Below are 54259 nucleotides of genomic sequence, written 5' to 3'. Positions count from 1 at the left end.
CGGCGAGCGATTTGCGAAAGGCGCCGCGCTCGATCGCGTCCTTGCCGAGATCGACCTCGCCGAAGACGCTGGCATAGCCGGAAAAGCTGCCGTCGCGCTTCAGCCCGCGAAGCTCCAGATTGACGAACTTGCGGCTGTCGACAGCCACGGGTGATCGCGCCAGCGCGCGGCTTGCGGTCATGGTCATACTCCTCGTTGTCGGAAATTCGCGGTCGGGCAATTCCGGACGCAGAACCGCTGCGCACTTTTGCCGAAGTGTCTCTAGCGGTTGCGTGCGCCGTAGCGTCCGGCGATGCGCGAGAGGATGCCAAGCCCCCACCAGGCGCAGAGGCTCGATGCCGCCGAGCCCGAGAGGATCACCTCGGACACCGAAAGCCGGTCCGCAAGCGCCAGCCGTTCGGCTATCCAGATGCCGGTCGGCGTGCCGAAGATCGTGCCGCAGGCAAGGCCGGTGAAGAACCGGCTCGCCGCCTCGCGCCGGCTCTTCGGCACGAGATAGACGAGCGACACGGCGGCACCCGCCGATGCACCCAGCACCCTGGTCGCCCAGAGCCAGGCATCGTTGGAAAAGTCGGCCATTGCTAAACACTCCGAATAGGTGGAACACGCCGGCAAAGGCGATGAACCAGGGCTTTGCGGCGCCCTGTTCGACTGTTTCCGTGAATCTTTTGAATCGCTTGGGGTGATTTGTTCGGAGATAGAATCCGAGGCTCACACCGGCTGCCCGCCTTGGCCGGATCCGGATTCCGATATCAGATGCATCTCTTTGAAAAACAATGAATTTATAGCGTCTTCCGTCGATTCCGCCGGCGGCTTTCAAGCCCCTCCAACGCAATCGGTTCTCAATACCCCACCGCCTGCCGTTTCTCCTCGTCGGTCAGGAATGGCGCATTGCCCACCCGTGTCCAGAGCTGGTCGCGCTCGGAGGCCAGCCCGGCGACCTTGTCCAGGTCAGGCTCCAGCCGCAGGCCGTCGCCGTGGCTGCGGGCCAGCCAGGTCGAGAGCGACGCGGCGGTGCGGGTCAGCATCGGCAACACGGTGAGGCGGTAGAAGGCGCGGTTGGCTTCCTGGTAGTTGGCATAGGTGTTGTCACCGGGGATGCCGAGCAGCATGGGCGGCACGCCGAAGGCGAGCGCGATGTCGCGGGCGGCGCCGTTTCGCGCCTCCACGCAGTCCATGTCCTTCGGCGAGAGCCCCATCGACTTCCAGTCGAGTCCGCCTTCAAGCAGCAGCGGCCGGCCTGCGCGCAGGGGACCGGAATAGCCATCGTCCAGCTCCTGCTTCAGCCGCTCGTACTGATCCGGCGAGAGGTTGCCGCCCTCCTTCGGCTGGTAGACGAGCGCACCGGAGGGGCGTGCGGAATTGTCGAGCAGCGCCTTGTTCCAGGTCGCGGCCGCATTCGAGAGATCGAGCGCCACCTGCGCTGCGGCGAGCGGCGGGAAGCCGAGATGATCGTCGAGCGGATGAAAGAGCTTGAGGTGCAGCAGGCCGAAGCCGCCCGTATCGAGCGGAAACCGGCGCAGCGAGCCGCCGGCGCGATAGTCGTAGGCCTCCGGCCATCCGTCGCGGCCCTCGACGACACTCACTCGGTCCGGCCTGAGCAGGTGCAGTTCGCGCAGCTGCCCGCCGACATCAAGCGGCTCGACATACGCATTGCCCGACAGCAGCAGATGGCCATAGAGCGCTTCGAAGAAATCCGGGCCGCCCATGTGCGCATTCGGCTGCCGGAGGAGTTCCAGCAGCGGGTGATCCGGCCGCTCGCGGGTGCCCTCGTAGAGCAGCATCGGCACGGAGGCCGTCGTTTCCGCAACCAGCCTGACGCAGCGGTGCGCCACCGGATTGCGCATGAAGCCTTCACGCGCAAGCGCCGCATAGGAGCGCCCCGTCCAGCTCGCCCGACCGTCCGCGGCCAGCGACACGACGCTTGCGGCCGCTTTTTTCTCGGGCACGGGATTGCGGACCGCCGGGGAGCCCCACGGCAGCAAGGATCGGAGTTTCATGATGTGATTCCCAAGGTTTCGGAGCGGCTTTCATGCCGCAGCGCCTGTCGCCATCTCAGGGGGCTCAAGAGGAGCCGGAACGAACGAGACATCATCAGCGTCCGTTCCCGGTGCGAAGGCCTTTTAAAGCGCACATTTCGAGAAAGCAGACGGGCGGCCCTCCGGCCGCCCGTTGTCTCGTCGAGGTTCTGCTCAGTTGCCCGGCTTGTTCTTGATCGCCGCGTCGATCTGTCTCTTTACGGCCTCCAGGTTGAAGGAGGCCGGGTCCTGCATCGGCGGATAGTCAATCGCCGTGAGTGCAAGTTTGCCGACTTCCTGCTGAACACTGACGAAACGCCAGAACTCACGCGCGAAGAAGTCGTTCATGTAGCCTCCCCCAAGGTCGTTGAGGCTTTGCTCGCCAATCGACGGCGTCCGCTCGAAGGGATCCTGACGGATATTGACCATGGTGGGCATGTCAGTCGTGACCTTCGCACCCGGCCAACCCTGCGGCTGCTGGAAGAACTGGTACTTGAAGTCGTCGATGCGAACCGCCCCGAGCTGCGGGCCACCGAAGTAAAAGAACTCATGGCGTGCGGACGGTGATTTGCCCATCAGCAGGTCCAGCTGATTGTAGCCGTCGAGATGGTTCTTGTAGGTCGCGTCACCGAGCTTCACGCCCTTGAGCAACTCGTCGGTAATGTCGGGATTTCCCGCCGCTGCCACCAGGGTGGGGAACCAATCCAGGGCGGAGAAGATCCCGTTTTCCACCGTTGCCGGCTTGACCTTGCCCGGCCAGCGGATGATGGCCGGTGCGCGGAACCCACCCTCCATCACGGTCCCCTTGGTCCCCTTGAACGGGGTCATGCCGCCGTCAGGCCAGGTGAACACCTCTGCGCCATTGTCGGTCGTGAAAATGACGATGGTGTTGTCGGTCTCGCCTGCATCCTCGACGCATTTCATGATAGCGCCGACGCTGTCGTCGAGCTGCGCCATGCCGGCTTCTTCAAGGCCGTAGTTGCTCTCGCTGTTCATGAGGGCCTGGTACTTGGGCGACAGAAACGTCCAGACGTGCATGCGCGTCGTGTTGTGCCAGACGAAAAACGGTTTGCCGTCTGTTTTGGCCTTGTCCATGAAGTCGCAGGACGCCTTGACCAGCACGTCGTCGAAAGTACCCATGTCGTATTTGGCCTTGGGCGTTATGTCATGCATGTTCGGCACGTTGGACATGTCGGGGTACGGGGCCAAGGGGCCTTCGTCGACAATCCTCTGCTTGCCGATCTTGCCCCAGCGCGGCTGCACGGTGGCGTCGTCGGTGGTCGTTGCGAAGCTGTGGACCAGATTGCGCGGCCCGACCTTGTCACGGTACGACTGGTCATTCGGGAACGAATACCAATAGGGATCGGACATGGCATCGAGGTGGTAGAGGTAGCCGAAGAACTCATCGAAGCCATGCAAGGTCGGCAGAAACTTGTTCAGGTCGCCGAGATGGTTCTTTCCGAACTGGCCGGTCGCATAGCCCTCGGTCTTGAGCGCGGCGGCGATCGTTGCCGCCTTGTCGGGCATGCCGACATCAGCGCCCGCCTGCCCGACCGTCGTCAAACCGGTGCGCAGCGGAATTTCACCGGTGATGAAACTCGCCCGGCCTGCGGTGCAACTTGCTTCCGCATAGTAGTCGGTGAACATCATGCCGCCGGCGGCCAGCTTGTCGAGGTTGGGCGTCTTTCCGGACATGATGCCCCGGTGATATGCGCCAATGTTGAACCAGCCGACATCGTCGCCCATGATGACGAGGATATTGGGTTTGGCAGAGGGTTGCTGTGCCACTGCCGGGCCAGCGAGCGCGGTCGTCAGCGCTGACGCCAGCAAACCAAAGCAAAGGTTTCTCATGCTGCTCATGATGCCTACTCTCCGTTTTATGGATTGCATAAGGGCATAAAGGTGCCCCTCCTCATGTCTGCGGATGTGATGGCGCGATGGTACGGGACCGTTGCATTCGAAGAATGCTACGCCCGAAAGGAGCGAGTGGCTGTTGACATAAATCCCTCCGATGGCCGGAGACTACCATGTTTTCGCAGGTGCTAATATTGCCCTTAAGGGCATATGGCAGGAACAGGAATTTACGCGGAAATTTACCGTAACGTACTTACGCCCCACTCCATCCCCGACCAGATTGCGCGGGTTGAAACCAGGGTTCAATACCTAAGGCGCCCAAGGGCTGCCGACGTGAAGGAGCGTGCAAATGTTGAACGATAGGACCACTCGGAGATCGAACGGATGAAAGACATCTTCAAGACGCTTCTCGGCGCCACAGCGGCAGTGGCCATAACCATGACTTCGGTGTCCTTGCTACCCTCGATCGCTCACGCACAGCAGGCAGCGGCGAGCCAGAATACCGCCAAGCCGAACATCCTTGTGATCTTCGGGGACGATATCGGCCAGACGAACATCAGCGCCTATTCCTTCGGTGTCGTCGGATACAAGACGCCGAACATCGACAGCATTGCCAAGGCAGGCATCATGTTCACGGATTACTACGCCGAGAACAGCTGCACGGCCGGGCGCTCCACGTTCATCACCGGGCAGACGTGCCTGCGCACCGGGCTCTGCAAGGTCGGGGCACCCGGCGCTCCGGTCGGCCTGCAGGCAGGCGACATAACGATCGCACAAGCTCTGAAGCCACTCGGCTACGCAACGGGTCAGTTCGGCAAAAACCACCTGGGCGACAGAGACGAATACCTGCCGACCAAACACGGCTTCGACGAATTCTTCGGCAACCTCTACCATCTGAACGCCGAGGAGGAGCCGGAAGCGCCCTACTGGCCGAAGGACGACCAGGAATTTCTCAAAGCGTATAATCCGCGGGGCGTTATCAAGGCTTCCGCCGACGGCAAGGTCGAAGACACCGGCGCCCTGACCAAGAAGCGCATGGAGACGATCGACGACGAGACGACCGCGGCCGCAATCGACTTCATGGGACGACAGGCCAAGCAGAACAAACCGTTCTTCACCTGGATGAACACCACCCGGATGCACTTGTTCACCCATGTTCGCGACTCCATGCGCGGCCAGAGCGGCATGCAGGGCAACAAGTATGCAGACGGCATGGTCGAGCATGACGGCGACGTCGGCAAACTGTTGAAGGCTCTCGACGACCTCGGGATCGCCGACAACACCATCGTCGTCTACACCACCGACAACGGCCCGAACCAGTTTTCCTGGCCGGACGCTGCAACGACACCGTTCCGCAGCGAGAAGGACACCAACTGGGAGGGTGCATTTCGCGTCCCGGCAATGGTGAAATGGCCCGGCCATATCCAACCGGGCCAGGTTTCCAACCAGATGATGGCGGGTCTCGACTGGTTCCCGACCCTTGTAGCGGCGGCTGGTGATCCGGACGTCAAAGGTCGCCTGCTCAACGGCTGGAAGCCCGAAGGAAGCACCACCTCGTTCAAGAACCATCTCGACGGCTATAACCAGCTCGATTACCTCACGGGCAAGTCGGACAAGAGCGCACGGCGCGACTTCTACTACTTCGACGACGACGGCGCGCTCGTCGCAACCCGCTACGACGACTGGAAGGTCGTCTTCAAGGAGCAGCCCGCTCCGGGCGGTTTCGCAGTGTGGCAGACTCCGCTGACGACATGGCGTCTTCCAAAGTTGTTCAATCTGCGGATGGACCCCTACGAACGCGCGGACATCGTATCCGACCAGTACAACGACTGGCTGGTCCGCAACGACTACCTGCTCGTCAAGGGCCAATTGAACGCAGCCGCCTTCCTCGAGACGTTTGTGACGTATCCGCCAAGCCAGCGCGGAGCGAGCTTCAACATCGAGGGTGTGCGTGCTCAGGTGGACAAAGCGATCGACCAGTCCTTCAAGGACCGTGGAATCGAGAAATGACAGACAAAGGGAGACGCGCACTCATTGCGCGTCTTCCACCTTATTTCGCCTGCGCGGTTCGCAGCGTGTGCTGCGGCGATCCGTTGCAGCGCCGCACCAAACGCCCGTGTGACATTCATCGGCAAACGCCACGCTTGCGCCGTCGGCTATCGCAGCGGCCGGTTCACCGCCGTGTCGCTCTCGTAATCCGCCGCCATTCGCATGTCGCGGATCGGGCGCACGAGGTCGATCGAGCGCTGGTAGTCGGGGTGGGCCTTGTAGGCGGCGAGCGCCGCCTCGTCATCGAATTCGCCGTAGACCACGAGGTCGACTTCGGTGCCCAGCTGGTCGGTCTTCACGTTGGTGCCGATCTCCAGCAGGCGGGCATGCGGGATGGCCGTCAGGATCGACAGGCCGGCCCTCACCTGTTCCAGGTTTTCCGCAGGCGCAGTGAAGAAGACGATGTGGCGGATCACGCGAAAAGCTCCTGTCTGGGTCTGGGGTGTTTCCGCTTCTCTTCTAACCGCGAAAACGCTTCCAGCTCTTGATTTACGCAATTCCGGACGCAAAACCGCTGCGCACTTTTGCTGGAATTGCTCTGTCTTTTGTCACTGTGCAATTCCGGACGCAAAACCGCTGCGCACTTTTGCTGGAATTGCTAGCCGAAGACCCGCGCGATACCACGCGCAAGCCAGGCCTTCAACCGCAAGAACGGTCCCGGCGTCTCCTCGTGGCGGATTGCCGCAAGGAAGGTCTTGCCGTAGCCGGCGAGCTTCTCGGCGCGGTCGGTGCCGTTGACGATGCGGCGCGCGTTCACCCAGTCGTCCGTCGTGTCGTTCAAGTGATCGGCGAGCTTGTGGTTGGCAAAACTGCCCTGCACCATGCCTTCGATCAGGATCGATACCGCCGCATCCATTTCCATCGCCCGGTCGGGTTCGGCCACGAGGTCGATGCCCGTCAGCACGCTCATCGCCTCGTAGTTCCGCTTGTGCGTGAGCTGCACCAGCCCGCGCCCGAGCCAGCACTTGCCGTCCGCGTCCGGCCGCCAGTAAGGCGTCTTCACCCAGGTGAGCTTGCCGCTGGCATAGGCATTCTCGAGGATTTCAACGGCACGGGCATCGGTTGCCGCCAGCGTCTCGCGCACCGGCTGCATCGTGAAGGCAGTTTCGTGAAAGGCGGTAGCGAGGATGTAGGCGAGCCAGCGCGGATCGGCATCCGGCATCCGCGCCTCCCAGAAATCGAGAATTGCCGTCATGCCTTCGACCTGCGGCTGATCGAGCCTGCCCTTGAAGAGGGCATCCCGCGCCGTCGCGAAGAAAAACGAGCGGTCTATGTGGATAACCATGGTGTTCGCCTCGGAAACTGAAACGGCATTATCAGTCTTAATCGATTAAAATAAATTCAATCGTTTAAAGTGTTTAAACCCCTGATTTACAGATTATTTGGGCCATGCCAGTGATTAATCCACCGTTAAAACCTGGCCGCCGGAGGAGAGAATGCAGCAGCCTGCCAACAGCAACCAGACGACGATTCCCCAACATGTGATCGACCAGCTCGAGAACGAGTGGCGCCAGGTGCGCCCCGAGCACCAACAGCCACGTCCGACGCCGCAGCAGCCCCCGCAGCGCTGAGCGTTCACACGCCCCTGACCCGCGGCTCTCCGTTTCCTTCCAGCATCAGCGCCGTCAGCGCCCAGACCAGCGCATCCAGCCGGTCGGGCGAACGGCCGGCGGAGAGACCGTCGGGACCGAAGTCGCACATCTGGTCCTCAAGTGCCGGAAACCGGCCGGCGTGGGCAACCCGCCCCTGTTCGTAGAGCGCCGCCACCGGCTCCGCCCGCAGATATTTACCGCGCGTCGCCCGCACGGTCGAGACCGGCAGGCTCTCGTCGATGCTTTTCAGCATCGCCGTGACCATGTCGCCACCCTGATTGATCTCCGCAACGATGCGGTCGGCGGAGAAGCGCCGGTAGGCCCTGGCCACCGCGCTCGCCCAGCCGGCAGGGCTTGCGCCCTCGATCGAACAATCCGCCAGCACGACAGCACGGCCCGATGCCTCCAGACCGGCCACGACGATGCCGCAGCAGGAATGTGCGCCGGCTGCCGCCGGCGGATCGACGGCAACGACGATGCGCCTGATATCGCCGGCGAAGCGGATCGCCGCCGTCTCGATCATCGCGCGCCGCCAAAGCGCGTCCTCGCGATCCTCGATCAGCTCGCCGTCCAGCTCCTGCCGGCCCAATCGCGAGCCGCCGTAGCGGGCGTCGAGCGCGTCTATGAAGCCGGGCGCGAGGTTGCCGGCATTGTCGCGGGTACTGATCCGCGTCAGCCGCGTGCCCGGATCGCCGATCAGCGCCTTCAACAGCGGAATCGGCCTTGGCGTGGTGGTGACGAGCTGGCGCGGCTCGGTGCCGAGCCGCAAGCCAAACTGCAGCATGTCCCAGGTCTCCTGCCCATGCTTCCACTTGGCGAGCTCGTCACACCAGGCAAGGTGAAACTGCGGCCCGCGCAGGCTTTCCGGATCTTCAGACGAGAAGATCTGCGCCATCGCACCATTCGGCCAGACGAGCCTGCGGCGCGAAATCTCGAATTCCGGACGCCGGCGGCGGGCAATGCGGCAGATGCCCGAAATGCCGTCGATCATCACCTCACGCGCATCGCCGAGCGTTTCGGCAATCAGCGCTATGCGCAGATCGGACGTGCGCCCGGCGCTGGCGATCGCATGAACCCATTCGGCGCCGGCGCGCGTCTTGCCCGAGCCGCGCCCGCCAAGGATCAGCCATGTGCGCCAATCGCCCGGCGGCGGCATCTGCTCGGGGCGCCCCTGGAAGTCCCAGAGGTGTTCGAGACGCTTCCAGAGTTTCAGTTTGTCGGCAAGAGCCTCCGGCGAAAGATTGGTCTCTCCAGCCGTGCCGGCGTCGGTCGGCTGAACCGAGCCGGGAGCAGCGGTCGGCGCATCCGGCCGAGGCAGCCGCGGCGGCAACAGCAGCGGTTGCGCCATGTCCTCCGCCAGGCCCGCTCCCTGCCCCAATGCCGCCTGCACGGCGCTGTGCGTCTCCAACCGTTGAGCTGAGATAGTCTTCATCTCCCGCGCATGCTCGGCTGCGGCTTTCTTGAGCCGGCGCGCCCTGGAACGTTGCGGCGGCGGCTTATCGCGGTTCTGTCGCGCCGGCGGTTTCGGCTTCCCGGTGTTCGCTTTCGATGGGGGCTTCGCCAGCAAAGGCGACTTCCCCTTCAACCGGGTCTTTCCACACGACGGGGGCGTCGCGGGGACCGGGAGGGCCGGTGGCTTTCCATGCCGCAAGCAGCTCGTTTGCGCGCTGCGCTGCCAGCTCCTCGATGCGCTCAAGAAATCCTTTCTTCGCATTTTCCAGCCCCACAGCGACATCGTTCTCGTCGGCGGCCAGCTCCCGGTCACGGGCGACCTGCCGCTGCAGCTGGTCGATCTTCTCCAGCGTGCGCACGATCAGCGACATCGCATCGGTCGCAGCCTTGAGGTCGGCGCGGGCAAGCTTCGCCGCGGTCTCGTCGCTGCTCCCCGCAGCCGCGCTCTCCGCCGCCTTGCGCAATGTGCGAAAGGCCGCGAACTGGTCGCGCATCTCCGCCGTCATCTCGTTCAGGAGTACCCTGAGCTCTTCGGCCGGCGGGGCATCGCCCGATTTTGTCTCAAGAAAATATTCCTCGACCGCCGCACGCGCCTCGGCCTCGCTCCACGCAGGCCGAACCATGTCGCGATAGTCGCGCCTCTGCGGCCAGAAGCCGTAAAGCTCCGGCGCGAACATCTCCGTATCGATCATCGGGAACCCCGTGCGCACCAGGCAATCGCACCCGTCGCCAGACACAAAAAAGCCGGGTCGAACGCGCCCGGCAGCAATTCGCAAAAGTCCGCTGGACATCTCGTCCGCCCGCAACTTTCCGACTATGCCATAACCCTACCAAACCACCGTCACGCCGTCAAGGATTATTTTCCTATGTCTTCCAGTATTGCACGCCATCCGATATCTACCCAATTGAAATATAACAGACATCTCCAGTTCACCCAACGATTTCAATCATTCCTCAAGGTTCCTCCGGTATGACCGATCGCAGCAAAGGGCGGTCGACATGCAAACTATCCAGATACGGCTTGCGGAAATCATCGAGGCGCTGAGCAAGGCGCTCGACCTGACCGAGGGGCAGCCGCCGGGTCATTGCATCCGCGCCTGCTTCATCGGCACGCATATCGGCCGCGAGATCGGCATGCCTGACGGTGAGCTGCAGGAGCTCTACTATACGCTGCTGCTCAAGGATCTCGGCTGCAGCAGCAATGCCGCCCGGATCTGCGAGCTCTATCTGGCGGACGACCTTTCCTTCAAGCGCGATTTCAAGCTGGTCGACGGCAGCCTCGGCCAGGTCCTGCGCTTCGTGCTTGGCCACACCGGTGTGCAGGCCGGGCTTGCCGAGCGTTTCCGCAGCATTCTCAACATCGTGCAGAACGGCGGCGAGATCGTCACCGGCCTGATCCGCACCCGCTGCCAGCGCGGCGCCGAAATCGCCCGGCAAATGCGCTTTTCCGAGAGCGTGGCGGACGGCGTGCTGAACCTCGACGAACACTGGAACGGCGGCGGCAAGCCGCTTGGCATCGCCGGCGACAGCGTCCCGCTGTTCTCGCGGATCGCGCTTCTGTCGCAGGTGGCCGATATCTTCCAGATGAGCAACGGCCCCGATGCGGCGATCGCCGAGGTCGCCAAGCGCGCCGGCAGCTGGTTCGACCCGGCGCTGGCGGCCGCCTTCGCGCGCGTTGCCGCCCGCCCCGGATTCTGGGCGGCGCTTCGGTCCGATGACCTCGAGGCCATCGTACTCGAGAGCGAACCCGGCAGGCAGGCGATCATGGCAACCGAAGACTATCTCGACGATATCGCCGCCGCCTTCGCCCGGGTGATCGACGCCAAGAGTCCCTACACCTCCGGTCATAGCGACCGCGTGGCGCTGTTCACCGATCTGATCGCCGAAGAGATGGGGATCGACGAAGGCGGACGACGGTTCCTGCGCCGCGCGGCCCTCCTCCACGATATCGGCAAGCTCGGCGTCAGCAACAGCGTGCTCGACAAGCCGGGCAAGCTTGACGACGAAGAATGGATGGCGATGAAGCGCCATGCCGAATTCTCCGAGATGATCCTGTCGCATATCGGCGCGTTCTCCGATGTCGCGAAGATCGGCGGCGCGCACCACGAACGGCTGGACGGCAAGGGCTATCCGCGCGGGCTTACAGCGGAGGAGATTCCGATGGAAGTGCGCATCGTTTCCACGGCCGACGTCTTCGACGCACTGACCGCCGACCGGCCGTATCGCGCTGCGATGCCGATCTCCAGGGCGTTCGCCATCCTCCGGGAGGGTGCCGGCCAATCGCATGACCCGATCTGCATCGAAGCGCTGGAGCGGGCACTGCGCAAGACCCCGCTCGAGGTCACCGTCGCCGCACGGGCGGCTGCTTGAGTTTTTCTGATTGGCCGCGAACCGTCGGCCTGTGGTAAAACTGCGGGCATGACCCGGGAAGAGCTCGTATCCTTTGCGCTCAGCCTGCCGGAGGCGGTCGAGAGCGCGCACCACGGCACGCGTGATTTCCGCGTGCGCAGCAAGATTTTCCTGACCATGCCCGAACAGGATTACTGCGTCGTGCGCCTGACGCCCGATCAGCAGCACATGACGCTCGCGATTGCGCCTGCCGAAACCGAGGCGGTGCCAGGCGGCTGGGGTCTTCGCGGTTCGACACGGCTTTTCTACCAGCTTGCCGGCGATGTGCTGGTGCAGGATCTGGTGCGCAAATCGTGGCAGAACGCCGCGCCGAAAACCCTGCAAAGGCAGTGGGTTGTGATTCCTTCCGGATAAAGCGATTCAGCGATAACCCGTGGCGTCGGCCGGGCTTCCCCTTTCCATCACCTCGTCCATGTAGCGCCAGCAATCCGGCCTGGAGCCATCCGTATCATCGAAGCCGTAGACCTTCGCCAGGCCGCCGCTCGACAGAGACTGGCCGTTCCAGCGGGCGCGCTGGGGATCGGCTGCCAGCGCCGCCACCGCCCTGCCGGTGAAGCGCGGGGTTTCGGAGATGACGAAATGCGGCTGCACTGTCGTCGCGTCGCGCCAGTTGTCCTCCCGGACGCCGTAGATATCGAGCATCATCTCCGAGCGCATCCAGCCGGGTGTCAGCGAAACGGCCGTGGCGCCGTGCGGTGCGAGGTCCCTGGCATGCGCCCATGCCATACGGATCACGCCTGTCTTGACGAGGTCGTAGTAGGGGCAGAGCCGGTAGTGCGTCTCGTTGTATTCGGCGGTTCCGTCGGTCATCTCGACCATCAGCCCGCCAGGCCGCTCGATCATCAGCGCCAGGGCGTAGTGGGCGGTGATCAGGTGCGTGTCGATCGCCAGGCGGAGCATGTGCAGGCCCTTGTCGAGCGAATGCTCCCAGACAGGCTTGTTCCACTCCGTCAGATGCTCGCCGCCCCATATGTCGTTGACGAGGATATCGAGCCTGCCCTCTTCGCGGCGGATGCGGGCAACGAGCGCCTCGACCTCCTGCGGCACGAGGTGATCGACCCGCACGGCGATGCCGGAGCCACCTGCCGCGGTCACCATCTCGGCCGTCTCCTCGATCGTTTCCGGCCGGGCGTATTCGGATTGCCGTGACCGCGTCGTTCGGCCGGTCACGTAGACCGTGGCCCCGGCCGCACCGAGTTCGACGGCAATGCCGCGGCCCGCGCCGCGGGTGGCTCCGGCCACAAGGGCTATCTTTCCCGACAAGTCTGCCGTCATGCCGCTCTCCTCCACGCTGGAACCGGCGGGATCTCAGTCCGTCGATTTCCCGGATTGAATATAAACGAATGTTTGTTCATAATCGAGATGAACGCAAGAGGAATTTCATGCCGCGCAACCGCACGCTATCCGACGAACAGCTTCTGGACATGGTGCTGGCGCTGGTCCACGCCGAGGGACCCGATGCCGCGACCTTCGGCGCGGTCGCCAAGGCGAGCGGTCTTTCAGGCTCGACGCTCGTCCAGCGCTTCGGCACGAAGGCTGCGATGCTGCGTGCGTCGCTGCTGCGCGCCTGGGACCGCCTGGACGCGGAAACGGCGCGGCTGGCGCAGTCCGTTCCCAGGACACCGGCGGGCGCGATCGCGCTGCTCGCCGGGCTTTCGAAGGACTATGGCGACGACGCTGTGTCCTATGCGGACGGATTGCTGCTGCTGCGGGAGGACCTGCGCGACCCGGCGCTGCGCGCCCGCGGCTCGGCCTGGGGCACCACGCTCGCCGATGCGCTCGACCGATGCCTTCCGGTGGAAGGCACGGCCAAGCCGCTCGGCCGGCTGATGCTGTCGCAGTGGCAGGGGTGCCTGCTCTGGTGGGGCTTCCAGCCGGAAGGCGCCATCGAAGACTATGTGCGCAGGGAGTTGCGGCACTTCCTCGATATCGCGGGCCGCGGGCTCACACCTTAGCCGCTTCGCCCTCGTCCTCTTCGTTCCCTTCGCCCTCGTCGGCCTGGTCCCCCACCGTCAGCGGCCAGTCGACGACGTAGTCCTCGAAGTCTTCGACATCGACCTCGGTCTCGCTGACCGTTCGTCCCCGCGCCGAAATGCCGGCGGCATGCACGGTTTCCGGGTCGCCCGACACCAGCGGATGCCACCAGTAGAGATCACGCCCCTCGTTGATCAGCCGGTAGCCGCAGGTCGGCGGCAGCCAGGGGATTTCATCGACGTTCTTCTTGGTGAGCTGGACGCAATCGGGCACGAAATCCCAGCGGTTCTCGTAGCTCGAACAGCGACAGCTGTCGCTGTCGAGAAGCTTGCAGCGGATCGAGGTGAAGAAGATATCGCCGCTATCCCAGTCCTCGAGCTTGTTGAGACAACAGAGCCCGCAGCCGTCGCAGATGCTTTCCCATTCGACGTTGGTCATCTCGGCCAGCGTCTTTTGCTTCCAGAAGGGTGCTTCTTCCATCATTCCATTCTTGCAACAGCCCGCAAAATCGCGTGAGGGCTTTCCATTTCTCTTGTTCTTGCCAGGCAAATCAACCAATGATTCACCGTGCTCCGGTTACTCCGGAGGCTGTCGGCAGATTGCCATAGTCCGGCGTCAGGCTCGTCCGACGTCGAAGTGACTGATCGGGCGGGAATATAAGACGTGACGGATCCGGACAATCCAGAAAAACAGCCGCGCAAGAAACGCCACTTGCTGCTGAAGATCGATTCGTGGATCGATTCGACCATCTGGAACGCCGGCTTCCGCTCGGCCGAGATCTGGGAAGACATCACCATCTTCTTCCGCCGCTTCCGCGTTCGCGGCTGGAAGCGCATCGTCTTCGAACTGGGCGGCGAAGGCCTGACCCTTGGAGCCGTGGGCGCCGTCCTGATGCTCACCCTTGCCCAGCCAGCATTCGAGGCTACCAAGGAAGATTGGCGCAATCGCGGCGACTATGCCGTTACCTTCCTCGACCGCTACGGCAACGTCGTCGGCCACCGCGGCGTCATACATCAGAATTCGGTGCCGATCGACGAACTTCCGGATGCCCTCATCAAATCGGTCATCGCCACCGAGGACCGCCGCTTCTTCGACCATTTCGGGATCGATTTCATCGGCCTGTTCCGCGCGCTTTCCGAAAATGCCCGGGCAGGCGGCGTGGTCCAGGGCGGCTCGACATTGACGCAGCAGCTCGCCAAGAACCTGTTCCTCTCCAACGAGCGCTCCATCGACCGCAAGATCACCGAAGCCTTTCTGGCGCTCTGGCTGGAGGCCAACCTGTCGAAGAAGGAAATCCTCTCCACCTACCTCGACCGCGCCTATATGGGCGGCGGCACCTTCGGAGCGGCTGCGGCCGCGCAATTCTATTTCGGCAAGAGCATCACGGACGTGAACCTGGCCGAGTCGGCCATGCTCGCGGGCCTCTTCAAGGCGCCCGCGAAGTATGCACCGCACGTCAACCTGCCGGCCGCGCGCGGACGCGCCAACGAGGTTCTCACCAATCTCGTGCAGAGCGGGCTGATGACCGAGGGACAGGTGATTGCCGCGCGGCGCAATCCCGCCACCGTCGTCGACCGCAACCAGGTGGAGTCGCCAGACTTCTTCCTCGACTGGGCCTTCGACGAGGTCATGCGCCTCTCCCCCCGATTCCATCAGCATTCGCTGATCGTTCGCACCACGATCGACATGGGAATGCAGAACGCGGCCGAGGATTCGGTCGAGACCTCGCTGCGCGAGTATGGCGAGAGCTATCACGCCAAGCAGGGTGCGATGGTGATGATCGAAAACGGCGGCGCCGTGCGCGCCATGGTCGGCGGCCGCGACTATGGCGAAAGCCAGTTCAACCGCGCCACCAAGGCGCTGCGGCAACCGGGCTCCTCCTTCAAGGTCTACACCTATTCGGTCGCCATGGAGAGCGGCATGACGCCTGACAGCGTCGTGGTGGATGCGCCGATCTCCTGGGGCAACTGGAGCCCTCACAACTACGAAAACCGCTATGCGGGCCGCGTCACGCTGGCGACAGCCATCGCCCAGTCGATCAACACGATACCGGTGCGTCTTGCCAAGGAGAAATTCGGGATCGCCCCGATCCGGGCGATGGCCAAGAACCTCGGCGTCGAATCTCCGGTTCGAAACGACGTCACGATCCCGATCGGCACGTCCGAAGTGACGGTCATGGATCAGGCGACGGCCTACGCCGTCTTCCCGGCAGGCGGCTACCAGTCACGGCGTCACGGCATCAGCCAGATTCTCGACTATGGCGGGGACGTGCTCTACGACTTCGACCGCGACGAGCCGCCGGCCAAGCGCGTGCTTTCGGAAAAAGCCGATTCCTACATGAACCAGATGCTGACCCGCGTTCCCTATTTCGGGACCGCGCGCAAGGCCGCGCTCGACAACGGCATCCTGACGGCGGGCAAGACAGGCACCACCCAGGCCTATCGCGACGCCTGGTTCATCGGCTACACCGGCAACTTCACCGGAGCAGTGTGGTTCGGCAACGACGACTACACGTCGACCAACAAGATGACGGGCGGCTCACTGCCGGCCATGACCTTCAAGCGCGCCATGGACTATGCCCACCAGGGAATCACGCTCCGCCAGATCCCCGGCGTGACCGCCCCCGAACCCGCCAAGACCGTTGCCGCAAAGCCCGCCGAGGGCAGCCCGCCCCCGCTCCTGCGGCCGCGCATGCTTTCGGCAGAATCGACGCGAATCCTCAAGGATCTCGGCGAGCAGCTCAAGGCCGCCCCGCCCCTTGCTCCGCAGAAGGTCGCCAGTGCCGGATGAGGCGGTGGTCAGGCAGCGCGCGGCGTAATGCGCGAGAGGTCGTCGTGAATTTGGCGGTGCCGTTCCATGAGGTCGTGGTCGGCCTGCAGTCCAAGAAAGAAGCCGTCTGACAGGCCAAAGTAGCGGGCCAGGCGCAAGTCCGTGTCAGCGGTCACGTTGCGCTTGCCAAGCACAATCTCGTTGATGCGACGTGGGGGGACCCGAAGCGCCCGCGCCAAGGCGTTCTGGCTCAGCTCCAGCGGCTTCAAGAACTCTTCCAATAGAATTTCGCCGGGATGCGGGTTGGGAAGCAACTCGTTCTCACTTGTGGTAGTCGACGATTTCGACATCATAGACCCCTCCATCTTGCCATAGGAAACACACGCGCCATTGGTCGTTGATACGGACAGAAAGCTGCCCGCGACGATCACCTTTCAAAGCTTCCAGGCGGTTTCCCGGAGGGATGCGCAAATCCTCCGCCGACCTTGCCTGATTGAGCAAACGAAGTTTTCTGAGCGCGATCGCCTGAATATCAGGCGGCAATTTCCTGCTGCGGACACCGTTCCAGACTTTCTCGGTCTCAGCATCAGCAAAGTTGACGATCATGCGCCATCCGCCATAACGTTCATCGTTATATAACGCGACGCGTTATGCATGTCAAACCGCCCCCTTTTGCGCCTCGACCATTCCGCCGCGCCAGAATCAGTGGTAACCCTTTCAACTGATTTGTCTATCAAGGGCGCCCAGTGTTTAGATTTCCTCTCTTCATTGCGATGACGCTGATTATCGCCTTTGGCGGCGGGATTCTGATTTCGCTTTATGCATTGAATGCGACGGCGGGCTTCGGTGCCATCAAGCTCGGCGCGTGGGAAGCATTTCCGGAATTGCAGACCGAAGAGGCCGATCCCTATGCCAAATCGCATCGGGCGCGGGCCGGCCAGTTGCTCTATGGAAGCGCCGAAGGGCTCATGTTTACCGCCAGGGTTGACGACGAAGGCCAACGCCTGAACGCGGGATGCAGCTACCGGCTCGTCGGGCAGACTCCGCCGGCGCGCATCTGGACGCTTTTCACTGCCGACAACAGCGGCAATCCGGCGTCGCTGCAGGACGGCCTGCCTGGCGCGTTGAACGCCTGGACGGTGCTGCGCCAGCCGGACAGCAGCTTCTCGATCGACATTTCCGCCCATGCCCGGCCGGGCAACTGGCTGGCGCTGCCGGCGGCGGGGACCTTTCAGCTGGTCTTGACGCTCTTCGACACGCCGACCGCCGGCAGTTCAGGGGTGATCGACCTTGCGATGCCGAAACTCCTGAAGACGGGGTGCGGCAATGGTTAGGATGGTCTTCGCCCTGCTTGCCGGCCTTTTCGGCGCAGCACTCCTGCATCTCGTCATCATCCTGGCCCTGCCGCATTTCACCGGCAAGGACGCGGCAACGCGCGTCGCGTCGGAAGGCGATATCGACACCTTCTACCTGCTCGGAGCCACGAACGACACGGCCGGCTTGTCGAACGACGATCCGTTCGTGCGCACCGCGGTCTGCTCCTACGACATCGAGGAAAATCCGGTGCGCCTCACGGCGAAGGGCAATGTGCCCTTCTGGTCGACCGCGCTCTACGACGAGGCCTCCAACGAGATCTTCAGCATGAACGACAGGACGTCGGTGGGGGGTGCGCTCGATATCCTGATCGGCACCCCGATCCAGCTGACTGAGCTTCGCAAGGCGTTACCGCAGGCGTTGCAAAAGACCATTCTGGTCGAGACGACGCGCACCGAAGGCTATGCGGTCCTGAGGACGCTTGCTCCTCAGGCAAGCTTCAACACGTCGGCCACGAATTTCCTTTCGGAAGCCCGATGCGACGAGTTCGCCGGGGCGACGAACTGAGGAAGCCTGCCTATTTCTTCGTGCGTGTCGCGCGGCGGCCAACGGAGGGCTTCGCGCCTTCGCCGAGGCGTTCGTAGCGTACGCCCGTGAAGAGCAGGATCTGCGCCTCCACAGGTTTTCTGTCCTTGCGGCCATGCGCCTGAGACAGACGGTCAGCCAATGCGACGACTATTGCCATGCTCGTCCCCCTGCACTGCCCGAGACGGATGAACGTGTGAATCTCACCCTGCCCGCCTTCGCGGACCAGCGCGTACTTTCGAGCCACCCCAGGCTCTCAGGCCATTCGCGCCTTTCTCACGGCACTATCCGAAAATACCGTGACGTGGATACCTGCGACCGGATCCCGGCCGCGTCGTTCCTTACCCGGATTGGGACATATGAGAGTTAACAGATTGCTAATTTTCCATCTTGTATTCGCCGCCCTGTAAACGCTTCGCCGCCGGTTTTGGTTGCAGCGCTCGTCGAAAAAGAATGGGCATCAATCGGCAATATGAAAATTAGCTTTAATTCATACACTTAACCATCCATCGGGGGCGCAAAGGTTAATGTTGCATATTTACATCACGAAAATTCTAATTGCAGTTCGTTGCCATGGAGGTAGAGTAGGTCCGTCAGCCGAAGGGCAAGGGCGACTGATGTCATATTGGGTCTGAAGTGTTAGCCAGGGTGGGCAGGCAAATGACTTTGATGATTGGTTCGACATTTTCCCCTGAAGATCTTGATATATTGCGACACGCACTCGACGCCTGGTGCGCCGAAAAGCGCGTCGATATCAAGAGTTCCGAGGCACATATCGCGGCTTCGGCGGCGCTTGATCTCTATCAGTCCGGATACAACGACGGCGAACGGCTTCTGCTGGCGCTGCGCGGACACAAAGGCCTTTGAGAGGGCTCCATGAGAAGCGATCGTTTTCGCTTCAGCTTGCCTGAGCGGTCGGTCGCGACTCCTCTCGCAGGTGATCTGCGTGCATCCGAACGGGTGTTCATTCCGGTACAATTTGAATCAAATCTTCAACAAGCGTTAACCCTGCGTCTGTAGGATTTGTTCATAAACCGTATGTGGTAGAGGGGCGTCTCTCCAACGCGTCCAGTCCTGCGGCATCCCTCTTGCATTTCCAGGGTGTGTTCTTGTGCGTGACCGGTTTCGAGACCTAGAGGCCCCCTCCGCCAGCCGGAAGAAGGACGTAGTTCTCATGGCGACCGTCAGCAGCTTCGAGGGATTGCAACCGCCAACGCGATCCGAACTCAGGCAGTTTGCGGAACTCTTCACGCCCCTCTTTGCCGCCTCCTCCGACGAAGCCAAGCGACAGGCCGTGGCGGCGCTTTCACAATGCGCGCAGATCCCGCAGGCGGTTGCCCTTTTCGTCGGCTGCCAGCCGATCGCGGTCGCTGCCCCTTTCCTCACTTCCTCGCCGGCCATCGACGACGACACCCTGATCGCCATCGCCCGCATGCAGGGCAGCGCGCATATGAAGGCGATCGTCAGCCGCGATACGCTTTCTCCCCGCGTCATCGACGTGCTGGTCGGGCTGCGCCACGCCGAACCGCGTCAGATGGAAGCGGCAGCGACGCCTCCTGCAGTCGAGCGTGCCGAGGAACGCGTGTTCGTGCCCCCGCCTCCCCTTGCGCCCTCCGACAGCGCTCCGGAGGCGATGCCTGCCAATCGCGAGGAAGAGACGCGCGAGCGGATCCGTGGGCTCGCACGCCATCTCGGGAGGGACGATACCGACCGTCTGGGCCTGCGGACCCTTTCGGGCGTTCAGGCAGCGCTGCTGGTCCGCTTTGCCCGCAACCGGGAAGCGCCACAATTTGCAACGGCGCTCGCCGATGCGCTCTCGGCGAGCCGCTGGCTTGCCGAACGCATCCTGCTCGACATGTCCGGACAGCAGCTGGCGACGACCCTGACAAGCCTCGGCATGGACTTTCTCGACGCCGTATTCGTGCTTGAGAAGCTCTACCCGCACCTGGCGGAGGCGCAGCACAGCGTCACCCGCGCATGGATGGTGCTCGATGCGCTCGACCCGGAGGAAAGCAACGCCCGCGTCGAGTCCTGGCGCCGGGCCGATCGCTATACCTACCTGCCGGAACAGTCGACGCCCGCAGCGACCCAGGTGCCCGCAAGCCGCCAGGCGCGCCAGGTGCCCCCGGCGCGCGACATGCGCACCATCAGCCGCGCACGGTAATAATACCCGCTACAGGGGGTTCTTGCGCTCGTCGACCACCGGGACGATGTCCTCGACATCGTCGGCTTCGAGCTCGACGACCCATAGGTCGGGATCGAACCTGCGTTCGCGGTCCAGCATGTCCCGGACGCGGTCGGCATCCTGCCGCGCCAGCCTGATCTCGAACAGCCGATCTCCGCTATCCTCCTGGTCGAAGACGCTCTGCGGCGCGGGGCCATAGAGCGTTTCCAGACCGTCTCGGAAACGCTGCCTGATGAAGATCGCGCCGGCTTCCTCGGCTCCCTTCTTCTCGACGGCGGCGAAGTCGCCCTTGCCGAAAACGCGGCGCAGGAGTGCGGAAACGAAGATGTCGGTGCGTAATCTCATGAACGCGGTATAGGCCGGGTCACCGATGGCGGCAATGCCACGGCATGCGCGGACTGCACCTGACGGCTCGAGCCGATCAAAGCGCGCCGATTTCCTTGAGCTTTTTCAGCACGGCCTCGCTCGGCTCGCCTGTTTCAGGGAGGTTGTAGTGCTTCTGGAAATGGCGGATGGCGACGCGGGTCTGCTCGCCGGCCACGCCGTCGATCCCGACATTGGTGTAGGCCATGTTGGCAAGGCCCTTCTGGATCTTCAACACCAGGTCGACGCTGGTCAGCGCTGCAGACTGCGTCTGCCTCGCCGGGGTCGGCGCGGTCTTGATGGACTTTTCCGCGCTGCGGATGGCGGCGGCGACCGGATCTTCGGCGGCCGCCACGGAGGACAGGTCCTCGCGCGGGCGCTCGGCCGGGACGGTCGACGGGCCGGCGGTATCGGTCTTCAGCGCCGCCAGCACATCGGGCGTTGCATCGCCCTTCTGCGGCATGCCCACCGTTTCCTCGAAAAACAGGATCGCAGCACTGGTGCGCGGACCGATGACCCCGTCCGGAGCGCCGTTGTAGAGGCCGCGACGAACGAGCTCGCTCTGGATGTCCATCACCAGTTGGCTCGCCGGCTGTCCGCCCGGGACGGCAGGGGGCGTGGCGTTCGTGGTCTGGGACGCATCGGCCTCGTCCTGCCGCTCGATCTTGAAGGTCGTGACCTCGCCCACATGCTGCTCGATCGGCGGACGAGCGCCAAGCACGTTCGGGAACAGCGGGTCGCGGGTGCGCAGGAACGGATGCGGATGGGTTCCGGGCTGGTACCAGAGGGCGTTGGCGGCGACGAAGCTGAAGATGACCAGGAATGCCGCCGTTCCGCCGGCAATCGACGGGTTGCGACCGACGATGCCGCCGAGCACGCCGGCGCCCTGCAGCCCCAGGCTGCCGACGACACTAGCCCCGGTGAGAAGCAAGCCCGGCTTCTGCCGGCCCTTCCTTCCCTTAGGCGATTTTCGCTTGCTCGCGGCCATCGAAAAGCCCCTCTTCCAAGAATCCGGCATAGGCCGGCGCAGTCTTCAGTCGCGGCGGAAACTCGACCGGATCGTTGCCGGAAGCGCCCGCTGCCGGAATGCCCGAGCCGTCCGCCGCTATCGAAATCGTTATGATCGTGCCGGCGCCAGGCGTGCTGGCGATCGCGAAGTCGCCGCCATGCAGCGCCACGAGACCCTTTACCAGGGAGAGGCCGAGGCCTGTCCCCTCGAACCGGCGGGTATACTCGTTCTGGATCTGAACGAAGGGCTGCCCAAGCATCTCCAGCTTGTCGGTCGGGATGCCGATGCCGGTATCGCTGACGCAGAGTTCAAGAATGCCGTCGCGCATCGAGGCGTCGATCGAGATCGCGCCGCCTGCCTCGGTGAACTTGACGGCATTGCCGACAAGATTGATGAGGATCTGCTGTATGGCACGCTGATCGGCGACGACGTCTTCCAGGCCACGCTGGATGCGGCTCGTCAGCGAGACGCCCTTGGCCCTCGCCTGCAGCCCCAGCATCGCCTCGCAGGAGCGGATTGCGGCGCCGATATCGAAGCCTTCGAGAAGCAGCTCGTAACGGCCGGCCTCTATCTTGCTCATATCGAGCATGGTGTTGACGACGGATAGCAGGTGCGCGCCCGAGTCGCGAACGAGCCCGACATATTCGCGCTGGCGGTCATTGCCGAGCTTGCCGAAATATTCGCCGAGCAGGATATCGGAAAAGCCGAGGATGGCATTCAGCGGCGTGCGCAGCTCGTGGCTGACGGCCGCCAGGAACCGCGACTTCGCATCGTTGGCCGACTGCGCCTCGACGGCGTGGTTGTGTGCCTCAAGGCGCAACTGCTGCTCGACCGAGACGTCGCGCAGCTGTGCGACCACGCTCAGGAGGGCGCCATCGACATCGCGCCGCGCCGTGAGATCGGTCCTGAGATAGGAGAACTGGCGGTTGTCGCGCGACAGCGGCGGGCGCTCCAGGCGCAGGTCGACGGTCGCCTGCTCCTCGCCCTGACGCAGCCGATCGAGCGCCTGAAGGAAGACGATCCGGTCCGAGACGTGGATCTGCTCGACGAAGCCCTTGCCCTCCAGGGGGCGCATCCAGGCTAGATAGTCGCGCCTGTCGCGGCCGCCGGCGCTCATGACGCCACCCTGGGGATCGAGGAACAGGATCAGACCGGCGCTGGCTTCCATGAAGAAGTCTTCGGCAGACTGGGTTGCCACAACAGACGTTGCCACACTCTGGCGCGACAAGGCGATGCTCCCGACAGCGGAAAACAGGAAAGCGGCACAGACTGCGGCCACGCCCGCGGGCAAGGCCACGGCTGGGCTGGTGATCAGTGAAAGGCCGACAGGAGCGGCGACGAGGGCCGCCGAGGACAGGAGCGCAAGACGGCGCAGAATGACGAGCTCGCGCTGGCGCAGCGCTGCACTTCCCCCTGTTCCGGAGAGCCAGCGTTCCGCCGCCCGGTCCACGAGGGCTGTCGCCCGATCTGCGATTTCACTCAATATACGCACGCAATACCCGCCCAAAAAAGGCTCTTTACCGAGTGCCGACAATAGGCCGCGGGCGCTTAAGGAAAGAATAAAGGAAAGCGCCGCTCCACAGCAGGAAAGCGCCAAAAGTCCCGTTTTGGGGCACGGCAACGCGGCTTTGTTTTTTACGGTTAACAGCGAGTAAGCGACGGATTTCGCTCATATTTCAGCATAGCATTAACGCTTGTGGCAAGCCCGCCACAAGGATTCCCTGCAATTACAGGAGGCGGGCGTTGGCATGCTTAACGCCGGTCGCTACAATTTGACCGAAATGCGCCAAAGATGCCTTCGATTAAAATTTGAACTAAATTTGCCGCAAATGCCGACGAGTTTTGAAAACAGGCATTCGCACGTTCTCTCTAAGGTGAAGTCACACCGGAGGACCGGCCCGATTCGGCAACAAGACCGAACGGGAAAACAGGATGGGCAACGACTATGTGGTTTCTGATCAAAGGATCGTTCTGGTTCGGACTTGTGCTGGTGCTCCTGTCGTTCTTCAGCGGCGAGCGCTCGACTGACGTCGCCAGCCAGCCGACATTGCAATTCTCCGACGCGTTCGTCGCCGCGACCGGCGCGTACGACTACCTGAGCGGCCTATGCGGGGAGAAGCCTGAAGTGTGCGCCAAGGGCGCAGACACGATGGCAGCCCTCGGCCACCGGGCACGCACCGGCGCACTCGTCGCCTTCGAAATGCTCGACACCAAGTTCGGCAGCGGCAAGAGCGCCAATGTGACGACGGCCGCGACGACGACACCTGCTGTCGGCCTGGCGCCCGTGCAGACGGCAGCTGCCGCCACACAGCAGGTTCATGAAGAGCGGACCGCTCTCAACCAGCCGATGCCTTACCGCCCGCCGGTCGACGATGGCGACGAAGCTTCGTCCGACCATGTCACGACAGGCACCATTCCGCTGCCGACCCCACGACCGGCAACCTGAAGAATTCCGCGGGATATCCCGCACCAAAGCTTGCACCGGTGCCACGCAATATGCGGAGCCGCCCTGTGCCTGACGTGCCTGCCCTGTTTGCTTTTCAGCGATTTGCTGCGCCGCGAGGATGCCCATCCTTCGCGGCGTTTTCTTTTTAATGGTTCAAATCTGGCTGCGTTTCACCTATATGAGACCTGACAACGAAAGGCCATTTCTCCATGACGTCCCTCGATCAGATCATCGACGATTTTACCTTCCTCGACGATTGGGAAGATCGCTATCGCTATGTGATCGAGCTGGGGAAGGCGCTGCCGGACCTTGCCGACGAGAAGAAGACGTCGGCCAACAAGGTGATGGGCTGCGCCAGCCAGGTCTGGCTGGTGACGCATACCTCAGGCAACCCCGACAATCCTTTGATGACCTTCGAAGGCGATTCGGACGCGCATATCGTGCGCGGCCTCGTCGCCATCGTGCTCGCCACCTATTCCGGCAAGACGGCTTCCGACATCGCTGCACTCGATGCCTTCGAGGTATTTTCGAAGGTCGGACTTGTGGAAAACCTGTCCTCGCAGCGCTCGAACGGGCTGCGCTCGATGGTCAACCGCATTCGCGAGGAGGCGCGCGTACGCGCTGCGGCCTGAGGCCGGCGTGTCCGCCCCCTGCGCTCCGGCGTCATAATTCCGGCCGATACCCCTCCGCTCCCCAATGCTCGACGCGCCGATGGCGCGAAGGCGCTTCCGGATTGTAGTGCCGCGACAGCGCCAGCAGCGCCGTGCGCAGCATCAGCTTGGCCGAGCGGGCCGGCCACTGGCGTTCTCGCTCGACGGTCTCAAGCCCTTTCATGAAGCAGCATACATCGAGTGCGACGCCCGACAGTTCCGGTCCGACCGCCTGCAGCGCGCGATTGACGGCGATGCGCGCGGCCGTCGCACTGTCGGTCAGCTCAGTCATGCCGCCGCGCGATCCCCTGACACTGCCCGAAAGCCGCGGTTCCCACGATGCGGTGACGCGCGGCTGAAGCTGGCCGCGGGTGAAATCCGCAAGGAGCCTCTCGCCGGCGGCGACGGCGATCTCGGGCAGGAACGCACCGCCACTCCTGTCCTTCAGACGCGAAAGACCGGCCAGCGGCGATTCCTGGCTGTTGAGGCGCACGCGTTGTGTGGTTCCCTCTACATCCGCAAGAGCGTCGCCGATTGCCGCATGCTGATTGAGGAAGGCTTCCTCCTGCTCGGCTGCGGCGCGACGAAGGTATGATCGCGCCGGAGAACCGACACGGACGGTGCCGGCTGCCCTCTCTGCCAGTCCCGACATCAGGGCTTCGGCGAGCAGCGCGGCCGGCACGACGCAGCGTGCCCCATCGCCAAGCCGAAGAGACCGCGATCCGTCCTCGCCCGTCTCCTCGCTTGCCTCCTCTCTGGCCTCCTCGCTTGCCTCCTCTCCGGCCTCCTCTCTGGCCGGTCCGCGCATCAAGAACTTCACGAGCCTGACCATTGCCTTGCTGTGACCGGTATTGCCGCGGCTCGCACTATTCATGGCCGGCAACTCCATTCGACCGGAAGACAGTATTGACCGTGCGCTCGACGGCGGCGACAAACTCGTCGAAATCCGGGTCGTCACGGCGATCCTCGATCATGTGGCACGCATAGCCAACCGTGGTGCGGTCCCGACCGAAGGCCTTGCCGATTTCGTGGAGCGGCATCTGCAGCGCGACATGGCAGACGTACATGGCGATCTGGCGGACGTGGCAGAACGCACGCCGGCGGTCGCGAGGCATCTGGATGCGATGGGCGGCGAGCAACAGCATTTCGTTGGTGATCTGTGCGCAGATCCGGCAAACGGTATGGATGGGAAGGGTCACGGGCGGCGGGACATAGCCCGAACAATCGCTTTGCGCCTGCACCCAGATCCGGGGCGCCGGGGCGCCTCGCAAAATATGTCCAATCGGCATATGAATACTCCTAACGATAGGAATTAATTCATACACACTACACAGGAGCGGGGATAAACAAAAGCCGTCTCCGTCTACCGCACTTTTGTTTTCGCTTCTTAATTTCGACGTCAAGCGAAAATTTGTGGGATTATTTTCCTCCTCCGTTTTTTCTCAGGAATCAAAAAAGCCGGGCTCTCGCCCGGCTCGTTATATTCGCAATATCCGAAATTTGTCAGCCGCGACCGCGCTTGCGGCGCTGACCGAGACCCATTTCCTTGGCGAGGCGCGAACGCGCTTCGGCATAGGCCGGAGCTACCATCGGGTAGTCGACCGGAAGATCCCATTTTTCGCGATATTCTTCGGGCGAAAGGCTGTGGTGTGTCATCAAATGGCGCTTCAGCGACTTGAAATTGCCACCACATTCAAGGCAGGTGATCTGCTCGTCCTGAACGGATTTGCGTACCGATACAGCCGGCTTCTGCTTTTCGACGACCGCTGTTGCTGGCTGCGGCGTCGAAGTATTGCTGAGTGCCGAATGCACGTCGGAAATGAGGTTGGCGAGATCGCCCACCGGTACGACGTGGTTGCTGACATAGGCGGCGACAATATCTGCGGTAAGCTCCACCAGCAATTCCGGCCCGCTACCGGCGGCTGCAGTATCCGTCATATTTCGTTTCTCCTGTTTGCATACTCAAAACGTCTAGGGCCTCTTGGTCCTAGACCGCTATCGTAGAGCGAACAGCAAAAAACTCAGTCTGCGGCTACATGTTTCGAAAAACTGAAATCCACCCCTAGATTTCGAGGCCGAAACCCGTTCTTATACTGCCTGATCTTAAATTAGTACGATCGCATCCACGTCGCTTCCTCAATTAAACACTGAAATTCAAAGTCACTGAGGAAAAAAGCAATGTGATTCTAATTCAATATCAGAACTCTACTTGAACAATCAATTATCACCGTTTTGCGAAAACGCCAATTATTATTTCATATATATCCGTCAAAAAATGCCCATCTCTTAAGAATTAGTAAGCATGTGCCGAAACATTAATCGTCGGCGGCACTGCTTAAAGCTGCGAAAAACTGCTTAAAATACTGAATCGTCACAGCTCTTACCTTTCAAGAAGATCGTCGCGCACCGAAGGTGGCAGAAGTGGATAACCTGTCTTGTGCGCCGCTCTCGCGAGCAGATGTGCAGCAACAGGCGCCGTCAGTATAAAAAACACGAATCCGGCAATAGCCCGGACGAAGACAGCAAGTTCTCCCGAGGCGATACCGGCGGCAACGAGCAGCAAACCGGAACCGACCGTTCCCGCCTTCGAAGCCGCGTGCATGCGGGTATAGAGATCCGGCAGGCGCAGGATGCCGAGGGCGGCGACCAGCGCGAAAAGCGAACCCACCAGCGACAGGACGGCGACAACGATCGCGACAAAATAGTCTGTCATTTCTTGCCCTTCGTTGTCTTTCGTCCCTTGCCCTTGGGGGCGGCATCGGGCTTTTTCGTGACGGCCCGCGCTGTTTTTGCATCCCGTCCGGTTTTCGTGTCCCGTTCGGGCTTCGTGTGTCGTTCGGGCTTGCGCCCTTCAGTCGCGCCGCCACGCGACATCACGAAGCGCGCGAAGGCGACTGTGGCGAGAAAGCCGACGAGGCCGAGCGAGATGGCGATGTCGATATAAAGTGAAAAACCGGTCTTGACCGCAATTACGGCAATAAAACCGATCGCCGTGCCCGATAGTGTATCCAGTGCAAGAATACGGTCGGGAAGCGTCGGCCCTGCCATAACCCGCCAGGTGGCGAGCAGGAAGGCGATCGCCAATATCACCAGCGCGACAGCGGCCGCCATGGAAATGATGGCAAGCGGCGTGATCATCGGAACGCCTCCAGTATCTTTCGCTCGAAGCCGTTGGCGATATCGCGCTTCGCCGCTTCCGGATCGGAGCAGTCAAGCGCGTGAACGTAGAGGGTCCTGCGATCGTCGGAGACATCGACGGACAGCGTCCCGGGCGTCAGGGTGATCATGTTGGCAAGCAACGTGATCTCGAAATCGCGATCGACGGTCAGCGGAAAGGCGAAGATGCCCGGCTTCAGCTGCATGTCCGGGCTGAGCACGGTGAGCGCGACCTTCCACGCGGAGAGCGCAAGCTCCCGAAGGAACAGGAGCATCAGAGACAGGATGGCAAACCCTTGCAATAGATATCCGCGGCTGCCGTAGGGCTCGCGCACGACGAAAAGTGCCAGCGCGCCAAGTACGAAGCCGAAAGCGAGATTGTGAGCCGAGGCGCTGCCGCTGACGGCGGCCCAGACGATTGCCAGCAACAGGTTGAGGAGAAGACCGATCACGGCGCGACGCCTCCCGGAAAGACCGACTGAACGTAGGGGAACGGATCGGCCAGGCCGACCGCGGCTGCCTGCGACAGCGCCAGCAGCCGTTCCGGCAATATGCCGAAGCCGACGACCAGGGCGGACAGGATCAGGAGCGGCAGCGCGGCCCGCCATCCGATCGGCCCGGCGGTTTCGGAACCCGAGGCCGCCGGCCGCCAGTAGGCCAGAAGGAAGACGCGGCCGAAAACGATCGTCGTCAGGAAGCCGCCGACCAGGATCGCCGCCGCGAGCCACCATGCCCCGACATCGATCGACGCCTTAACCAGTATGACCTTGGGCCAGAAGCCGGAGAACGGCGGCAGGCCGCAGGCGGCGAAGAAGAGGACGAGAGACAGGCCGGCAAAAGCGCCGTTGCGCCGGTAGAGGCCCCCCAGCCCTGCCAGCGAGAAGCTCCCGCCCAGCGACGCCGCCTGGCCGGCGAGCAGGTAGAGTGCCGTCATCAGCACCATGGAATGAACGGCATAGAAGACCGCGCCGGAGAGACCGCCCGCTGTGCCGAGCGCCACGCCGATCAGCATGTTGCCGATCCCCGAGATGACGACATAGCCGAGGAGCCTGCGGATATCGTCCTGGGCCAGAGCGCCGAGCGCACCGACGACGACCGTCGCCGCACCTGCGGCTGCGATCAGCAGGCTCAGTTGCTCGCGCTCCACCGGCAGAAGCATGACCATGATGCGGATCAGCGCATAGACGCCGACCTTGGTCAGCAGGCCGGCGAAGAGCGCCGAGACGACGATGCGCGGCGTGTGATAGGAGGCAGGCAGCCAGAAATTGACCGGAAACGCGGCAGCCTTCATGGCGAAGGCGAGCAGGAAGAGCGCCGACAACGTCATCAACGGTGCGCCCGGCCGCGCGCCCTCAGCCTTGGTTGCGATGTCGGCCATGTTGAGCGTGCCGAAGACGGCATAGAGGATGCCGACGGCAATCAGAAAGAGCGTTGTCCCGATGAGATTGAGGACCGCATACTTCATGGCGCCGTCGATCTGCTGCCGTTCGGAACCCAGGATCAGGAGGCCGAAGGAGGAGATCAGCAACACTTCGAACCAGACGTAGAGGTTGAAGACGTCGCCGGTCAGGAACGCGCCCGTGACGCCCGCCATCAGCATCAGCAGCAAAGGAAAGAAGCCGTAGCGGCGGCCGCTGTCGGTGACGTCGGCAAGCGCATAGATGCCGCCGGCGAAGGCCACGATGGCTGCCGTCAGCGCCAGCAGCGCGCCAAGCAGATCGACGGTGAAGGCAATGCCGAAGGGCGGCAGCCATCTACCCATGACCATGGTCAGCGGACCGTGGGCAACCACCCTGGCAAGCAGCGCCGCGTCCGTCAGGACCAGCAGGGCAAGGCCGGGAATGGCGATCAGCGCCTGCAGGCGCGAGGCTCGGGCGATCAGCAGGACGGCACCGAGGATGATGCAGAGCGCAACCGGCGCAATGACCAACCAGTTGTCGAGCGGCACCGGCGTGGCGACGAATGCCACCGAAAGATCTGCGATTTTTCCAGTCGGAGCTGCCATCACTAATATCCCAGCGGCGGCAGCGGCGCATCGTCGGGCTCCGCGACGCGCATCCTGTCGGTATTGTCGGTGCCGATGTCCTGGTAGGCGCGATAGGTCAGCACCAGAAGGAAGGCAAGGAACGAGAACGAGATGACGATGGCCGTCAGGATCAACGCCTGCGGCAGCGGATTGGCGGCGCCGGCTGGCAGCGTGTCGAGGCCTTCCGGAATGATCGGCGGTACCTCGCGCGTCAGCCGGCCGGCCGTGAACAGCAGCAGGTTCACCGCGTTGCCGAGGATGGCGATGCCGAGCATGATGCGGATCGAAAACTTCGACAGCATGAGGTAGATGGCGGCGGCAAAGAAGAGCCCGACGAGGATGGCGAAAACCGGCTCCATCAGTCGACCTCCCTTTCCTCGAGCGCCAGCGCGATCGAGGTAATGGCGCCGACCACGACGAGATAGACGCCGATATCGAAGAGCATGACGCTCGAAAGCGCCACTTCGACGCCTGCTATCTCGGGGTAGATCCACAGGCCGGTCATGAACGGAACGCCGAATGCGACCGACAGAACGCCCGCCGAGCACGACATCAGCAGACCCGCGCCGGATATCGCCAGCGGGTGAAAGACGATGGCGCGGCGCACCGAACCGACGCCGCGGGCAATCCCGAAGATCGCCAGCGCCGACGCGGCAACCAGTCCGCCGGTGAAGCCGCCGCCGGGCTCGTTGTGGCCACGCAACAGGACGAAGATCGAGAACAGCAGCATCAGCGCGGTCAGAACAGGGGCGATGGTGCGGAAGATCAGCGTGTTCATGGGCGTTCCACCCCGAGATCGTCAGGCGCATCGGGATCGTTTTCGGCAAGCCTGCGCTCCGTCTGGGCCCGCACGCGAATGAGGGCGAGAATGGCGAGGCCGGCAATCGCGACGACCGCGATTTCCCCGAGCGTGTCGGTGCCGCGGAAGTCGACGATGATGACGTTCACCACATTGGCCCCGTGGGCGATCGTCTTGGAGTATGTATTGAAGAAGTCGGTCAGCGTCGTGTTGAACGGCGCCGCGGTCGCCTTCATCAAAAGCAGACCAAAGCCGGTTCCGCAGGCAATCGCCACGGCGCCATCGAACAGCGCCTGGCGAAGCGGCCTTCGATCGGTCGGCGACAGCCTGAGGCGTGTCATCACCAGCGCCAGGATGACGACCGAGAGCGTCTCGACCATAAGCTGGGTGAAGGCGAGATCGGGCGCGCCGAACAGCAGGAAGATGATAGCGACGGAAAAACCCTGGATGCCGAGCGAGACGATCGCCGCCAGCCGGTCCCCTGCGACAACCACGGCGGCAAGGCCGGTGGCCGCCAGAAGCAGGATCGCCCATTCGTAGATCTGCACGCCAGCCGGCCATGCCGGAAGGGACGGCAATTCATCGTAGAGCCAGAGGGGCACGAGGAGGCTCGCCGCAACGCAGATGAAGGTGCTGGTCACGTAGAGCTCCAGCCGCCCGGGCTGGACAATGCGCGTGACGCGGGCGGCGAACCGCACGAGGCCGGCGATGGCAAGGTCGAAGCCGCGGTCGGGGCCTGGTCCGAGCATGCGCAACACGACGGCCATCAGCAGGCGGGCACGATCGAGCTGCCAATAGACGGCCATGCCGAGGACGGCGGTGAGTGCCGAAAGCAACAGCGGCACCCCGATATGGGGGACCACCGAGATCTCGATTTGCGCGGCCGAACCGCGCACCGCCGACGCCGTCGGCGAGGAAATGTAGCGGTGGGCCGTTGCGGAAAACAGTGCGGCTAGCAGGCCGAGCAGCGCCAGCACGACGGGGCCGGCCCACAGCAGCGGCGGCGCCTCGTGCGGATGCTTCGGTGTCTCGACGGGCGTGCCGAGAAAGGGCTTGAGCGCCACGGCAAAGCCGATCGCGAACATCAGCGCGTTGCCGAATACGGTAATCATGGTGAAAACGATGGACCGAGGATCGCCGTGGGCAAGCGCCATATACATCTCTTCCTTGGCGAGGAAGCCGAAGAACGGCAGCAGGCCGCCCATCGAAAACGCGGCGGCGACAGCCGTCGCAAACGTCAGCGGCATCGCCTTTCGCAGCCCCGCCAGGCGGGTGATGTCACGCGTGCCGGCTTCATGATCGACAATGCCGGCGACCATGAACAGGGCGCCCTTGAACAACGAATGCGCGACCAGGTAGAGCACCGCCGCCTCGACGGCGTAGGGCGTTCCGAAGCCCGTCAGGAGCACCAGCAGACCCAGCGAGGAGACGGTGGTATAGGCGAGTTTGAGCTTCAGATCGGTCTGGCGCACCGCCAGCAGCGTGCCGACGATCAGCGTCGCTCCGCCGAAAACGGGAAGCAGGATATTCCAGGCAAGCGTATCGCCCATGGCGGGGTTGAGCCGCATCAGCAGGTAGACGCCCGCCTTCACCATGGTCGCGGAATGCAGGTAGGCGGACACCGGCGTCGGCGCCTCCATGGCGTTGGGCAGCCAGAAATGAAACGGAAACTGCGCGGACTTGGTAAACGCGCCGCCGAGCACGAGCAGCAGGATCGGCAGGTAGTACGGATTGGCGCGCAGCAGATCGCCCGACTGCAACAGCACCGACAATTGCGCTGCGCCGGTGACACTCCAGATCAGCAGCAGCCCGGCCAGCAATGCCAGCCCGCCGCCACCGGTGACCACGAGCGCCTGCAGCGCAGCCCGGCGCGCTGCCTCGCGCCGATCGTCGAAGCCGATCAACAGAAACGAGGTAATCGAGGTCAGTTCCCAGAAGACGAACAGCACCAGGAAACTGTCGGACACGACAAGGCCGAGCATGGCGCCCATGAAGAGGAAGATGTACGAAAAGAAGCGTCCCTGATCCGGGTGGCCCTTCAGGTATCCCCCGGCGTAGAGCACCACCAGTGCGCCGATGCCGGTGATCAGCAGGGCAAACGTCACCGAAAGGCCGTCGAGGAGCCACGAGAAAGCGAGATCGAGGCTTGGCACCCAGACGTAGCCGCCGCGGACGATACCGCCTGCCGCGAGCATCGGCAGGAGACTGAAGAAATGCAGGAAGGCCAGCAGGGGAGCCAGCGCCAGCAGCCAGGCGGCATTCGCGCCAAATGCGCGTACCAGGAAGGGGGCGAGAACAGCGCCAAGGAACGGCATACAGAGGGCCGCGAACGTCAATGCCGTTACATCGGCCATATCCCCTCCCCTGCTCGCAAGGCTTTGAAAGCCGACCTGAAATCGGAAGTGCCCGTAACGTTTAGGAGAAGACGCACGCGGTCTCAAGCTCTGTTCGGCCAAATGGCGCGTTTCTCACAGAGAAGCGTACCGAACCGCGCCTGAGATCTTGCGTGACACGTAGTTGTGCAGAAGAAAAGCAATCACAAGAAGCGGCCAGACGAGGCAGAGGACAAGACCCACCATGCGCGCCAGGGTCCAACCGCCGTGAAAGGTCCAGCCTTCCAGAAGGGTCATCAGCATGAATACCGCCGAGACAGCGCAATATCCCCCGCACAGAATATGAATATGGAGCACGGCATCCCTCCCGACCGTACCGCGACGACACGATCGATCAACAATACAGGCAAACAACGCGGGATATGAGTGCCACAATATGCGTAGACGCGGTGCTCAGCCGAAGGATCTATCCCTTGATCGATTTCGCGGCAGGCACCACATTACAGACGAAAAATCGAATGCCCCCAGCGCGAAAGGAGCCAGCCCATGGCCGATACGACGATCGCCAAGGTTCACAAGACAGACGCCGAATGGAAGGAACAGCTGACACCCGAGCAATACCGCGTTACCCGGCAGCACGGCACGGAGCGGGCATTCACCGGGCCATACTGGGATTCCTTCGAGACCGGGCTCTATCGCTGCGTCTGCTGCGATGCGCCGCTGTTCCGTTCGGACACCAAGTTCGACGCCGGCTGCGGCTGGCCGAGCTATTTCGAGCCGGTGTCCGCCGACGCCGTCACCGAGTACCGCGACACGACCTACGGCATGGTCCGCACGGAAATCCGCTGCGGCAACTGTGAAGCGCATCTCGGCCACGTCTTCCCCGACGGCCCACCGCCCACCGGTCTGCGTTACTGCATCAACGGCCACTCGATGGTATTCGAGCCCGGCAAGTAGCATTCGACACGCACGTCCTTCGCGGACGATGGTGATGTGAGTTCGTGGCGGCGTTTTCGGCTGGAAAGCGCCAATAGCAGTCATTGCCTACTTCGCGAAAATCGGTATTTTCACAGAGTAACGAGAACGGAATATGTTTGGCGATGGAGGCGTTTAGGGCAGCGGCCTATTGTTTGATTGCTTACTCTTTGGTCGCGCCGGCATTGTTTGGCGACTTATCTTCGCCAATCTATTTTGTGAATTGGGCCCCGCCGGGACTTCGGCACTTCGTCCTGATTGCCAGTGCCGTATTTGCTGCAGCTATTGCCTCGCCCGTCGTCGTTCCTCAACTTTCCGGTACTATGCGACCTGCTTTGTTCACTGCTACGTGGGTGATGCTTACTGTGCTGCCAGTGGGGTTCTATGCAGATTGGCAGCGGAGGGAGGCTATTTCCCTATTCAATGCTGATATTGAAATACAGCATTCGTTCTTCCTGTCGATCCGTAAGGTTCCTCGCGAACATCAACTCTATGTTCATTCGGCTGCATTGAAGGCTTGCATTCCCTACATCTGGAGCTACCGCAATATGAGCCTGGTCCGGATTGACCCGAACGTGGCGGTCAACGTGTTGCCACCCGATTGGATCGCGCGATGCAATATCAAACGGACTCATTAATATGGCCGCTTCGGGCCGAAAGACGACAACAGCCTCGCCCGCAGAGCGTCCAACAGCGGACATGATGGGTGCGCTGAAAACGTTGGCGAGCTATGGTCTTTATGGTTTGGGGAAGGTGGGGCGCATGCAGTTGGCAAGACGCTGGGCTTGCGGGGTTCTCGAAGTGCTTGCTGGAATATATTGGCTGTCGGCCGCGGCATGGTTCTCTGCACAGTTCATGATGCAGACAGCAGCACCTGGTTTGTGCTCCGGGGAGCCAATCAAAGTCGTTTGCACGGGCTTTACCGGGGCTTGGGCGTTGGAGTTGATATTGCAGACTTGGATTAGACTTACCTTCCTGCCATTTTTCTGGTGGATTCCGGCGTCCGGCAGCATCTTCTTCTTCCTACCAGCGCTCGCCTATTGGTTTGCTCTGGCGTTGGGTAGCGTCTTGGGAGTGAGGCGGTTGTTTTTCTCCGCTTAGAGCCACCGATCCGAAGGCCGCATTGGTACCAAGTGTGTTCGTTGCGATCACCTGGGAGCACAGATAAAATTCAGGCCATGTCCGCCCTAGTCGCGTAGCTTTCGCGGACTCTTAGGGGCGCTGTATTAGCTCCACCCGGTTTTATTGAGGAATAGCGCCTATGAGATTTATAGCCTCGCTTTTGTTTCTTTTCCCTGCAGCGGCAATGGCTGCGGTGCCGCCGGGGCCGCCGCCATGGTCATGCTCTGTGTTGGCAGCGTGTAACGCTGCGGACATGTGCGTCTATCTGAGAGCCCTTCCGATGAAGTTCAAGCTTACGCAGATCGAGGGTGATGCGAAAAAGTACCATCTGGGGGGATATGATGGATATGAGCGAACCGCGTTGGAACTTCCTAGTTCGGAAGACGCGAAACACTTTGCCGAAACCTATAGCGCTGTCGAGCCTCCTCCGTTCATCTTAATCCGAAATGACATGATTTCTGACGCCCATGGTTTTTGGCTTCAAAGCATGTCCCAACGTGGCAATGGTCAGCGCATTTTGACAGAGGAGAAAATGCTTGTCGCCTGTAACAGCATTCGGAAAAGATAAGACTTGGCTGCAACGTCCCCTTCGGGCCGAGTGCGGACGACGGCCTTCCCTCGTCCCGCCCAGGACGAAAGCTCGGGAACGCGCTTGACCTCGCCCGATTGGAGAAGGCCCGGCGGGCATTCTTCCGGATCTCGGGCGTCTTTCCGCTACTTCGAAATCCTGAGCTCCATGAACGTCAGGTCCAGCCAGCGGCCGAATTTGGTTCCCACTTCGAAGAAGGTGCCGCCGTTTCGAAAGCCGAGCTTCTCGTGCAGCTTTATCGACGCCAGGTTGCCGGCCTCGATACCGGCGATCATGACGTGGATGCCGTTTTCGCCCGCCCGCTCGATCAGGGACGTCATCAGCAGCTTGCCGATGCCGGCGCCCTGATGGTCCTTCTCGACATAGACGGAATGTTCGACCGTGTGGCGGAACCCCTCGAAGGCGCGCCAGTCACCATAGGAGGCGTATCCGACGATACGCCCTTCCTTTTCGGCGACGAGAACCGGAAATCCCCTCGCCTGACGCAGCCTGAACCATTCCAGCCGGTTGCCGAGATCGACCACAGTCTCGTTCCAGATCGCCGTCGTATGTTCCACTGCGTGATTGTAGATATCGCGAATGGCTGGGAGATCCGCTTCGGTGGCATCGCGTACGAGGGCTTGCGTCATCAATTTCAGTCCACTATCATTTCGTTATGTCCACTATATCAAACGATTTCGATCACTGTCTAGGGGACCGCGTCCGCGCCGAGCGGGAATTGCGCGGATGGTCCCTCAGCGACCTTGCCGGCCAGTCCGGCGTGTCGCGCGCGATGATCCACAAGATCGAGCGCGGCGAGAGCAGCCCCACCGCCTCGCTGCTCGGCAAGCTCTGCGGCGCGTTCAGCCTGACGGTATCGTCGCTGATCGCCCGGGCCGAGGCCGGAAGCCAGCGGCTGACACGGCGCTCGGAACAGCAGGTCTGGACCGATCCGGAGACCGGCTATTCGCGCCGTCATGTTTCACCGGCCAACGGCAGTCCGTTCGATATCGTCGAGATCGATCTTCCGCCGGGCGCTGCCGTCGCCTATCCCGCCTCGTCCTTCGTCTTTCTGCGGCAATGCATATGGATTGCCGATGGCGAACTGACCTTTGCGGAGGGCGATGTCGTGCACCAGCTGAAAAGCGGCGACTGCCTGTTGCTGGGACCGGCCGCCGACTGCGAATTCCGCAACCGCGGCGCGGTCAATTGCCGTTACGTCGTGACGGTGCTGAAAGCGGGCTGAAACGACCGGAGGAATGCGCTAGGTTCCGCCGGCAGATCGGGAGGGTTCATGATCGATCGTTTCGCCATCATTCGTTTGATCCTTCTGCTTAGCCTTGCGGCAACGCCTGCGATGGCGGACGGCTGGCGGCCCTACGCGAATGCCCGCTTCGGCTATGTGATCGATCTTCCTGCCGATTTCACGGTTGCCGGCGAGGCAGACAACGGCGACGGCATGACGCTGGCGTCGAAGGACGGCAAGGCGGAGCTTCGTGTGTTCGGCGCCAACCGGCTGCAGGACGATTTTGCCGCGGAGATCAGGAGCCGCAGGGAGATGGACGAGAAGGATGGCTGGACGATCGGCTACAGCAAATCCTCCAAGACCTGGGCCAGCTACTCCGGCACCAGCAGAGACCGCATACTTTACGTTCGCGCCATATCGCTCTGCCACGACGCGGTCGGCTATGTCACGCTGGAGTATCCGAAGGCGGCGCTGAAGGAATACGACGCGGTGGTCGGCCACCTGGTCAAGACGCTTGCGGCGCCACCACGTTGCGGCTGATCAGAGACCGGACGCGCTCATGCTGAAGCAGGTGAGAACCGCCGTATAGTGGACGGCGGCGGCGGCAACGACGAAGCCGTGCCAGATCGCATTCTGAAACCGCAGCTTCTCCCACACGTGGAAGATGACGCCCAGCGAGTAGATGATCCCGCCGATCACGATCAGCAGCATCGACGCGTACGGGATGCGCTCGGCGACCGGCCCTGCCACCAGGACGCCGCTCCAGCCCATCGCGAGATAGAGCAGGATCGCAAGCTTGTCGTAGCGGCCCGGAAAGACGCACTTCAGGAACACGCCCATCGCCGCAATGGCCCACATGCCGATCAGCATGCCCAGCAGCAGCGGATTGTCGGCGCCGCGCTCGAGAAACGGGGTGTAGGTGGCGGCAATCAGGATGAAGATCGAGGAATGATCGAGCCTTCGCAGGAACCACTTGGTGCGCGACACCGGCCAGGCATTGTAGGAGAAGGAGATGCCAAGCGTCAGCACCAGCCCGATACTGTAGATCCAGGCCGCGGCCAGCTCGCCATGCGAACTCCAGACGGTGGCGTAGAAGATCAGCACCGTCGCGCCGATCAGCGCAAGCGCCAGCCCGACGCCGTGGACGATGCCATCGGCGATCAGCTCGTATTTATCATAGGCCCAGCGGATTCCGTTGAACTCGCCCATGCACGACACCCTATTCGATCCATGGCGATCGTCTCACCGAAACGGCCGGCACGCAATACAACCACTTATCCATCAGCCTGGGGTTGGGCGTACTACGTCTGGCCGATGCAATCCTCGCAGAGCGGCGCATAGGGCACGGCGGCCAGGCGCTTCCTGGAAATGGGCTGCCCGCAGTTCACGCAGATGCCGTAGGTTCCCTTGGCGATCCGCTCGAGCGCTGCGCCGATCGCGCGCAGTTCGTCCTGCCCAGCCTGCCCCAGACCTTCGAGAACCTCGTCATTCTCGCTCTCCGTGGCACGGTCGTCGCTGTCCTGCTCCTTCGTGCGCCCGAGATCGAGGTCGATGCGGGACAGCCGCGATTGAAGTTCGCGCTGGCGATCCCTCAGAATCGTCTCGTAGGCCTGGATGTCGCTCATCGGTTCCTCCTTCGAATTGTTGTTGTTGTTCTTCGTTCTAACGCCGCCGGTCGACCAGCACCGAGCACTTGGCATGCCGCACGACGCGGTCGGCCGTCGCGCCGATGAAGTAATTGCTGAAATCCGGAACATGCGATGCAAGGATGATCAGATCGGCGCCGTGGGCTTCGGCGGCGGCCAGGATACCGCTTGCGGCACGGCCATGGCTGATCTCGATGTTTGCCGGGATCCCGGTCTTCAGGATCAGCCCTTCGAGCCTCTCGCGCGCGTCCTTGGCGGCATTTTCGACCAGCTCGACGGGCAGATCGATGGCCACATATGTCGGAATGTCCTCGACGACATTCAGGAGAACGATTTCGCCCCCGGTATCGAGCAATGTGGCCGCCTTGCGAAAGGTCGTTTCGCCGTCCCCCAGCGCGCCGATTTCGACGGCGACGACGATCTTCTTGTACATTGAGGCGCTCCTTTTTGGCGTTCGCGATGGAACACATATCTCTCAGAAAATAGATAAGGCGCTTTGATCAAGATCAAGCCCGGCGCCTTTGAGACCGTCAACGCATGCTGAACGCTTCATCGTCAAAAACCAGTCTTCTGTGAACAATCGGAATCCGCCATAAAGACATCAGGGACAGCGGCCAAAGGGAACCTCAGAGGCGATGGATCGGCGACAATTCCTTGGGATGGCGACTGGCAGCGCTCTCGCTGCCACCGCCGGCATGCCTTCAACGACCAGAGCAGGAGACACCAGCATGACAACAACCGAGACGTCCTACGCGCTGACGCGCCCTGCCTATGTCGATCACTCGCATCTGGTCGTCACCGACGTTTCGCTGGTTTCCAGCTTCTACCAGTCGATGCTTGGCCTCAAGGTCATCGAGAAGGCTGCCAGCGGCGAAGTGCTCGGTGTCGACGGCACGCCGCTCCTGACGCTGACGACGGGCAAGGATGTCCGCGTCGCCCCGCGCGATGCCGCCGGCCTCTTCCACACCGCGTTCCTGATGCCCGACCGCACCGAGCTTGCACGCTGGCTGCGCCATGCCGCGCAAAACAACGTCGTGCTCGACGGCGCATCGGACCATCTCGTCAGCGAGGCGATCTATCTTTCCGACCCGGAGGGCAACGGCATCGAGATCTATGCCGACAGGCCGCACGGGCAATGGAAATTCCATGAGGACGGCCAGGTCGAAATGGCGACGCTGCGCCTCGACCTGCAGACGCTTTACGACAGTGCCCCGCAGGACGCCTGGAACGGCATGGCCGACGGCACCGCGATCGGCCATATCCATCTTCAGGTCGGCGACATTCCGGAAGCAGACGCCTTCTATCGCGACGTGCTCGGCCTGATGCTCATGGCGCGCTATCCCGGCGCGAGCTTCTTTGCCACCGGCGGATACCATCATCACGTCGCCGCCAACATCTGGAACAGCCGCGGCGCCGGCACCCGCAGCGACGGCATGACCGGCCTTTCGGACTACGCGCTCCGCTTCAACGACACCGCAGCGCTCGACAAGGCTATCGCCAAGCTCGACGAGCTCGAAATCAAGAGCGAGAAGCGCGGCGGAGGCGTGTTCCTGAGAGACCCCTGGGGCATCGGCCTGACGCTTTCGGCCTGAGGACCGGCAACATCGGCGGCTACCACGGGTCGGCGCGCGACGCCTCCTCTATCGCGCCGAGGGGACCTCGCAACGATCAGCAAAGAGCGTTTCCGTCAGGAAATCGACGAGGACGCGCACTTTCGGCGACAGGTGCCGGTTCGACGGCCAGAGCAAATGGAACTGGCCGGGGCCATCGATATGATCGTCCAGAACGGTGCGTAGCGTGCCTTCGGCGAGGTGTCGGCGGGCCAGGAAATCCGGCATGCAGCCGATCCCGAGACCGCTGATCGCCGCACCGCGCAACGCCTCCATGTTGTTGCAGGTCAAGGCCGTGCGGACGGAAAGCTCCGGTGCGCCCGGCGGAAGGCTCAAGGGCCAGTCCTGGATCTTTCCGCTGTTCGGGAAGCGGAAGCGAATCCCGAGATGGCCGCACAGATCCTGCGGGCAAGCCGGCAGGCCGTGTTCGTCGAGATAACCGGGCGAGGCGCAGAGGAGCATCTGGAAGGGCCGGAGTGCCCGTGACATCAGCCGCGAATCCGGCAGATTGCCGCTGCGGATGGCAACATCGACCCCCTCCTCGATCAGATCGACGATACGGTCGTTGAAGTCGAGGTCAAGTTCCACTTCCGGGTAGAGCCGGATGAACTCGGGCAGGACCGGAAGCAACAAGTGATAGCTGACCAGAGGAACGCTGAGACGCAGCCGGCCACGCGGAACCGCCACGGCCTGCGCAAGCGATGCCTGCGCATCCTCGAGATCGTCCAGCACGCGCCGGCAGCGCTCGTGGAACAGCCGCCCCTCCTCGGTCAGTCTTATGCTTCTGGTCGAACGCTGGAACAGCCGCACGCCCACCTGTCGCTCCAGCGTGGTCACCGCCTTGCCGACGGCCGAGGGCGAGAGGCCAAGGACACGACCGGCGGCGACGAAGCTGCCGAGATCGGCGGTTTTCACGAAGGCGGCCAACCCGCTCAACTGCTCCATTTCGCACCCTCATTCGAGCGCTATTTTCCGTTATGTCAGGAAAAATAGCCAACTTATCCGCATACTCCTGAAATTTTATCTTGTCTTGGCCGCGAATACCAGGGGCTCATCGCTCCCGCGAGCATGTCATCCAACCAGGCGGAAACCTCATGACAACATCTGACAAGAGAACGCGCGCGAGCGCGGCAACGAAAATGCTGGCCCTGATCGGCGTCTGCTGTGCCGCCGCCGCCATGCCGCTGACATTCACCGGCCCGGCCGTTGCCCTGCCCGCCATCAGCCGCGACCTCGGCGGCAGTCCCATCGCCCTGAACTGGGTTACGAACGCCTTCATGCTGACCTTCGGAAGCAGCCTGATGGCCGCAGGCGCGCTGGCCGACGGCTATGGGCGCAAGCGAATATTCCTGTCCGGCCTGGCAGCATTCCAGCTCTTTTCGGCGGCGCTTGCCTTCTCCAGGGACATCGTCTGGTTCGACATCCTGCGGGCCCTGCAAGGCGTCGGCGCGGCGGCGGCCTTCTCGGGCGGCATGGCGTCGCTTGCGCAGGAATTCGAAGGAGACGAGCGGATGCGGGCATTCAGCATCGTCGGATCGAGCTTCGGCGTCGGTCTGGCATTCGGCCCGATCGCTTCCGGCTTCATGGTCCAGACCTTCGGCTGGCCGGCGATCTTCGCTCTGGTCTTCGCGCTCGGCACGCTGGCCTTCGCGCTTGGCGCGCGTTTCCTGCACGAGACCCGCGATCCCGAAGCAAGCGGGCTCGACTGGCCGGGTGCGATCAGTTTCACGCTGGCGCTGACGCTCTTCACCTATGGCGTGCTTCGCGCGCCCGAACATGGATGGCGGGATCCCGGCGTCATCGCGCTGCTGGCTGCATCCGCCGTGTTGATGGCGCTCTTCTGCATCGTCGAGCGCAGGGTCAAACGTCCGATGCTCGACCTCACGCTCTTCCGCTATCCGCGCTTTGTCGGTGTTCAGCTACTGGCCGCAGCGCCTGCCTATGCCTTCGTCGTGCTGCTCATTCTTCTGCCGGTCCGCTTCGTCGGCATAGACGGCATGAGCGAGGTCGGTGCAGGCCGGATGATGATTGCGCTTTCCGCGCCGCTGCTGGCGCTGCCGATGGTCGCCGGGCAACTGACGCGCTGGTTTGCGCCCGCGGCCATCTGCGGCGTCGGGCTGATGATTTCCGCGGCCGGTCTCTTCTGGCTGGGCAGCGTTCCCGCGGGCGCCGCGCACGCTTCGCTGATCGCGCCCCTGCTTGCGATCGGCGTCGGCATCAGCCTGCCCTGGGGCCTGATGGACGGACTTGCTGTCAGTGTCGTTCCCAAGGAGCGCGCCGGCATGGCGACCGGCATCTTCAGCACGACCCGCGTGGCAGGCGAAGGCGTGGCGCTGGCGATCGTGAGTGCGGTGCTCTCGGCACTGATCCAGTCCAGCGTCGGCGGCCAGGAAGGTTCGACAACCGCTGCGGCGCAACGTCTGGTTACGGGTGATTTCAATGCGGCAGCCGCGGCGTTGCCCGGCATGACGCGAGATGCGCTGATCCAGAGTTACGGACAGGCGTTCGGCACCCTGTTGCTCCTGCTCGCGAGCATCACAACCGTCACTGCAATCGTCGTCGGAGCATTCCTCAGGCGCAGAACCGTCAAAGCCGCGGAAACCGTCTGCGAGAGCCCAGCGGTGTAACCTCCGGCGGAACCGGCGGTGACCGCCGGCATATCGGAACGGCATCCGCTGTGGGCGCCGTCCCTCCCCGCCGGTCGACGCTGGCATGTCGGGACCCGGACACTGCCGGCAATGGTCTCATGCGCGAGACCTGCCAAGCCGGAATATCCGAAATGCCGACACGTCGCTTAGCGGCTTTCTGCCTGTCTGCTGTGCAGTCGGAATATTTGTGCGAAGAATGCTTTGTCGGATAGGCGGCGAAGCAGGGCGGCAATCGCCGCGGTTGCCGCGATGGCGAATGCGAGCCGCCCGGCAAGAACGCCGTAAACATCTGCGCCAAGCGAGACCATGATAAGGGTGTCCTCAATCACACTGTGCGCGAAGCCCATGAACACGCATGATAGAAAGATCTGACGTGGTGATATTGCGCCCGATCGTGCCTCGCGGATCAAAAGACCGGCACCGTAGGAAATCCCCAGGAACAATCCGACAGCAGTGAGATCTCCTGCTTCGCCCCTGATGCCGGCAAGACGCAACGCGGGTGCGAGAACCGTCATCATCCATCGCAGCAGTCCTGTCACCCTGAGGATTTCGAGGCCCCAGCACAGGATAAGGAGGATGACAAGCATCGACATCATCGTCTCGCCGAGGCCGCGGAAATATTCAGCCCAATCGGGTGTGGCGCTCATCGGAATCCAGGCGGGATCAACCGATGCTGACAACCAGCCCGTGGCCAGCAGAAAATGGTGCAGCAGAAAAGCGTAGAGCAAACCGCCTCCGATGCGCAGCGTCGTCGTTGCGATCATGCCCGGGCCGGCGTTCTGAATGATCTTTTGCTCGACAGGCAGGCCGTGTGCGAACAAGAGAAGCGCCGAGATAACCGTCATATCCGCCACGCTAAGCGAGGATGCGGGAACAAGAGTGAAAATGAGCGGAACAGCGCCCCATATGCCGACAAGCATTGCCGTCAGCCAAACCAGACCCAGTTCCGAGGGCAAGCCAACCAGGTTCATGACGGGCGCAAAAGCGGGGGCCACCGCCTTGATCGCCCCCATTCTCGACAACAGTTCCGTCAAGATCGTTAGCGGAACCGTGATCCGGACAAGCACCCAATAGATTTCAAGTGTTTCCCGCGTTTTGCGCAGGACAGGCATCAAAAACCGCATCAGAGCCTCCTCAAAAAGCTGTCTCGATTGCTAGCCCGACCCGCTTCGAATTTGGGGTCAAATATTGCAGTCCTATGCAATTTTATTGCAAATGCGCTGCCTGTGCCTATTCTGCCGGAATGGATCGGATTGACCGGAAACTTCTGAACCTCATGCAGCGCGACGCATCGCGCACGAATGTCGACGTGGCCGAAGAGGTGGGCCTGTCTCCATCCAGCTGTCTGCGCCGCGTACAGCGGCTCCACAAATCGGGCGTGATCGACCGGATTGTCGCGATCCTGAATCCGGCCAAGGCCGGACGAGTGATCAAGGCCCTGGTTACCGTCGAACTGAAATTGCACGGCGAGCAGCACATGCGACGGTTTCTGGACATCGCGGCCGGCGAAGAGGCTGTCGCGCAAGCTTATGCCGTTACCGGCGAAACGGACGTCGTGCTGATGCTGCGCTTGCGCGACATGGAAGAATTCAATGCCCTCTGCGACAGGCTGTTTCGCGATCAGACCAATGTCGCTCGGTTCGTCACCATGATCATCATCCGGACGGCAAAGGAGGAAACGGCAATTCGGCTTTGATCGAATACCGCTTCTTCCACACCGCATTGGGGTCGACGGAACCGGAACGGCCTATCGCGCGTTGTGGTGGCGAAGCAATGGGCTTCCGGGGAACATGTCATCCATGGGCATCGCCACGGGCATTCGGAAACACGCGAGCAAGATCGCGATCGGCGAACGTCATGTCAGCAGCTGGGCCGCAAAGCTCAGCGAAGCGACCGAGGAGTTGCCGCAGGCCCCGATGCGACGGGTCGAGAAGGATGGGCTCGACATGAGCACCGCCTGGGCGATCATCGGCATCTTCACGATTCTCGGCCTTTCAGCGGTCTACATGATGTCGCTGATCCTCATTCCCCTGACGCTTGCCATCGTCGTCGGGATGATCCTCGGCATGCTGGCCGAGAAGCTCAGCAAGCTGGGCGTGCCGCGCATCACCAATGCCGTCATCCTGTCGTCCGCCGTGGCGCTCGTGATCTTTCTCGTGGCCAGTTCGCTTGCGGGTCCGCTGGCGACGCTTGCCAACGAGGGGCCGGCGTTTTTCGAGAAGACCCTCAACAGGCTGATGCCCTATCTGGAGCGGATCCGGTGGCTGCATATCACGCCGCAAACCTTCCAGGGCGGCCCGATGTCGGCAGACAAGCTGCTGGAGAACACGGGCAACATCCTGCACGTCGTCTCGGCGAACCTGACGCCTGCGCTCATCCAGGCACTGATCTTCTTCGCCGCGCTGCTGCTGTTCCTGGCCGGACGCGTCAATCTGCGCAAATCGATCATCATGGTGTTCAGGACGCGGTCGCAGCGGCTTGCAGCCATTCGCGTCATCAACGGGGTGGAACAGGTTCTCGGCTTCTATTTCGCCACGGCATCCCTGATCTATGTTTGCCTCGGTGTCGTGATGACCGTCATCGCTTACGCCGGCGGGCTGCCCTCGCCTGTCCTGTGGGGATTTTTCGCATTCCTGTCGAGCTTCGTTCCCTATCTCGGCATCACCATGATGACGCTGGCCATCGCGATTGCGGGGATCCTGACGCATGACAGCCTGCTGTTCGGACTGATCCCCGCAGCCGCTTTCTTTTCAGTCCACCTGGTCATGGAGAATTTGATCTTCCCGGCCGTGATGGGGCGGCGGCTCGAGATCAATCCGTTCGTGGTGTTTATCGCGATCCTCTTCTGGACCTGGATGTGGGGGGCGGTCGGCGCGATGCTCGCCTTGCCGTTGTCCCTGATCGTGATGACCATCATCGATGAACTGGTCATCGAGGAAAAAGTACAGCCGCAGCTGCCGAAGTAATCGAGTTAGGACGCGTCCGATGGCGGAAATCGATCTTCAGGACTCCAGCCACGACCGCCTGACGAGCGGGCTGTCGCCATGGGGACTGCCGGGCACCAGGCCCAGCTATCAACCGCTCGAGGAAAACCTCAAGGTGGATGCGCTCGTGATCGGCGGCGGCATTACAGGCGCGCTGATGGGGCAGCTTCTTGCCGAGCGTAACCTGTCCGTCGCCATCGTCGACCGCGAGGAGCCGGGCCTCGGCAGCACCGCCGCCAGCACCGCGATGCTGCAATGGGAAATAGACCGGACGCTCAGCGAGCTCGAACAGCTTTATGGCTTCGAGCGCGCCGTCGGCATGTATCGGCGCAGCGCCGCTGCCGTCGCCGGCCTTTCCAAGCTGATTGCCACCCACCGCATTCCCTGCGATTTCCGGCCGCGGCAATCGCTGTTCCTCACCAGCAACCAGGAAGGCGCGCGCGACCTACTGACCGAGGTCGCGCTCCGCCGTCGCGCCGGCCTGCCGAGCACCTATCTGGAGCATTGCGACCTGTTCACCGAATTCGAACTCGACCGCGACGCGGGCATCCTGTCGCGCGGCTCGGCGGAGGCCGATCCGCTGCTTCTGACCTGGGGCCTGCTTGATATCGCACGGCATCATGGCGCGCGCCTCGTCGGCGCCTCGGTGGAGAGGCTTCACAGCGAGGGAGGCCGCGTCACCGCGGAAACGGATCGCTCCTTCGTGATCGAGGCGAAGGCTGCGGTGTTGGCAACCGGCTATGCGCTGCCGGGGATCGAGATGCCGAAACTTCATCGCCCGACTTCCAGCTGGGCGCTTGCCACCCTGCCGCAGGATCCGGCGACGCTCTGGCGCGACCAGGCTCTGATCTGGGAGGACAGCAATCCCTATCTCTACATGCGAACGACGCCGGACGGCCGCATCGTCGCCGGTGGCGAGGACGACGATACGATCGATCCCGCGGCACGGGACAGCAAGCTGCCGCAGAAGATCATGGCCATCCGGGAAAAGATGAAGCGGCTTTGGCCGAAGGCGGACACGCGCGTGGCCAATGCCTGGTGCGGGACGTTCGGCGAAACCGCCGACGGGCTGCCGCTGATCGGGCCGGTTCCCTCCCTGCCCCATGTCTACGGCGCATACGGATACGGCGGCAACGGCATCACATTCTCGTATCTCGCCGCGCAGATGATCGGCGCGATGATTGCCGGTGGGTACAGGGAGTGGTTCGACGATTTCGCGATGGATCGCGACGTTCCGGGCTTGAAGAGTTTCGCAGCGGTCGAACGCAGCGGCGCCGACGCGCTGAGCTAGCGCTCAGCCCCGGTCTTGCCTCCCCAGGCATTGCTCACTGGGTCGTCTGATCGTCGCCGGTGTCCTCGACATCCTGCAGCCGGACGAACTCCGTGCCTTTGGCCTTGAGATCGAGGATGGCTTTTGCCACCCCTTCGCCTGCGGCATGGGTCGGCTGATTGATGTGGGAAATGACCACATCGCCGTCCTTGGCGGCCGCGATCCGCTTTTCGGTCACGGCAGCGCCAAGGAGCGAGCCGCCGTCGCCATTCACGGAATAGCCGGCAATGCGGTATCCCATGGCGCGGATCTGGGCGATCGAGGAGAGGTCGTACTTCGCCGTGGAGCCGCGGAACCAGCGCGGCGGCACGATGCCCGCTGCCAGCATCGCATCGGCGCCGCCCTGCACTTCCTGGCGAACCGCTTCGGGAGAGCCGGCAGACGCGATGCCATAGATCGACACCGGCTTGTCGACGGCCGGAATGTGGTTCTGGCCGTGATTTTCGAGTTCGAAGAGGTCAGGATTCTGCAGGAAGACCTGGAGCGCCTGCGGATTGTGCTTCAGCCAGCGCGCCGTGACGAAGATCGTCGCCGGTATGCGCTCGCTGACCAGAACCGACAGAATACGGTCGTCGGCCTTGCCCATGCACGCATCGAACGTCAGCGCAACGCGGGCATGGCCCTTGAGGCCGGACCGCGCAATGCGCAGATGCGGCTCGACCAGCTTCGGTGCCATCGCTGCCTTCGGTGGCGCTGCAACCGGCGGCACGGCATTCGCCGCGGAGGCGGCGGAAACAGCGGCAAGCAGGAATGTCGGAACGAGAAGAAAGCGATTCATGAGGCTGATTTCTGCAATTTCGAGAAACAGCTTACCTGCTGGTTTCTCTAGAGACCATGCGGCCCGTTGACCCGTCTGAAAAGCGTACGCTTTTTTCATACACTTACATCCAAAGCGATCACCTCCTATCCAGGAGAAATGTGTTTGGAATTTGAATGGGACGAGAACAGGCGGCAAGAGACCCTTAGAAACCGCGGCATCGACATACTTTACGCCGCACTTATATTCGAGGAGCGGTGTTGCCCCGTGTCGACGATCGCCGGGCCTACGGTGAGATGCGGTTCATATCGTTTGGGCTTGTCGACGAAGAATGCCTCGTCGTCGTCCATACCGAGCGCGGCGGAAGAACGCGTCTGGTGACAGCATGGAAAGGAGGTCGCCATGGCCGAAGACAATATGAAGCGTGCTTCGCTGGCGGACGTCCGCCGAATGAAGGAAAAGGGCCTCTTTCACGACCCGAAGGCTCCGGACGGAGAGAATCTCGGAGCCGATTTCTGGGCGAAGGCAGAGATACGCGACCCGAAAAAGTCGCGATCGGTACATCTGAAGCTTGATCCTGATGTCTTCGACTTTTTCTATTCGCAGGCGCGCGGAAAAGGCCACCTGACGCGGATGCAGGATGTATGCGGGCACACACCGGCTCTTGAGCCGCGAGCCCGCCGGATCAGTCATAGAGATAATATTTGGTCCACTTTTCGCGCGGCACCTTGTCGCCGATCGTGTACTGCATTTCGCGGACGTTCATGTGCTGCGGACCTGTGACGCAGCTGTAGGAGAGGTGATACCAATCGCCCTTGCTGCGGAAAACGGCGCCCGGGGCCTCGAGCTTGTCGTCGCCGGCGACGGGATCCTTGAAGGTATAGGCGATCACCTTGTCGGGCTTGTAGCCCGTTTCGTCCTTGTTGATTCGGCTCATCGCCTCGGTGTCGCAGCTCTGTTCGAGCCGGGTCGAGGGGTCGAGCTTCTCGAGCTGCTTCTTGATCGCCGGGTCGACTGCAAAGGCTGGCGCGGCAAGGCTGAGAACAGAGAGAAGCAAGACGATACGTTTTGGCATTACCGTGAAATTCCTTTGCATCCTTGTTCCGGAAGCCGACGTCGCCCGCCTTGGACAGGGCGGTAAACGATGACGAAATTCCGCGCGACCGTAGCGGACATTGTTAAACAATGTGGTGACATCAAGGCAACGTGAGCCATCCTTCTATTTCGAGCGGCGTCCCTTCGACGCTGCCACCAGAGCTTGATCCGGCGCCGCTCGCCCTCTATCTCTTGGGCAGCTGAATTCCCACCCGGAGCATTCCTTGTCCGTCTTCAAAAATCTGCCGACCCCGCCCGCAGCTTCCAAGAAGCCGCTCTCCGACACGCGCCACGGCATGACCCGTACCGACGATTACGCCTGGCTGCGCGCCGACAACTGGCAGGCAATGTTCAAGGATCCGTCGATTCTCGACCCCGAGATCCGCCAGCATCTGGAGGCCGAGAACGCCTACATGAATGCGGCAATGGAAGACACCAAGCCGCTGCAGAAGACGCTGTTTGCCGAAATGCGCGGCCGCATCAAGGAAGACGACAGCTCGGTGCCGATGAAGGACGGCGACTACGCCTACGGCACCTTCTTCGTGACCGGCGGCGAACAGCCGCGCTATTTCCGCATTCCCCGCAACGGCGACGTCAAGGACGAGACGCTCCGCACCGTGCTGCTCGACGGCGACAAGGAAGCGGCCGGCAAGGCCTATTTCCGGCTGGCCGGCGTCGATCATTCCACCGATCACAATCGCGGCATCTGGGGCTATGACGACAAGGGTTCAGAATTCTACACATTGAAGGTTCGCGACCTGACGACCGGCGAGGACATGGCCGACGTCATAGAGAACACGGGCGGCGGCGGCGCCTGGGCGCCCGACGGCAAGAGCTTCTTCTATTCGGCACTCGACGAGAACCATCGCCCCTCGAAGGTGTTTCACCACGTGATCGGCACGCCGCAGTCGCAAGACAGACTGGTCTACGAGGAAGAGGATGCGGGCTTCTTCATGGGGGTCGGCGGTTCGCTGCTCGACGACTTCATCTACATCGACATCCACGACCACGAGACGTCGGAATACCGGCTGCTGTCGACCAAGGACCTGACGGCGGAGCCAAAGCTCGTCGCGGTGCGCGAGGAAGGCATCGAATACTCGATGACCGAGGGCGGCGACGTGTTCTACATCCTCACCAACGACGGCGACGCCAAGGATTTCAAGATCGTGGAAGCACCGGTTGAAAATCCGGGGAAGGAAAACTGGCGCGAGGTGGTGCCGCACAAGCCCGGCACGCTTGTCATCAGCCACATGGCCTATGCCCGCCACCTGATCTGGCTGGAGCGCAAGGACGGCCTGCCGCAGATCATGATCCGCGATCGCAAGACCGGCGAGGAACATGCCATCGCCTTTGCCGAGGAGGCCTATTCGCTCGGCCTGCAGGGTGCCGCCGAATATGACAGCGACATCATCCGCTTTTCCTACTCCTCGATGACGACGCCCTCGCAGCTCTACGACTACAACATGGTGACGCGCGAGCGCACGCTGCTGAAGACGCAGGAAGTGCCCTCGGGCCACAATTCCGACGACTACGTCACCCGCCGCGTGTTTGCGCCCGGCTGGGACGGCGTCGAGGTGCCTGTCACCCTGCTCTATCGGAAGGATACCCCGCTCGACGGTTCGGCGCCCTGCCTGCTCTACGGCTACGGCGCCTATGGCGTCACCATTCCGGCCGGTTTCAACACCAATTGCCTGTCGCTCGTCGACCGCGGCTTCGTCTATGCCATCGCCCATATCCGCGGCGGCAAGGACAAGGGCTTTGCCTGGTACGAAGACGGCAAGATGGAGAAGAAGACCAACACCTTCAAGGATTTCATCGCCGCGGCTGACTATCTGAATCAGGAGAAGTTCACCTCCTACAAGAACATCATCGCCGAGGGCGGATCGGCCGGCGGCATGCTGATGGGCGCCATCACCAACATGGCGCCGGAGAAGTTCGCAGGTGTCATCGCCGCCGTTCCCTTCGTGGACGTGCTGAACACCATGCTCGACGACACCCTGCCGCTGACGCCGCCGGAATGGCCGGAATGGGGCAATCCGATCGACAGCAGGGAAGAATACGAGCAGATCGCGGCCTATTCGCCCTACGACAACGTTGGCGACAAGCCATACCCGCCGATCCTGGCGCTCGGCGGCCTGACCGATCCGCGCGTCACCTACTGGGAACCGGCGAAGTGGGTGGCAAAACTCCGCGAGAAGACGACCGGCGAAGCGCCGATCCTTCTGAAGACCAACATGGATGCCGGCCATGGCGGCGCATCCGGCCGCTTCCAGCGGCTGGAAGAGATCGCCTTCGAATATGCCTTCGCGATCAAGGTTGCCGGGAAGGCATAAGGCGGGGTTCGGAAGAACGCTTATCGCATCCGGTGCCGAGGGCGCATAAATCGACCTTCACACCCTCATTCCTGTGCTTGTCACAGGAATCCAGCGCGCCCCAAGTCATTGGGCGAAAAGGCTTTTACAGAAGTCATGCACGGCGCAGACGCGCCGTGGCTGGATTCCTGTCACAAGGACAGGAATGAGGGAAGGAAGGCTTTGTGCCTGACCGACTGATCCGCACACAATGTTCAGAAATTCATGGAGCCGAGAATGCCCGTCTACATCGCCCTGCTGCGCGCCATCAATGTCGGGGGAACCGGCAAGCTTGCGATGGCTGAGCTGAAATCGATCTGCGAGGCGCTCGGCTTCGCCGACGTCAAGACCTACATCCAGAGCGGCAACGTGCTGTTTCGCTCCGACGACGCGGAAGCCGACGTCGAACGCCGGCTGGAGGAAGCCCTGGGCAAGGCGCTCGGCAAGAAGCCGGGCGTGGTGCTGCGCAGCCGCAGGGAACTGGACGCGATCGTGGCGAATGCGCCTTTCCCGGATGCCAAGCCGAATTACCTGCTCGTCAGTTTTCTGCCTGCGGAAGCGCCCGCGGACGCACTGGACAAACTGGTCGCACCGGACGGCGAGGAAGCCGTCGTCGCCGGGCGGGAGATCTACGTGCATTTCCCGATCGGCTCCGGCCAATCGAAGCTCAAGCTGCCGGCGCTGAAACCCGGAACGGCCCGCAACCTGAACACGGTCCGCAAGCTCGCCGAGATGGCGGCCGCTATGGAAGACGCCAATTAGAATTCCCGAAAGAAAACCAATGCCTCAGTGCCCGTCGTGCGCAGCGGCCGCATGACCGCTGATGTCGGAGCCGGCGTTGCGCGAGAAGCGCAGGTTCCAGAAGGTCGCGGTGATGGAGATCGCAGTGACGAAGAGGAAGGCGTCCGAAAAATCATGGAGTTGCGGCGTTTCGCTGTCGTTGAACGACATCGAAGCATGCAGCGCAAGCGCACCGACGCAGATGCCGAGGGACAGCATCAGCTGCTGGAACGTCGTGTAGAAGCTGGTCGCCGAACTCATGCGGTCGCGGTCGATCTCGTCATACGCAACCGTGTTGTAGGCCGTGAACTGGAACGACATGAAGAAGCCGCACATGACCAGGATCGCGAAGATCAGCGTCAGCGGCCAGTCGGGACGGAAGGCGGCGCAGAGCGCATAGCCGAATGTGGCGATCACGCCGTTGGCAATCAGGGCATTGCGGAAGCCGAAGCGGCGCAGCACGCGCGGGGCAAAGGCCTTCATTGCCATGGAGCCGATCGCAGCCGCGGTGACCAGCTGGCCTGCCTTGGCCGCCGACAGCCCGAAGCCGAGCTGGAAGTACAACGGCAGCAAAAACGGCTGCGCACCCTGCGTGATGCGGGTCAGGGAGCCGGCGATGACCGACGTGCCGAAGCTTGGCACCTTCATCAGCGAGAAGTCCATGATCGGCGACGGGTGGCGCCGCGCGTGGCGCAGGTAGGCGAGGCCGAAGAGCAGGCCGACAGCAATGAGGAAGAGCGAGAAGGCGCCCTCTCCCGGGCGGCTCGACGTTTCGAAGCCGAAGAGAAGCGAGCCAAGCGCAATACCGGACAGAACGAAGCCGATCGCATCGAAGGGAACCCTCGCCTTTCCCTTGAAATCCCCGATGAAGATCGAAACCAGCGTAAAGCCGATGATGCCGATCGGCACGTTGATGTAGAAGATCCATCGCCAGTCGAGATAGGTGACGATCAGCCCGCCGACCGGCGGACCCATGATGGGGCCGATCAGCGCCGGCACCAGCAGCCACGACATGGCGTTGACCATGTCCTTGCGGTCGACACTGCGCAGCAGAACGAGACGGCCGACCGGCAGCATCATCGCGCCACCCAGCCCCTGCAGCAGTCGGGCCAGCACCAGACAGAAGAGATTGGGAGACAGGGCGCAGAAGACCGAGCCGGCGATGAAGACGGCGATCGCCGAGCGGAAGACGGTGCGGGACCCGAAACGATCGGCAATCAGGCCGCTCGCCGGAATGAAGATCGCAAGGCTGAGCAGGTAGGAGGTGAGCGCGATGCTCATCGAGGGCGCGCTGACCCCGAAATCGCGCGCCATGGTGGGGAGTGCCGTCGCAAGCACCGTCGCGTCGAGCTGCTCCATGAACATGGCGCTCGCAACGATCATCGCAATCACGCGGAAATTGGGCTGGCGGCGCTCGACGGCACCTGCCTGATAGATCTGATCCGACATCGTCAGGGATCACTCGCAATGGCGCGGCCGGCGCGGAAGCCATGGCCGCGATTATGGTATGGCGTGATGCCAAAGGGGGATTACGCCTTTGTATACGCCCGCAAATGTGGCGGCGTTATGCTTTTATGGCAGGTCTGGTGTGAGCTGAGAGTATGGGTGGTCAGTCGCTGTGGAGCAACAATGTTTCGTAGTCGCGCCCGCCGGCGATGAGGTTGGTGATTTCGACGCGTCCCTCCACCACGACATAGAGAACGACGACGCTCCGCTCGAATGCAATCATCCGGATGTTCATCCCGAATTCCGGTCTAGGTGCTCCTCCTAGGGGAGCCTCGCCGATTTTCTCGCAGCGTCGGCGCACCCGCCTGGTTTAGCGGAAGGCGGTTTCACGACTTCCGCTTCTGTCGCGCACATAGTCAAATATAGACCGAAGATCGGCTTTGGCGGTCTCACGTAAGAGAACGCGATAGCGCTTCATGGCTACTGCTGCTCGCTGCGCAAGGACTCAAGCCACTCGTCAATTTCCTCACCCGTCAAGCTCGGTCGCGGATCGTCGAGCGAGGCCTGCACACGGGCACGGATCGCGGCGATGCGCTCCTTGTGTTCCTCCTCGCGGCGCATCCAGACGCGCATGGCTTCGCGCAGCACTTCGCTGGTCGATGCAAAGGTGCCGGCCTCGACTTCGGCCTTGATCACATTGACCATTTCGGTCGGCAGG

63 protein-coding genes (2 of these 63 only partly in view) are annotated in these 54259 nt (G+C 62.3%); 25 read left to right on the top strand and 38 right to left on the bottom strand.

Annotated elements, in window-relative coordinates:
* The 4 genes from ASC97_RS03320 to ASC97_RS03305 all read right to left on the bottom strand — a co-directional run.
* Positions 1-181, bottom strand: the beginning of a protein-coding gene (locus ASC97_RS03320) for an HK97 family phage prohead protease (protein WP_057466898.1). It extends 404 nt beyond the left edge of the window; only the first 181 of its 585 coding nucleotides appear in the window; it begins with the start codon at positions 179-181; its stop codon lies beyond the left edge, outside the window.
* 80 nt (positions 182-261) lie between these two features.
* The gene (locus tag ASC97_RS03315) at positions 262-579 is read right to left on the bottom strand and encodes a DUF6107 family protein (RefSeq protein ID WP_057466897.1); all 318 of its coding nucleotides are present in this window, start codon (positions 577-579) and stop codon (positions 262-264) included.
* Positions 580-842: 263 nt separating this feature from the next.
* A complete protein-coding gene (locus ASC97_RS03310; protein ID WP_057466896.1) occupies positions 843-2000 on the bottom strand; it encodes a phage portal protein in 1158 nt (385 codons plus the stop codon).
* A gap of 192 nt (positions 2001-2192) precedes the next feature.
* A complete protein-coding gene (locus ASC97_RS03305; RefSeq protein ID WP_057466895.1) occupies positions 2193-3878 on the bottom strand; it encodes an arylsulfatase in 1686 nt (561 codons plus the stop codon).
* Between the two features lie 378 nt (positions 3879-4256).
* Between ASC97_RS03305 and ASC97_RS03300 the strand changes: the two genes are divergently transcribed.
* A complete protein-coding gene (locus ASC97_RS03300) occupies positions 4257-5882 on the top strand; it encodes an arylsulfatase (RefSeq protein WP_057466894.1) in 1626 nt (541 codons plus the stop codon).
* A 146-nt stretch (positions 5883-6028) separates the two neighbouring features.
* Here ASC97_RS03300 and ASC97_RS03295 read toward each other — a convergent pair whose 3' ends face one another.
* Positions 6029-6337, bottom strand: a complete 309-nt coding sequence (locus ASC97_RS03295; protein WP_057466893.1) for a Dabb family protein — start codon at positions 6335-6337, stop codon at positions 6029-6031.
* 182 nt (positions 6338-6519) lie between these two features.
* Positions 6520-7206: a hypothetical protein gene (locus tag ASC97_RS03290; RefSeq protein ID WP_057466892.1), complete on the bottom strand. Its 687-nt coding sequence runs from the start codon at positions 7204-7206 to the stop codon at positions 6520-6522.
* 151 nt (positions 7207-7357) lie between these two features.
* Here ASC97_RS03290 and ASC97_RS35895 point away from each other — a divergent pair, with 151 nt between their 5' ends.
* Positions 7358-7492, top strand: coding sequence for a hypothetical protein (locus ASC97_RS35895; RefSeq protein ID WP_274534137.1), 135 nt, complete (start codon positions 7358-7360; stop codon positions 7490-7492).
* Between the two features lie 4 nt (positions 7493-7496).
* Here the strand turns inward: ASC97_RS35895 and ASC97_RS03285 are convergent, their stop codons facing one another.
* Positions 7497-8945 carry a DNA-packaging protein gene (locus ASC97_RS03285; protein WP_338012512.1) on the bottom strand — a complete coding sequence of 483 codons (1449 nt, stop codon included), beginning with the start codon at positions 8943-8945 and terminating at the stop codon, positions 7497-7499.
* 64 nt (positions 8946-9009) lie between these two features.
* Positions 9010-9657 carry a hypothetical protein gene (locus tag ASC97_RS35020; protein WP_244481386.1) on the bottom strand — a complete coding sequence of 216 codons (648 nt, stop codon included), beginning with the start codon at positions 9655-9657 and terminating at the stop codon, positions 9010-9012.
* A gap of 307 nt (positions 9658-9964) precedes the next feature.
* Here ASC97_RS35020 and ASC97_RS03275 point away from each other — a divergent pair, with 307 nt between their 5' ends.
* Both ASC97_RS03275 and ASC97_RS03270 read left to right on the top strand, forming a co-directional pair.
* Positions 9965-11335 (top strand): HD-GYP domain-containing protein, encoded by a 1371-nt coding sequence (locus ASC97_RS03275; protein WP_057466891.1) that lies wholly within the window; start codon positions 9965-9967, stop codon positions 11333-11335.
* 48 nt (positions 11336-11383) lie between these two features.
* The gene (locus ASC97_RS03270; RefSeq protein WP_057466890.1) at positions 11384-11728 is read left to right on the top strand and encodes an MmcQ/YjbR family DNA-binding protein; all 345 of its coding nucleotides are present in this window, start codon (positions 11384-11386) and stop codon (positions 11726-11728) included.
* A gap of 6 nt (positions 11729-11734) precedes the next feature.
* Here the strand turns inward: ASC97_RS03270 and ASC97_RS03265 are convergent, their stop codons facing one another.
* Positions 11735-12649 (bottom strand): SDR family oxidoreductase, encoded by a 915-nt coding sequence (locus tag ASC97_RS03265; RefSeq protein ID WP_057466889.1) that lies wholly within the window; start codon positions 12647-12649, stop codon positions 11735-11737.
* A 107-nt stretch (positions 12650-12756) separates the two neighbouring features.
* Here ASC97_RS03265 and ASC97_RS03260 point away from each other — a divergent pair, with 107 nt between their 5' ends.
* Positions 12757-13329, top strand: coding sequence for a TetR family transcriptional regulator (locus ASC97_RS03260; protein WP_057467003.1), 573 nt, complete (start codon positions 12757-12759; stop codon positions 13327-13329).
* Here ASC97_RS03260 and ASC97_RS03255 read toward each other — a convergent pair.
* Positions 13319-13828 (bottom strand): YcgN family cysteine cluster protein, encoded by a 510-nt coding sequence (locus tag ASC97_RS03255; RefSeq protein WP_057467002.1) that lies wholly within the window; start codon positions 13826-13828, stop codon positions 13319-13321. The two genes, ASC97_RS03260 and ASC97_RS03255, sit on opposite strands and share 11 nt — an antisense overlap.
* Before the next feature lie 183 nt (positions 13829-14011).
* Here ASC97_RS03255 and ASC97_RS03250 point away from each other — a divergent pair, with 183 nt between their 5' ends.
* Entirely contained in the window at positions 14012-16138 is a 2127-nt protein-coding gene (locus tag ASC97_RS03250) for a transglycosylase domain-containing protein (RefSeq protein ID WP_057466888.1), read from the top strand.
* 8 nt (positions 16139-16146) lie between these two features.
* Here the strand turns inward: ASC97_RS03250 and ASC97_RS03245 are convergent, their stop codons facing one another.
* Positions 16147-16467 (bottom strand): HigA family addiction module antitoxin, encoded by a 321-nt coding sequence (locus ASC97_RS03245; protein ID WP_057467001.1) that lies wholly within the window; start codon positions 16465-16467, stop codon positions 16147-16149.
* Positions 16439-16723, bottom strand: coding sequence for a type II toxin-antitoxin system RelE/ParE family toxin (locus ASC97_RS03240; protein WP_057466887.1), 285 nt, complete (start codon positions 16721-16723; stop codon positions 16439-16441). Before ASC97_RS03240 ends, ASC97_RS03245 begins: the two co-directional genes overlap by 29 nt.
* Before the next feature lie 140 nt (positions 16724-16863).
* On the opposite strand from ASC97_RS03240, the gene ASC97_RS03235 reads away from it, so the two are divergent.
* Together ASC97_RS03235 and ASC97_RS03230 are read left to right on the top strand one after the other, a co-directional pair.
* Positions 16864-17451 carry a DUF1214 domain-containing protein gene (locus tag ASC97_RS03235; protein ID WP_057466886.1) on the top strand — a complete coding sequence of 196 codons (588 nt, stop codon included), beginning with the start codon at positions 16864-16866 and terminating at the stop codon, positions 17449-17451.
* Entirely contained in the window at positions 17444-17998 is a 555-nt protein-coding gene (locus ASC97_RS03230; protein WP_057466885.1) for a DUF1254 domain-containing protein, read from the top strand. The genes ASC97_RS03235 and ASC97_RS03230 overlap by 8 nt, the downstream gene beginning before the upstream one ends.
* 10 nt (positions 17999-18008) lie before the next feature.
* On the opposite strand, the gene ASC97_RS34570 is transcribed toward ASC97_RS03230, so the two are convergent.
* Positions 18009-18176 (bottom strand): hypothetical protein, encoded by a 168-nt coding sequence (locus ASC97_RS34570; protein ID WP_200959429.1) that lies wholly within the window; start codon positions 18174-18176, stop codon positions 18009-18011.
* A 500-nt stretch (positions 18177-18676) separates the two neighbouring features.
* Here ASC97_RS34570 and ASC97_RS03220 point away from each other — a divergent pair, with 500 nt between their 5' ends.
* Both ASC97_RS03220 and ASC97_RS03215 read left to right on the top strand, forming a co-directional pair.
* Complete coding sequence (locus tag ASC97_RS03220; protein ID WP_057466883.1) at positions 18677-18883, top strand: hypothetical protein; 207 nt, start codon at positions 18677-18679, stop codon at positions 18881-18883.
* 244 nt (positions 18884-19127) lie between these two features.
* Positions 19128-20180, top strand: a complete 1053-nt coding sequence (locus tag ASC97_RS03215; protein WP_057466882.1) for a DUF2336 domain-containing protein — start codon at positions 19128-19130, stop codon at positions 20178-20180.
* A 9-nt stretch (positions 20181-20189) separates the two neighbouring features.
* Here the strand turns inward: ASC97_RS03215 and ASC97_RS03210 are convergent, their stop codons facing one another.
* The 3 genes from ASC97_RS03210 to ASC97_RS03200 all read right to left on the bottom strand — a co-directional run bounded on the left by ASC97_RS03210 (position 20190) and on the right by ASC97_RS03200 (position 23065).
* Complete coding sequence (locus ASC97_RS03210; protein WP_057466881.1) at positions 20190-20546, bottom strand: DUF1491 family protein; 357 nt, start codon at positions 20544-20546, stop codon at positions 20190-20192.
* A 76-nt stretch (positions 20547-20622) separates the two neighbouring features.
* Positions 20623-21552, bottom strand: coding sequence for a peptidoglycan-binding domain-containing protein (locus tag ASC97_RS03205; protein WP_057466880.1), 930 nt, complete (start codon positions 21550-21552; stop codon positions 20623-20625).
* Positions 21524-23065: a sensor histidine kinase gene (locus tag ASC97_RS03200; RefSeq protein WP_057466879.1), complete on the bottom strand. Its 1542-nt coding sequence runs from the start codon at positions 23063-23065 to the stop codon at positions 21524-21526. The genes ASC97_RS03205 and ASC97_RS03200 overlap by 29 nt, the downstream gene beginning before the upstream one ends.
* A 453-nt stretch (positions 23066-23518) precedes the next feature.
* Here ASC97_RS03200 and ASC97_RS03195 point away from each other — a divergent pair, with 453 nt between their 5' ends.
* Together ASC97_RS03195 and ASC97_RS03190 are read left to right on the top strand one after the other, a co-directional pair.
* Complete coding sequence (locus ASC97_RS03195; protein ID WP_057466878.1) at positions 23519-24019, top strand: DUF5330 domain-containing protein; 501 nt, start codon at positions 23519-23521, stop codon at positions 24017-24019.
* Positions 24020-24228: 209 nt separating this feature from the next.
* Positions 24229-24651, top strand: coding sequence for a SufE family protein (locus ASC97_RS03190; RefSeq protein WP_057466877.1), 423 nt, complete (start codon positions 24229-24231; stop codon positions 24649-24651).
* A 31-nt stretch (positions 24652-24682) separates the two neighbouring features.
* On the opposite strand, the gene ASC97_RS03185 is transcribed toward ASC97_RS03190, so the two are convergent.
* The 11 genes from ASC97_RS03185 to ASC97_RS34565 form a co-directional block, all read right to left on the bottom strand.
* Positions 24683-25543, bottom strand: coding sequence for a DUF6456 domain-containing protein (locus ASC97_RS03185; RefSeq protein ID WP_057466876.1), 861 nt, complete (start codon positions 25541-25543; stop codon positions 24683-24685).
* Positions 25536-25958 (bottom strand): helix-turn-helix domain-containing protein, encoded by a 423-nt coding sequence (locus ASC97_RS03180; protein WP_057466875.1) that lies wholly within the window; start codon positions 25956-25958, stop codon positions 25536-25538. Before ASC97_RS03180 ends, ASC97_RS03185 begins: the two co-directional genes overlap by 8 nt.
* 214 nt (positions 25959-26172) lie before the next feature.
* A complete protein-coding gene (locus tag ASC97_RS03175; protein ID WP_037062182.1) occupies positions 26173-26607 on the bottom strand; it encodes a MucR family transcriptional regulator in 435 nt (144 codons plus the stop codon).
* A gap of 442 nt (positions 26608-27049) precedes the next feature.
* Positions 27050-27382, bottom strand: coding sequence for a monovalent cation/H(+) antiporter subunit G (gene mnhG, locus ASC97_RS03170; protein ID WP_057466874.1), 333 nt, complete (start codon positions 27380-27382; stop codon positions 27050-27052).
* Positions 27379-27807: a cation:proton antiporter gene (locus tag ASC97_RS03165; RefSeq protein ID WP_057466873.1), complete on the bottom strand. Its 429-nt coding sequence runs from the start codon at positions 27805-27807 to the stop codon at positions 27379-27381. The genes mnhG and ASC97_RS03165 overlap by 4 nt, the downstream gene beginning before the upstream one ends.
* Entirely contained in the window at positions 27804-28277 is a 474-nt protein-coding gene (locus ASC97_RS03160) for a Na+/H+ antiporter subunit E (RefSeq protein WP_057466872.1), read from the bottom strand. The genes ASC97_RS03165 and ASC97_RS03160 overlap by 4 nt, the downstream gene beginning before the upstream one ends.
* A complete protein-coding gene (locus tag ASC97_RS03155) occupies positions 28274-29830 on the bottom strand; it encodes a Na+/H+ antiporter subunit D (protein WP_057466871.1) in 1557 nt (518 codons plus the stop codon). The genes ASC97_RS03160 and ASC97_RS03155 overlap by 4 nt, the downstream gene beginning before the upstream one ends.
* Positions 29831-29832: 2 nt before the next feature.
* The gene (locus tag ASC97_RS03150; RefSeq protein ID WP_057466870.1) at positions 29833-30210 is read right to left on the bottom strand and encodes a Na+/H+ antiporter subunit C; all 378 of its coding nucleotides are present in this window, start codon (positions 30208-30210) and stop codon (positions 29833-29835) included.
* Positions 30210-30629, bottom strand: a complete 420-nt coding sequence (locus ASC97_RS03145; RefSeq protein WP_057466869.1) for a Na(+)/H(+) antiporter subunit B — start codon at positions 30627-30629, stop codon at positions 30210-30212. The genes ASC97_RS03150 and ASC97_RS03145 overlap by 1 nt, the downstream gene beginning before the upstream one ends.
* Complete coding sequence (locus tag ASC97_RS03140; RefSeq protein ID WP_057466868.1) at positions 30626-33004, bottom strand: putative monovalent cation/H+ antiporter subunit A; 2379 nt, start codon at positions 33002-33004, stop codon at positions 30626-30628. Before ASC97_RS03140 ends, ASC97_RS03145 begins: the two co-directional genes overlap by 4 nt.
* Positions 33005-33118: 114 nt before the next feature.
* The gene (locus ASC97_RS34565) at positions 33119-33286 is read right to left on the bottom strand and encodes a hypothetical protein (protein ID WP_200959428.1); all 168 of its coding nucleotides are present in this window, start codon (positions 33284-33286) and stop codon (positions 33119-33121) included.
* A 243-nt stretch (positions 33287-33529) separates the two neighbouring features.
* Between ASC97_RS34565 and msrB the strand changes: the two genes are divergently transcribed.
* The 4 genes from msrB to ASC97_RS03120 all read left to right on the top strand — a co-directional run bounded on the left by msrB (position 33530) and on the right by ASC97_RS03120 (position 35648).
* The gene (gene msrB / locus ASC97_RS03135; RefSeq protein WP_057466867.1) at positions 33530-33940 is read left to right on the top strand and encodes a peptide-methionine (R)-S-oxide reductase MsrB; all 411 of its coding nucleotides are present in this window, start codon (positions 33530-33532) and stop codon (positions 33938-33940) included.
* A 137-nt stretch (positions 33941-34077) separates the two neighbouring features.
* The gene (locus ASC97_RS03130; protein ID WP_156390306.1) at positions 34078-34596 is read left to right on the top strand and encodes a hypothetical protein; all 519 of its coding nucleotides are present in this window, start codon (positions 34078-34080) and stop codon (positions 34594-34596) included.
* Position 34597: 1 nt separating this feature from the next.
* Complete coding sequence (locus ASC97_RS03125) at positions 34598-35059, top strand: hypothetical protein (RefSeq protein ID WP_156390305.1); 462 nt, start codon at positions 34598-34600, stop codon at positions 35057-35059.
* 160 nt (positions 35060-35219) lie between these two features.
* On the top strand, positions 35220-35648 hold the full coding sequence (locus ASC97_RS03120) for a hypothetical protein (RefSeq protein WP_113000445.1): 429 nt from the start codon (positions 35220-35222) through the stop codon (positions 35646-35648).
* Positions 35649-35794: 146 nt separating this feature from the next.
* Here the strand turns inward: ASC97_RS03120 and ASC97_RS03115 are convergent, their stop codons facing one another.
* On the bottom strand, positions 35795-36298 hold the full coding sequence (locus tag ASC97_RS03115) for a GNAT family N-acetyltransferase (RefSeq protein ID WP_057466863.1): 504 nt from the start codon (positions 36296-36298) through the stop codon (positions 35795-35797).
* A 26-nt stretch (positions 36299-36324) separates the two neighbouring features.
* Between ASC97_RS03115 and ASC97_RS03110 the strand changes: the two genes are divergently transcribed.
* Complete coding sequence (locus ASC97_RS03110; RefSeq protein ID WP_057466862.1) at positions 36325-36894, top strand: helix-turn-helix domain-containing protein; 570 nt, start codon at positions 36325-36327, stop codon at positions 36892-36894.
* A gap of 48 nt (positions 36895-36942) precedes the next feature.
* Positions 36943-37434: a hypothetical protein gene (locus tag ASC97_RS03105; RefSeq protein WP_057466861.1), complete on the top strand. Its 492-nt coding sequence runs from the start codon at positions 36943-36945 to the stop codon at positions 37432-37434.
* On the opposite strand, the gene trhA is transcribed toward ASC97_RS03105, so the two are convergent.
* From trhA to ASC97_RS03090, 3 genes are all read right to left on the bottom strand, one after another.
* Complete coding sequence (gene trhA / locus ASC97_RS03100; protein WP_057466860.1) at positions 37435-38103, bottom strand: PAQR family membrane homeostasis protein TrhA; 669 nt, start codon at positions 38101-38103, stop codon at positions 37435-37437. It abuts the gene before it with no gap.
* Between the two features lie 92 nt (positions 38104-38195).
* Positions 38196-38519, bottom strand: coding sequence for a TraR/DksA family transcriptional regulator (locus tag ASC97_RS03095; RefSeq protein WP_057466859.1), 324 nt, complete (start codon positions 38517-38519; stop codon positions 38196-38198).
* Positions 38520-38556: 37 nt separating this feature from the next.
* Positions 38557-38973 carry a universal stress protein gene (locus ASC97_RS03090; protein WP_057466858.1) on the bottom strand — a complete coding sequence of 139 codons (417 nt, stop codon included), beginning with the start codon at positions 38971-38973 and terminating at the stop codon, positions 38557-38559.
* Between the two features lie 202 nt (positions 38974-39175).
* On the opposite strand from ASC97_RS03090, the gene ASC97_RS03085 reads away from it, so the two are divergent.
* Complete coding sequence (locus tag ASC97_RS03085; RefSeq protein ID WP_082529859.1) at positions 39176-40132, top strand: VOC family protein; 957 nt, start codon at positions 39176-39178, stop codon at positions 40130-40132.
* Between the two features lie 48 nt (positions 40133-40180).
* Here the strand turns inward: ASC97_RS03085 and ASC97_RS03080 are convergent, their stop codons facing one another.
* Entirely contained in the window at positions 40181-41095 is a 915-nt protein-coding gene (locus ASC97_RS03080; protein WP_057466857.1) for a LysR family transcriptional regulator, read from the bottom strand.
* Positions 41096-41244: 149 nt separating this feature from the next.
* On the opposite strand from ASC97_RS03080, the gene ASC97_RS03075 reads away from it, so the two are divergent.
* Positions 41245-42777, top strand: a complete 1533-nt coding sequence (locus ASC97_RS03075) for an MFS transporter (RefSeq protein ID WP_057466856.1) — start codon at positions 41245-41247, stop codon at positions 42775-42777.
* A 167-nt stretch (positions 42778-42944) separates the two neighbouring features.
* Here ASC97_RS03075 and ASC97_RS03070 read toward each other — a convergent pair whose 3' ends face one another.
* A complete protein-coding gene (locus ASC97_RS03070; RefSeq protein WP_057466855.1) occupies positions 42945-43922 on the bottom strand; it encodes a nucleoside recognition domain-containing protein in 978 nt (325 codons plus the stop codon).
* Positions 43923-44041: 119 nt separating this feature from the next.
* Between ASC97_RS03070 and ASC97_RS03065 the strand changes: the two genes are divergently transcribed.
* The 3 genes from ASC97_RS03065 (at position 44042) to ASC97_RS03055 (ending at position 47073) form a co-directional block, all read left to right on the top strand.
* The gene (locus ASC97_RS03065; protein WP_057466854.1) at positions 44042-44494 is read left to right on the top strand and encodes an Lrp/AsnC family transcriptional regulator; all 453 of its coding nucleotides are present in this window, start codon (positions 44042-44044) and stop codon (positions 44492-44494) included.
* Positions 44495-44597: 103 nt separating this feature from the next.
* The gene (locus tag ASC97_RS03060; RefSeq protein ID WP_057466853.1) at positions 44598-45764 is read left to right on the top strand and encodes an AI-2E family transporter; all 1167 of its coding nucleotides are present in this window, start codon (positions 44598-44600) and stop codon (positions 45762-45764) included.
* A gap of 19 nt (positions 45765-45783) precedes the next feature.
* Positions 45784-47073: an NAD(P)/FAD-dependent oxidoreductase gene (locus ASC97_RS03055; protein WP_057466852.1), complete on the top strand. Its 1290-nt coding sequence runs from the start codon at positions 45784-45786 to the stop codon at positions 47071-47073.
* Between the two features lie 34 nt (positions 47074-47107).
* Here the strand turns inward: ASC97_RS03055 and ASC97_RS03050 are convergent, their stop codons facing one another.
* Together ASC97_RS03050 and ASC97_RS03040 are read right to left on the bottom strand one after the other, a co-directional pair.
* Positions 47108-47890, bottom strand: a complete 783-nt coding sequence (locus ASC97_RS03050; protein ID WP_057466851.1) for a polysaccharide deacetylase family protein — start codon at positions 47888-47890, stop codon at positions 47108-47110.
* 664 nt (positions 47891-48554) lie between these two features.
* Positions 48555-48944: a DUF930 domain-containing protein gene (locus tag ASC97_RS03040; RefSeq protein ID WP_057466849.1), complete on the bottom strand. Its 390-nt coding sequence runs from the start codon at positions 48942-48944 to the stop codon at positions 48555-48557.
* A 244-nt stretch (positions 48945-49188) separates the two neighbouring features.
* Here ASC97_RS03040 and ASC97_RS03035 point away from each other — a divergent pair, with 244 nt between their 5' ends.
* Both ASC97_RS03035 and ASC97_RS03030 read left to right on the top strand, forming a co-directional pair.
* Positions 49189-51297, top strand: a complete 2109-nt coding sequence (locus ASC97_RS03035) for a S9 family peptidase (protein ID WP_057466848.1) — start codon at positions 49189-49191, stop codon at positions 51295-51297.
* 255 nt (positions 51298-51552) lie between these two features.
* The gene (locus ASC97_RS03030; protein WP_057466847.1) at positions 51553-52077 is read left to right on the top strand and encodes a DUF1697 domain-containing protein; all 525 of its coding nucleotides are present in this window, start codon (positions 51553-51555) and stop codon (positions 52075-52077) included.
* Between the two features lie 24 nt (positions 52078-52101).
* Here ASC97_RS03030 and ASC97_RS03025 read toward each other — a convergent pair whose 3' ends face one another.
* From ASC97_RS03025 to ASC97_RS03015, 3 genes are all read right to left on the bottom strand, one after another.
* Positions 52102-53544, bottom strand: coding sequence for a DHA2 family efflux MFS transporter permease subunit (locus tag ASC97_RS03025; protein ID WP_057466846.1), 1443 nt, complete (start codon positions 53542-53544; stop codon positions 52102-52104).
* A gap of 160 nt (positions 53545-53704) precedes the next feature.
* The gene (locus tag ASC97_RS35890; RefSeq protein ID WP_274534136.1) at positions 53705-53836 is read right to left on the bottom strand and encodes a hypothetical protein; all 132 of its coding nucleotides are present in this window, start codon (positions 53834-53836) and stop codon (positions 53705-53707) included.
* Positions 53837-54021: 185 nt separating this feature from the next.
* Positions 54022-54259: the 3' portion of a ribbon-helix-helix domain-containing protein gene (locus ASC97_RS03015; protein ID WP_057466845.1), read on the bottom strand. Its footprint extends 20 nt past the window's final position; the window shows 238 of its 258 coding nt (coding positions 21-258); its start codon lies off the right edge, out of view; its stop codon occupies positions 54022-54024.

Source organism: Rhizobium sp. Root1203, assembly GCF_001424945.1.
Taxonomy (GTDB): Bacteria; Pseudomonadota; Alphaproteobacteria; order Rhizobiales; family Rhizobiaceae; genus Rhizobium.
This window is presented reverse-complemented; position numbering and strand designations above follow the sequence as displayed.

Coding starts and splice junctions, on each gene's coding strand:
- ASC97_RS03315 (WP_057466897.1), bottom strand. CDS start 579: ATGGCCGACTTTTCCAACGATGCCTGGCTCTGGGCGACCAGGGTGCTG.
- ASC97_RS03310 (WP_057466896.1), bottom strand. CDS start 2,000: ATGAAACTCCGATCCTTGCTGCCGTGGGGCTCCCCGGCGGTCCGCAAT.
- ASC97_RS03305 (WP_057466895.1), bottom strand. CDS start 3,878: ATGAGCAGCATGAGAAACCTTTGCTTTGGTTTGCTGGCGTCAGCGCTG.
- ASC97_RS03300 (WP_057466894.1), top strand. CDS start 4,257: ATGAAAGACATCTTCAAGACGCTTCTCGGCGCCACAGCGGCAGTGGCC.
- ASC97_RS03290 (WP_057466892.1), bottom strand. CDS start 7,206: ATGGTTATCCACATAGACCGCTCGTTTTTCTTCGCGACGGCGCGGGAT.
- ASC97_RS35895 (WP_274534137.1), top strand. CDS start 7,358: ATGCAGCAGCCTGCCAACAGCAACCAGACGACGATTCCCCAACATGTG.
- ASC97_RS03285 (WP_338012512.1), bottom strand. CDS start 8,945: ATGAAGACTATCTCAGCTCAACGGTTGGAGACGCACAGCGCCGTGCAG.
- ASC97_RS35020 (WP_244481386.1), bottom strand. CDS start 9,657: ATGATCGATACGGAGATGTTCGCGCCGGAGCTTTACGGCTTCTGGCCG.
- ASC97_RS03275 (WP_057466891.1), top strand. CDS start 9,965: ATGCAAACTATCCAGATACGGCTTGCGGAAATCATCGAGGCGCTGAGC.
- ASC97_RS03270 (WP_057466890.1), top strand. CDS start 11,384: ATGACCCGGGAAGAGCTCGTATCCTTTGCGCTCAGCCTGCCGGAGGCG.
- ASC97_RS03265 (WP_057466889.1), bottom strand. CDS start 12,649: ATGACGGCAGACTTGTCGGGAAAGATAGCCCTTGTGGCCGGAGCCACC.
- ASC97_RS03260 (WP_057467003.1), top strand. CDS start 12,757: ATGCCGCGCAACCGCACGCTATCCGACGAACAGCTTCTGGACATGGTG.
- ASC97_RS03255 (WP_057467002.1), bottom strand. CDS start 13,828: ATGGAAGAAGCACCCTTCTGGAAGCAAAAGACGCTGGCCGAGATGACC.
- ASC97_RS03245 (WP_057467001.1), bottom strand. CDS start 16,467: ATGTCGAAATCGTCGACTACCACAAGTGAGAACGAGTTGCTTCCCAAC.
- ASC97_RS03240 (WP_057466887.1), bottom strand. CDS start 16,723: ATGATCGTCAACTTTGCTGATGCTGAGACCGAGAAAGTCTGGAACGGT.
- ASC97_RS03230 (WP_057466885.1), top strand. CDS start 17,444: ATGGTTAGGATGGTCTTCGCCCTGCTTGCCGGCCTTTTCGGCGCAGCA.
- ASC97_RS34570 (WP_200959429.1), bottom strand. CDS start 18,176: ATGGCAATAGTCGTCGCATTGGCTGACCGTCTGTCTCAGGCGCATGGC.
- ASC97_RS03220 (WP_057466883.1), top strand. CDS start 18,677: ATGACTTTGATGATTGGTTCGACATTTTCCCCTGAAGATCTTGATATA.
- ASC97_RS03210 (WP_057466881.1), bottom strand. CDS start 20,546: ATGAGATTACGCACCGACATCTTCGTTTCCGCACTCCTGCGCCGCGTT.
- ASC97_RS03205 (WP_057466880.1), bottom strand. CDS start 21,552: ATGGCCGCGAGCAAGCGAAAATCGCCTAAGGGAAGGAAGGGCCGGCAG.
- ASC97_RS03195 (WP_057466878.1), top strand. CDS start 23,519: ATGTGGTTTCTGATCAAAGGATCGTTCTGGTTCGGACTTGTGCTGGTG.
- ASC97_RS03190 (WP_057466877.1), top strand. CDS start 24,229: ATGACGTCCCTCGATCAGATCATCGACGATTTTACCTTCCTCGACGAT.
- ASC97_RS03185 (WP_057466876.1), bottom strand. CDS start 25,543: ATGAATAGTGCGAGCCGCGGCAATACCGGTCACAGCAAGGCAATGGTC.
- ASC97_RS03180 (WP_057466875.1), bottom strand. CDS start 25,958: ATGCCGATTGGACATATTTTGCGAGGCGCCCCGGCGCCCCGGATCTGG.
- ASC97_RS03175 (WP_037062182.1), bottom strand. CDS start 26,607: ATGACGGATACTGCAGCCGCCGGTAGCGGGCCGGAATTGCTGGTGGAG.
- mnhG (WP_057466874.1), bottom strand. CDS start 27,382: ATGACAGACTATTTTGTCGCGATCGTTGTCGCCGTCCTGTCGCTGGTG.
- ASC97_RS03165 (WP_057466873.1), bottom strand. CDS start 27,807: ATGATCACGCCGCTTGCCATCATTTCCATGGCGGCCGCTGTCGCGCTG.
- ASC97_RS03155 (WP_057466871.1), bottom strand. CDS start 29,830: ATGGCAGCTCCGACTGGAAAAATCGCAGATCTTTCGGTGGCATTCGTC.
- ASC97_RS03150 (WP_057466870.1), bottom strand. CDS start 30,210: ATGGAGCCGGTTTTCGCCATCCTCGTCGGGCTCTTCTTTGCCGCCGCC.
- ASC97_RS03145 (WP_057466869.1), bottom strand. CDS start 30,629: ATGAACACGCTGATCTTCCGCACCATCGCCCCTGTTCTGACCGCGCTG.
- ASC97_RS03140 (WP_057466868.1), bottom strand. CDS start 33,004: ATGGCCGATGTAACGGCATTGACGTTCGCGGCCCTCTGTATGCCGTTC.
- ASC97_RS34565 (WP_200959428.1), bottom strand. CDS start 33,286: ATGCTGATGACCCTTCTGGAAGGCTGGACCTTTCACGGCGGTTGGACC.
- msrB (WP_057466867.1), top strand. CDS start 33,530: ATGGCCGATACGACGATCGCCAAGGTTCACAAGACAGACGCCGAATGG.
- ASC97_RS03125 (WP_156390305.1), top strand. CDS start 34,598: ATGGCCGCTTCGGGCCGAAAGACGACAACAGCCTCGCCCGCAGAGCGT.
- ASC97_RS03120 (WP_113000445.1), top strand. CDS start 35,220: ATGAGATTTATAGCCTCGCTTTTGTTTCTTTTCCCTGCAGCGGCAATG.
- ASC97_RS03115 (WP_057466863.1), bottom strand. CDS start 36,298: ATGACGCAAGCCCTCGTACGCGATGCCACCGAAGCGGATCTCCCAGCC.
- ASC97_RS03110 (WP_057466862.1), top strand. CDS start 36,325: ATGTCCACTATATCAAACGATTTCGATCACTGTCTAGGGGACCGCGTC.
- ASC97_RS03105 (WP_057466861.1), top strand. CDS start 36,943: ATGATCGATCGTTTCGCCATCATTCGTTTGATCCTTCTGCTTAGCCTT.
- trhA (WP_057466860.1), bottom strand. CDS start 38,103: ATGGGCGAGTTCAACGGAATCCGCTGGGCCTATGATAAATACGAGCTG.
- ASC97_RS03095 (WP_057466859.1), bottom strand. CDS start 38,519: ATGAGCGACATCCAGGCCTACGAGACGATTCTGAGGGATCGCCAGCGC.
- ASC97_RS03090 (WP_057466858.1), bottom strand. CDS start 38,973: ATGTACAAGAAGATCGTCGTCGCCGTCGAAATCGGCGCGCTGGGGGAC.
- ASC97_RS03085 (WP_082529859.1), top strand. CDS start 39,176: ATGGATCGGCGACAATTCCTTGGGATGGCGACTGGCAGCGCTCTCGCT.
- ASC97_RS03080 (WP_057466857.1), bottom strand. CDS start 41,095: ATGGAGCAGTTGAGCGGGTTGGCCGCCTTCGTGAAAACCGCCGATCTC.
- ASC97_RS03075 (WP_057466856.1), top strand. CDS start 41,245: ATGACAACATCTGACAAGAGAACGCGCGCGAGCGCGGCAACGAAAATG.
- ASC97_RS03070 (WP_057466855.1), bottom strand. CDS start 43,922: ATGCGGTTTTTGATGCCTGTCCTGCGCAAAACGCGGGAAACACTTGAA.
- ASC97_RS03065 (WP_057466854.1), top strand. CDS start 44,042: ATGGATCGGATTGACCGGAAACTTCTGAACCTCATGCAGCGCGACGCA.
- ASC97_RS03060 (WP_057466853.1), top strand. CDS start 44,598: ATGGGCATCGCCACGGGCATTCGGAAACACGCGAGCAAGATCGCGATC.
- ASC97_RS03055 (WP_057466852.1), top strand. CDS start 45,784: ATGGCGGAAATCGATCTTCAGGACTCCAGCCACGACCGCCTGACGAGC.
- ASC97_RS03050 (WP_057466851.1), bottom strand. CDS start 47,890: ATGAATCGCTTTCTTCTCGTTCCGACATTCCTGCTTGCCGCTGTTTCC.
- ASC97_RS03040 (WP_057466849.1), bottom strand. CDS start 48,944: ATGCCAAAACGTATCGTCTTGCTTCTCTCTGTTCTCAGCCTTGCCGCG.
- ASC97_RS03030 (WP_057466847.1), top strand. CDS start 51,553: ATGCCCGTCTACATCGCCCTGCTGCGCGCCATCAATGTCGGGGGAACC.
- ASC97_RS03025 (WP_057466846.1), bottom strand. CDS start 53,544: ATGTCGGATCAGATCTATCAGGCAGGTGCCGTCGAGCGCCGCCAGCCC.
- ASC97_RS35890 (WP_274534136.1), bottom strand. CDS start 53,836: ATGAACATCCGGATGATTGCATTCGAGCGGAGCGTCGTCGTTCTCTAT.